Origin of the sequence: Pseudomonas sp. P7758, from assembly GCF_013386485.1 — a bacterium.
GTDB lineage: Bacteria > Pseudomonadota > Gammaproteobacteria > Pseudomonadales > Pseudomonadaceae > Aquipseudomonas.
Map to the genome: position 1 here is coordinate 57,672 of NZ_JACARS010000005.1, position 57,671 is coordinate 115,342.

At 61.5% G+C, this 57,671-nt stretch carries 44 protein-coding genes and 1 riboswitch (1 of these 45 only partly in view); of the genes, 29 read left to right on the forward strand and 15 right to left on the reverse strand.

Annotated elements, in window-relative coordinates:
* Positions 1 to 2,101, reverse strand: the 5' portion of a protein-coding gene (gene putA, locus HX873_RS00795; RefSeq protein WP_134325624.1) for a trifunctional transcriptional regulator/proline dehydrogenase/L-glutamate gamma-semialdehyde dehydrogenase. Its footprint begins 1,853 nt before the window's first position; only the first 2,101 of its 3,954 coding nucleotides appear in the window; it begins with the start codon at positions 2,099 to 2,101; the stop codon falls past the left edge of the window.
* Between the two features lie 29 nt (positions 2,102 to 2,130).
* Between putA and HX873_RS00800 the strand changes: the two genes are divergently transcribed.
* Both HX873_RS00800 and putP read left to right on the forward strand, forming a co-directional pair.
* Positions 2,131 to 2,421, forward strand: a complete 291-nt coding sequence (locus HX873_RS00800; RefSeq protein WP_158244062.1) for a hypothetical protein — start codon at positions 2,131 to 2,133, stop codon at positions 2,419 to 2,421.
* A gap of 138 nt (positions 2,422 to 2,559) precedes the next feature.
* The gene (gene putP / locus HX873_RS00805; RefSeq protein ID WP_003209422.1) at positions 2,560 to 4,044 is read left to right on the forward strand and encodes a sodium/proline symporter PutP; all 1,485 of its coding nucleotides are present in this window, start codon (positions 2,560 to 2,562) and stop codon (positions 4,042 to 4,044) included.
* 268 nt (positions 4,045 to 4,312) lie between these two features.
* Here the strand turns inward: putP and HX873_RS00810 are convergent, their stop codons facing one another.
* Complete coding sequence (locus HX873_RS00810; RefSeq protein WP_177080409.1) at positions 4,313 to 4,807, reverse strand: DUF2165 family protein; 495 nt, start codon at positions 4,805 to 4,807, stop codon at positions 4,313 to 4,315.
* A gap of 188 nt (positions 4,808 to 4,995) precedes the next feature.
* On the opposite strand from HX873_RS00810, the gene HX873_RS00815 reads away from it, so the two are divergent.
* Positions 4,996 to 7,029: a type VI secretion system tip protein VgrG gene (locus HX873_RS00815; RefSeq protein WP_177122250.1), complete on the forward strand. Its 2,034-nt coding sequence runs from the start codon at positions 4,996 to 4,998 to the stop codon at positions 7,027 to 7,029.
* Positions 7,026 to 7,739, forward strand: a complete 714-nt coding sequence (locus HX873_RS00820) for a DUF4123 domain-containing protein (protein WP_177122251.1) — start codon at positions 7,026 to 7,028, stop codon at positions 7,737 to 7,739. The genes HX873_RS00815 and HX873_RS00820 overlap by 4 nt, the downstream gene beginning before the upstream one ends.
* On the opposite strand, the gene HX873_RS00825 is transcribed toward HX873_RS00820, so the two are convergent.
* The gene (locus HX873_RS00825) at positions 7,725 to 9,002 is read right to left on the reverse strand and encodes an O-acetylhomoserine aminocarboxypropyltransferase/cysteine synthase family protein (RefSeq protein WP_177122252.1); all 1,278 of its coding nucleotides are present in this window, start codon (positions 9,000 to 9,002) and stop codon (positions 7,725 to 7,727) included. The two genes, HX873_RS00820 and HX873_RS00825, sit on opposite strands and share 15 nt — an antisense overlap.
* Positions 9,003 to 9,176: 174 nt before the next feature.
* Between HX873_RS00825 and HX873_RS00830 the strand changes: the two genes are divergently transcribed.
* Complete coding sequence (locus tag HX873_RS00830) at positions 9,177 to 10,013, forward strand: 23S rRNA (adenine(2030)-N(6))-methyltransferase RlmJ (RefSeq protein WP_003209435.1); 837 nt, start codon at positions 9,177 to 9,179, stop codon at positions 10,011 to 10,013.
* A 123-nt stretch (positions 10,014 to 10,136) separates the two neighbouring features.
* On the opposite strand, the gene msrA is transcribed toward HX873_RS00830, so the two are convergent.
* The 4 genes from msrA to aceE all read right to left on the reverse strand — a co-directional run bounded on the left by msrA (position 10,137) and on the right by aceE (position 18,174).
* A complete protein-coding gene (gene msrA / locus HX873_RS00835; protein ID WP_003209436.1) occupies positions 10,137 to 10,784 on the reverse strand; it encodes a peptide-methionine (S)-S-oxide reductase MsrA in 648 nt (215 codons plus the stop codon).
* A gap of 74 nt (positions 10,785 to 10,858) precedes the next feature.
* Positions 10,859 to 13,549, reverse strand: coding sequence for a bifunctional diguanylate cyclase/phosphodiesterase (locus HX873_RS00840; protein WP_177036449.1), 2,691 nt, complete (start codon positions 13,547 to 13,549; stop codon positions 10,859 to 10,861).
* A gap of 315 nt (positions 13,550 to 13,864) precedes the next feature.
* A complete protein-coding gene (gene aceF, locus HX873_RS00845) occupies positions 13,865 to 15,517 on the reverse strand; it encodes a dihydrolipoyllysine-residue acetyltransferase (RefSeq protein ID WP_177122253.1) in 1,653 nt (550 codons plus the stop codon).
* Between the two features lie 11 nt (positions 15,518 to 15,528).
* Positions 15,529 to 18,174, reverse strand: coding sequence for a pyruvate dehydrogenase (acetyl-transferring), homodimeric type (gene aceE / locus HX873_RS00850; RefSeq protein WP_003209439.1), 2,646 nt, complete (start codon positions 18,172 to 18,174; stop codon positions 15,529 to 15,531).
* A 383-nt stretch (positions 18,175 to 18,557) separates the two neighbouring features.
* Here aceE and glnE point away from each other — a divergent pair, with 383 nt between their 5' ends.
* Genes glnE through HX873_RS00890 form a run of 8 tightly spaced genes read left to right on the forward strand, consistent with a single transcriptional unit; the run spans position 18,558 to position 28,499 of the window.
* Complete coding sequence (gene glnE / locus HX873_RS00855; RefSeq protein ID WP_032899861.1) at positions 18,558 to 21,497, forward strand: bifunctional [glutamate--ammonia ligase]-adenylyl-L-tyrosine phosphorylase/[glutamate--ammonia-ligase] adenylyltransferase; 2,940 nt, start codon at positions 18,558 to 18,560, stop codon at positions 21,495 to 21,497.
* A gap of 55 nt (positions 21,498 to 21,552) precedes the next feature.
* Entirely contained in the window at positions 21,553 to 22,587 is a 1,035-nt protein-coding gene (gene waaF, locus HX873_RS00860) for a lipopolysaccharide heptosyltransferase II (RefSeq protein WP_177122254.1), read from the forward strand.
* Between the two features lies 1 nt (position 22,588).
* Positions 22,589 to 23,647 carry a lipopolysaccharide heptosyltransferase I gene (gene waaC / locus HX873_RS00865; RefSeq protein ID WP_177080403.1) on the forward strand — a complete coding sequence of 353 codons (1,059 nt, stop codon included), beginning with the start codon at positions 22,589 to 22,591 and terminating at the stop codon, positions 23,645 to 23,647.
* Positions 23,647 to 24,771, forward strand: coding sequence for a glycosyltransferase family 4 protein (locus HX873_RS00870; RefSeq protein ID WP_003209448.1), 1,125 nt, complete (start codon positions 23,647 to 23,649; stop codon positions 24,769 to 24,771). The genes waaC and HX873_RS00870 overlap by 1 nt, the downstream gene beginning before the upstream one ends.
* Positions 24,768 to 25,574 carry a lipopolysaccharide core heptose(I) kinase RfaP gene (gene rfaP, locus HX873_RS00875; protein ID WP_177039699.1) on the forward strand — a complete coding sequence of 269 codons (807 nt, stop codon included), beginning with the start codon at positions 24,768 to 24,770 and terminating at the stop codon, positions 25,572 to 25,574. Before HX873_RS00870 ends, rfaP begins: the two co-directional genes overlap by 4 nt.
* The gene (locus HX873_RS00880) at positions 25,574 to 26,308 is read left to right on the forward strand and encodes a lipopolysaccharide kinase InaA family protein (RefSeq protein WP_003209451.1); all 735 of its coding nucleotides are present in this window, start codon (positions 25,574 to 25,576) and stop codon (positions 26,306 to 26,308) included. Before rfaP ends, HX873_RS00880 begins: the two co-directional genes overlap by 1 nt.
* Positions 26,305 to 27,057: a lipopolysaccharide kinase InaA family protein gene (locus HX873_RS00885; protein ID WP_008439156.1), complete on the forward strand. Its 753-nt coding sequence runs from the start codon at positions 26,305 to 26,307 to the stop codon at positions 27,055 to 27,057. The genes HX873_RS00880 and HX873_RS00885 overlap by 4 nt, the downstream gene beginning before the upstream one ends.
* Complete coding sequence (locus HX873_RS00890; RefSeq protein ID WP_177022506.1) at positions 27,057 to 28,499, forward strand: lipopolysaccharide kinase InaA family protein; 1,443 nt, start codon at positions 27,057 to 27,059, stop codon at positions 28,497 to 28,499. Before HX873_RS00885 ends, HX873_RS00890 begins: the two co-directional genes overlap by 1 nt.
* 66 nt (positions 28,500 to 28,565) lie before the next feature.
* On the opposite strand, the gene HX873_RS00895 is transcribed toward HX873_RS00890, so the two are convergent.
* Positions 28,566 to 30,656: a TonB-dependent receptor gene (locus HX873_RS00895; RefSeq protein WP_177122255.1), complete on the reverse strand. Its 2,091-nt coding sequence runs from the start codon at positions 30,654 to 30,656 to the stop codon at positions 28,566 to 28,568.
* A 157-nt stretch (positions 30,657 to 30,813) separates the two neighbouring features.
* Here HX873_RS00895 and HX873_RS00900 point away from each other — a divergent pair, with 157 nt between their 5' ends.
* The 7 genes from HX873_RS00900 to HX873_RS00930 all read left to right on the forward strand — a co-directional run bounded on the left by HX873_RS00900 (position 30,814) and on the right by HX873_RS00930 (position 37,881).
* On the forward strand, positions 30,814 to 31,146 hold the full coding sequence (locus tag HX873_RS00900; RefSeq protein ID WP_010169294.1) for a YceK/YidQ family lipoprotein: 333 nt from the start codon (positions 30,814 to 30,816) through the stop codon (positions 31,144 to 31,146).
* 53 nt (positions 31,147 to 31,199) lie between these two features.
* Positions 31,200 to 31,553, forward strand: coding sequence for a YceK/YidQ family lipoprotein (locus tag HX873_RS00905; protein ID WP_102367968.1), 354 nt, complete (start codon positions 31,200 to 31,202; stop codon positions 31,551 to 31,553).
* Between the two features lie 154 nt (positions 31,554 to 31,707).
* Entirely contained in the window at positions 31,708 to 33,465 is a 1,758-nt protein-coding gene (locus tag HX873_RS00910; RefSeq protein WP_008439143.1) for a carbamoyltransferase, read from the forward strand.
* The gene (locus tag HX873_RS00915) at positions 33,466 to 34,362 is read left to right on the forward strand and encodes a GNAT family N-acetyltransferase (RefSeq protein WP_008439141.1); all 897 of its coding nucleotides are present in this window, start codon (positions 33,466 to 33,468) and stop codon (positions 34,360 to 34,362) included.
* Entirely contained in the window at positions 34,359 to 35,765 is a 1,407-nt protein-coding gene (locus tag HX873_RS00920; RefSeq protein ID WP_177122256.1) for a PIG-L deacetylase family protein, read from the forward strand. The genes HX873_RS00915 and HX873_RS00920 overlap by 4 nt, the downstream gene beginning before the upstream one ends.
* Before the next feature lie 86 nt (positions 35,766 to 35,851).
* Positions 35,852 to 37,000 carry a glycosyltransferase family 4 protein gene (locus HX873_RS00925; RefSeq protein ID WP_177122257.1) on the forward strand — a complete coding sequence of 383 codons (1,149 nt, stop codon included), beginning with the start codon at positions 35,852 to 35,854 and terminating at the stop codon, positions 36,998 to 37,000.
* On the forward strand, positions 36,997 to 37,881 hold the full coding sequence (locus HX873_RS00930; protein WP_003209477.1) for a glycosyltransferase: 885 nt from the start codon (positions 36,997 to 36,999) through the stop codon (positions 37,879 to 37,881). Before HX873_RS00925 ends, HX873_RS00930 begins: the two co-directional genes overlap by 4 nt.
* 66 nt (positions 37,882 to 37,947) lie before the next feature.
* Here HX873_RS00930 and HX873_RS00935 read toward each other — a convergent pair whose 3' ends face one another.
* The gene (locus HX873_RS00935) at positions 37,948 to 39,825 is read right to left on the reverse strand and encodes an O-antigen ligase family protein (RefSeq protein ID WP_177122258.1); all 1,878 of its coding nucleotides are present in this window, start codon (positions 39,823 to 39,825) and stop codon (positions 37,948 to 37,950) included.
* A gap of 159 nt (positions 39,826 to 39,984) precedes the next feature.
* Between HX873_RS00935 and msbA the strand changes: the two genes are divergently transcribed.
* Both msbA and hldE read left to right on the forward strand, forming a co-directional pair.
* Positions 39,985 to 41,790 carry a lipid A export permease/ATP-binding protein MsbA gene (gene msbA / locus HX873_RS00940; RefSeq protein WP_003209481.1) on the forward strand — a complete coding sequence of 602 codons (1,806 nt, stop codon included), beginning with the start codon at positions 39,985 to 39,987 and terminating at the stop codon, positions 41,788 to 41,790.
* 154 nt (positions 41,791 to 41,944) lie between these two features.
* Positions 41,945 to 43,366 (forward strand): bifunctional D-glycero-beta-D-manno-heptose-7-phosphate kinase/D-glycero-beta-D-manno-heptose 1-phosphate adenylyltransferase HldE, encoded by a 1,422-nt coding sequence (gene hldE / locus HX873_RS00945; protein ID WP_003209486.1) that lies wholly within the window; start codon positions 41,945 to 41,947, stop codon positions 43,364 to 43,366.
* 149 nt (positions 43,367 to 43,515) lie between these two features.
* Here the strand turns inward: hldE and HX873_RS00950 are convergent, their stop codons facing one another.
* The 4 genes from HX873_RS00950 to HX873_RS00965 form a co-directional block, all read right to left on the reverse strand.
* Positions 43,516 to 44,484 (reverse strand): hypothetical protein, encoded by a 969-nt coding sequence (locus tag HX873_RS00950; RefSeq protein ID WP_003209488.1) that lies wholly within the window; start codon positions 44,482 to 44,484, stop codon positions 43,516 to 43,518.
* A gap of 41 nt (positions 44,485 to 44,525) precedes the next feature.
* Positions 44,526 to 45,338 carry an aldo/keto reductase gene (locus tag HX873_RS00955; RefSeq protein ID WP_003209490.1) on the reverse strand — a complete coding sequence of 271 codons (813 nt, stop codon included), beginning with the start codon at positions 45,336 to 45,338 and terminating at the stop codon, positions 44,526 to 44,528.
* Positions 45,335 to 46,510, reverse strand: coding sequence for an FAD-binding oxidoreductase (locus HX873_RS00960; protein ID WP_003209491.1), 1,176 nt, complete (start codon positions 46,508 to 46,510; stop codon positions 45,335 to 45,337). The genes HX873_RS00955 and HX873_RS00960 overlap by 4 nt, the downstream gene beginning before the upstream one ends.
* 153 nt (positions 46,511 to 46,663) lie before the next feature.
* Complete coding sequence (locus HX873_RS00965) at positions 46,664 to 46,999, reverse strand: multidrug efflux SMR transporter (RefSeq protein WP_003209492.1); 336 nt, start codon at positions 46,997 to 46,999, stop codon at positions 46,664 to 46,666.
* 102 nt (positions 47,000 to 47,101) lie between these two features.
* Here HX873_RS00965 and HX873_RS00970 point away from each other — a divergent pair, with 102 nt between their 5' ends.
* Positions 47,102 to 47,992, forward strand: coding sequence for a LysR family transcriptional regulator (locus tag HX873_RS00970; RefSeq protein ID WP_008439125.1), 891 nt, complete (start codon positions 47,102 to 47,104; stop codon positions 47,990 to 47,992).
* Between the two features lie 23 nt (positions 47,993 to 48,015).
* A complete protein-coding gene (gene waaA / locus HX873_RS00975; RefSeq protein ID WP_177122259.1) occupies positions 48,016 to 49,293 on the forward strand; it encodes a lipid IV(A) 3-deoxy-D-manno-octulosonic acid transferase in 1,278 nt (425 codons plus the stop codon).
* 122 nt (positions 49,294 to 49,415) lie between these two features.
* Here waaA and HX873_RS00980 read toward each other — a convergent pair whose 3' ends face one another.
* The gene (locus HX873_RS00980) at positions 49,416 to 50,855 is read right to left on the reverse strand and encodes a TolC family outer membrane protein (protein WP_102604279.1); all 1,440 of its coding nucleotides are present in this window, start codon (positions 50,853 to 50,855) and stop codon (positions 49,416 to 49,418) included.
* 196 nt (positions 50,856 to 51,051) lie between these two features.
* A riboswitch (TPP riboswitch) is annotated at positions 51,052 to 51,157 on the forward strand.
* A gap of 145 nt (positions 51,158 to 51,302) precedes the next feature.
* Between HX873_RS00980 and thiC the strand changes: the two genes are divergently transcribed.
* Positions 51,303 to 53,207 carry a phosphomethylpyrimidine synthase ThiC gene (thiC, locus tag HX873_RS00985; RefSeq protein WP_008439122.1) on the forward strand — a complete coding sequence of 635 codons (1,905 nt, stop codon included), beginning with the start codon at positions 51,303 to 51,305 and terminating at the stop codon, positions 53,205 to 53,207.
* Between the two features lie 189 nt (positions 53,208 to 53,396).
* Positions 53,397 to 54,686, forward strand: coding sequence for a putative hydroxymethylpyrimidine transporter CytX (cytX, locus tag HX873_RS00990; RefSeq protein WP_177008312.1), 1,290 nt, complete (start codon positions 53,397 to 53,399; stop codon positions 54,684 to 54,686).
* Here cytX and HX873_RS00995 read toward each other — a convergent pair.
* Positions 54,655 to 55,401 carry an RsiV family protein gene (locus HX873_RS00995; protein ID WP_003209503.1) on the reverse strand — a complete coding sequence of 249 codons (747 nt, stop codon included), beginning with the start codon at positions 55,399 to 55,401 and terminating at the stop codon, positions 54,655 to 54,657. The two genes, cytX and HX873_RS00995, sit on opposite strands and share 32 nt — an antisense overlap.
* A gap of 211 nt (positions 55,402 to 55,612) precedes the next feature.
* On the opposite strand from HX873_RS00995, the gene HX873_RS01000 reads away from it, so the two are divergent.
* From HX873_RS01000 to cpdA, 3 genes are all read left to right on the forward strand, one after another.
* On the forward strand, positions 55,613 to 56,230 hold the full coding sequence (locus HX873_RS01000; RefSeq protein ID WP_003209505.1) for an NUDIX domain-containing protein: 618 nt from the start codon (positions 55,613 to 55,615) through the stop codon (positions 56,228 to 56,230).
* Positions 56,221 to 56,670 carry a DUF1249 domain-containing protein gene (locus HX873_RS01005; protein ID WP_003209507.1) on the forward strand — a complete coding sequence of 150 codons (450 nt, stop codon included), beginning with the start codon at positions 56,221 to 56,223 and terminating at the stop codon, positions 56,668 to 56,670. The genes HX873_RS01000 and HX873_RS01005 overlap by 10 nt, the downstream gene beginning before the upstream one ends.
* A gap of 99 nt (positions 56,671 to 56,769) precedes the next feature.
* Positions 56,770 to 57,585, forward strand: coding sequence for a 3',5'-cyclic-AMP phosphodiesterase (cpdA, locus tag HX873_RS01010; RefSeq protein WP_177122264.1), 816 nt, complete (start codon positions 56,770 to 56,772; stop codon positions 57,583 to 57,585).
* Positions 57,586 to 57,671 lie beyond the last annotated feature (86 nt).

Sequence of the window (57,671 nt, forward strand, 5' to 3'; positions counted from 1 at the left end):
GCGGGGTGGCCTGCCAGATTGGCGCAGCGTTCAGGGCGCACTGGATGGCGTTGTCGACGTCTTCGACAGTTGCTTCCTGTACGTGGCCGACGACGTCACGCAGATCCGACGGGTTCAACACCGGTGCAGCCGCTTCATTGCTGGAAGCGCAACCGAGCATCGGCGCGGCTTTCCAGTTGTTATGCGCGGTAGCCAGCAAGGCGCAGGACAGCGACGCCAGGCGGTGTTCGTTGGCCAGGTCGATACCGGCGGAGTTGGCGCGCTCGGCACCATACAGGTCACGCGGCAGCGGGATACGCGGGTGCGGCAGGCCGAAGCCGCCTTCCAGCGTCGCCATCTGCTCGATGCTGGCCACTGGATCGGCCACCAGCTCCTGGATCGAGATGGATTGGTCGGCAATACGGTTGACGAACGAGGTGTTGGCGCCGTTTTCCAGCAAGCGACGCACCAGGTAAGCCAGCAGTGTTTCGTGGGTGCCGACGGGTGCGTACACGCGGCACGGACGGTTCAGCTTGCCTTCGGAGACCTTGCCTACAACCTGCTCGTACAGAGGCTCGCCCATGCCGTGCAGGCATTGGAACTCGTACTGGCCGGGGTAATAGTTCTGACCGGCAATATGGTAAATCGCCGACAAGGTGTGAGCGTTGTGGGTGGCGAACTGCGGGTAGATAACTTCCGGTACCGAAAGCAGTTTGCGTGCACAGGCAATGTAGGAGACGTCGGTGTACACCTTGCGGGTGTACACCGGATAGCCTTCCAGGCCTTCGACCTGGGCGCGCTTGATTTCGCTGTCCCAGTACGCGCCTTTTACCAGGCGGATCATCAGACGGTGGCGGCTGCGGCGTGCCAGGTCGATCACGTAGTCGATCACATACGGGCAACGCTTCTGGTAAGCCTGGATCACAAAACCGATACCGTTCCAGCCCGTCAGTTGCGGCTCGAAGCACAGGCGTTCCAGCAGGTCGAGGGACAGCTCCAGGCGGTCGGCTTCTTCGGCGTCGATGTTCAGGCCGATGTCGTACTGCTTGGCCAGCAGGGTCAGCGACAGCAGGCGCGGGTACAACTCGTCCATCACGCGCTCGTACTGCGCACGGCTGTAACGCGGGTGCAGGGCCGAAAGCTTGATGGAAATGCCCGGGCCTTCATAAATCCCGCGACCGTGGGACGCCTTGCCGATCGAGTGGATGGCTTGTTCGTACGAGGCCAGGTATTTCTGGGCGTCATGTTCGGTAAGTGCGGCTTCACCGAGCATGTCGTAGGAATAGCGGAAGCCCTTGGCTTCGAACTTGCTCGCATTGGCCAAGGCTTCGGCGATGGTTTCACCGGTGACGAACTGCTCGCCCATCAGGCGCATGGCCATGTCGACGCCCTTGCGGATCATCGGCTCGCCGCTCTTGCCGATGATGCGGCTCAGGGACGAGGTCAGGCCGGCTTCGTTGTGGGTCGCGACCAGTTTGCCGGTCAGCAACAGGCCCCAGGTGGCGGCGTTGACGAACAGCGACGGGCTGTTGCCCAGGTGCGGGTGCCAGTTGCCGGTGCTGATCTTGTCGCGGATCAGTGCGTCGCGGGTGCCCTTGTCCGGGATGCGCAGCAGCGCTTCGGCGAGGCACATCAGCGCTACGCCTTCCTGGGACGACAGGGAAAATTCTTGCAGCAGGCCCTGGACGATGCCTGCACGGCCGCCGGCGCTTTTCTGATTGCGCAGTTTCTCGGCGATCGAAGAGGCGAGCTTGTTGGTGGCCTCGGCCATTGCCGCGGGCAAGCGAGCCTGCTCGATCAGCATCGGCACCACTTCCGGCTCCGGGCGACGGTAGGCGGCGGTGATCGAGGCGCGCAGTACGGATTGCGGCAGGATGCTTTCGGCAAATTCCAGGAAGCACTGGTGGGCGTGGTCGGTCTGGACCTCGCCGGCTTCTTCCGCGTCCTTGCTGCCCAGGCCGTTGAGCTCGGCCAGGGTTGCACCACCCTCGAGTTTCTCCAGGTAATTGAAAATCGCCTGCTTGATCAGCCAGTGCGGCGTGCGATCAATGGAGGTCGCGGCCGCCTTCAGGCGCTCGCGGGTCGGGTCGTCAAGTTTGACCCCAAGGGTGGTCGTAGCCATCTTTTTATCCTCATGGGTGCCACTACTGCGTGGCATCAGCTGGCGGCAAGATTAGCTTTGCGCCGAGAGAGGTGCAACCGGGTGCAACCCTTTTTATCCATGAATTTTTTGATGCTGATCGGGAAAAATTATCGTCACAGCCGAATCGGCTGCGCCTTGGTGCATTTGCTTCTGACTTTGGCTGCTCTTGCTCCGAAAAGGAGCAAAAACACGGTGTTTTCCACAAAAAACATCGAGGTGCAACTTATTCTCAAGAAACTGGTTGCACCTTATTTGCTTTGTTGAATAGCATTCGCGCCCAAGGTGCAACCTCTTACTGACGGTTCATCGGCTGATGGCTTTCCTGGGGAAACGTCAGTCATAAATGCGCGGCGCCAGGCTTCGTCTATCCACTAGCAAAGTGGATGGCCGTCCGGACAGACCGCCGCTACATAAAAACAAAGCCAGGGCGTAACTCAATGAGCGTAAGTAATCCTACCCTGATCACATTTGTGATCTATATCGCTGCCATGGTGCTGATCGGCTTCATGGCCTATCGCTCCACCAACAACCTTTCCGACTACATCCTCGGCGGTCGCAGCCTCGGCAGCGTGGTTACCGCGCTTTCGGCCGGTGCCTCGGACATGAGCGGCTGGTTGCTGATGGGCTTGCCCGGCGCGATCTACATGTCTGGCCTGTCGGAAAGCTGGATTGCCATCGGCCTGATCGTCGGTGCCTACCTGAACTGGCTGTTTGTAGCCGGCCGCCTGCGGGTGCAGACCGAGCACAACGGCGACGCCCTGACCCTGCCGGATTACTTCTCCAGCCGTTTCGAAGATAAAAGCGGCCTGCTGCGAATCATCTCTGCGGTGGTGATCCTGGTGTTCTTCACCATCTACTGCGCTTCCGGCATCGTGGCTGGCGCCCGTCTGTTTGAAAGCACCTTCGGCATGTCTTACGAGACCGCGCTGTGGGCGGGTGCTGCCGCGACCATTGCCTACACCTTCGTCGGTGGTTTCCTGGCCGTGAGCTGGACCGACACCGTGCAAGCCACGCTGATGATCTTCGCCTTGTTGCTGACCCCGATCATCGTGCTGCTGGCCACCGGTGGCGTCGACACCACCTTCCTGGCGATCGAAGCGCAGAACCCTGACAACTTCAACATGCTGAAAAACACCACCTTCATCGGCATCATTTCGCTGATGGGCTGGGGCCTGGGTTACTTCGGCCAGCCGCACATCCTCGCGCGTTTCATGGCGGCGGATTCGGTGAAATCTATTGCCAACGCACGTCGCATCTCCATGACCTGGATGATCCTGTGCCTGGGCGGCACCGTGGCGGTGGGCTTCTTCGGTATCGCCTACTTCTCGGCGCACCCGGAAGTCGCCGGTCCCGTGACCGAGAACCACGAGCGTGTGTTCATCGAGCTGGCCAAGCTGCTCTTCAACCCATGGATTGCCGGTGTGCTGCTGTCGGCCATCCTGGCGGCGGTAATGAGCACCCTGAGCTGCCAGTTGCTGGTGTGCTCCAGTGCCCTCACCGAAGACTTCTACAAAACCTTCCTGCGTAAAAACGCCTCCCAGGTCGAGCTGGTATGGGTCGGTCGCGCCATGGTGCTGTTGGTGGCGCTGATTGCCATCGCCATGGCCGCCAACCCGGAAAACCGCGTACTGGGCCTGGTGAGCTACGCCTGGGCCGGTTTCGGTGCTGCGTTCGGTCCTGTGGTACTGATCTCCGTACTGTGGAAAGGCATGACGCGTAATGGCGCATTGGCCGGCATCCTGGTGGGTGCGATCACCGTGATCGTGTGGAAGCACTTCAGCCTGTTTGGCCTGTACGAAATCATCCCGGGCTTCATCTTCGCCAGCCTGGCGATCTACTTCGTGAGCAAGCTGGGCGCTCCGACGGCTGGCATGCTTCAGCGGTTTGACGCAGCCGAGGCGGATTACAACCTCAACAAGTAATCGGCGGGGGCTTGAATGCCCGCTGAAGTGAAAACGGCCCGCATCTTTTGGATGACGGGCCGTTTTTTTGCCTTCCAGATCTCGCAGTGTTGTTTTCACAGATTCAGATGATCACTGAAGTAAACGGCCAATTTAAGGGCTCGCCTGGTGGCTGTGAGCGTTGAATGTGAGGCGGTTTTTATACTTTGGGAAAAGGGCTACAAACTACCGTCAGCTATCTGACAGTAGTTTGTGAAAGGGCATCCACCGATTTTGAATTCGTGGTTTTTCAGTCGTGGTCAGTGTCCGGCTGGTTGAGAAAAATCAGCACACCCAGGATCGCCATATAGAACTTGAACGCCGCTTCCTGGCCGTTCCACTGATGGGATTGCCACATCAGGAACCACTCGCCGCCGATCACCATAAAGCCGAAGAACCACACCACGAAACCCAGGGTCAGCCCGACGATTGCGCTTTTCTTGGCGCGATTGAAGTCGATACCTGTGGCACGACGAGCCCGCCACAAGGCCAGTGCTCCACGCGCCAGCAGCACGGCCGTCAGGGCTTCACCGGCGATGATCAGCCAATATGCACCGTGCCACAGCCATGGGGTGGTGATGGCGCGATACATCGCGGCGTTGCCGGGGAAGGTGGTGTCCATGCTCAGCACATGTTTGACGAAGGCAAAGTTGGAGCCGTAGTCGGTGATGTTGCTGAAGGCCACGAGTGTGGCGAAGGCTGCCAGGGCAAGGGTCAGGACGATTTTTGCGTAGCGGTTGGCCATGTTTTTTCCATTGTCATGGGGCGACGGGGGACGAATACGCTAGCACGCTGGTGGTAGGGCTTCGATGCCTGATACATGAAGATTAAAGCGCCTGCGATGTAGGGATTTACTGATTTGCCTGCAGCGCACTCAGCTCGGCAAACAGCTGGTGCAGAATCGGCCACCCACTACTCGCAGAGAAACACCGGATGTTCGCTCCTGCCAATCAAAGTGCCTTTAGCCTGACCCTCGACGGTGTGCCAAGTGTTCTCAAGGTGCGTGAGTTCACTGGCGATGAATTCATCAGCCTGCCCTATCGTTTTGACCTTGAACTGGTCAGCGAGCAACCCGACCTTGACCTGGAAAGCTTGATGCATCGCCAGGCGTTCCTGGGGTTTGATGCGCATGGCCATGGTATTCATGGCCAAGTTTATCGGGTGGCGCAAGGCGACTCGGGCAAGCGCCTGACGCGTTATCAGATCACGCTGGTTCCGCGGTTGGCTTATCTTGAGCACAGCGCTCACCAGCGGATTTTCCAGAACCGGACGGTGCCGCAGATCATTGCACTGGTGCTGGAAGGGCAGGGTATCCAGGCGGATGCCTTCTCGTTTCAACTGAGCGGGGTGTACCCCGAGCGTGAGTACTGCGTTCAGTTTGGCGAAACCGATCTGGCGTTCATCCAGCGCTTGTGCGCCGAGTCGGGCATTCACTACCACTTCCAGCATCACCCCGAGCGCCACCTTTTGGTGTTCGGCGATGACCAGAGCGTGTTCGCCCAGCCTGAGCAAGCCACTCAATACGCGGCGGGTTCGGGGATGGTTGCCGACACGCCGGTGATCAAGCGTTTTACCCTGCGGTTGAAGACCCGTACCACCGATGTGAATCTGCGGGACTACGACTTCAGAAAGCCACGCCTGAGCTTGGAAAGCACGGCGTCCGGCGGCCAGCGTCCCATGCTGGAGGAACAGTGTTATCCCGGGAATTTTACGGATCGCGCTCATGGTAAATACCTGGCGCAACGTAGGTTGGAGCGCCATCGCGGTGACTTTCGCCAGGCCAGTGGCCATAGCGACCAGCCGTCCCTGGTCAGCGGGCAGTTCCTGAGGATGGGAGGGCATCCTCGCCAGGAATGGAATGATTTGTGGCTGGTCACCCAGGTGACGCATGCAGGGCGCCAGCCTCAGGTGCTGGAGGAGTCGACCATCGACGCCTCAGGTGATGAATCGGCTCAGGGCTACAGCAATCACTTTGTCGTAACGCCATGGGAGGTGCCGTTTCGAACACCGCTGCTGGTATCGCGACCGCCGGTGTCTGGCTATCAAAACGCCGTGGTTACAGGGCCGGCAGGCAGCGAGATCCATTGTGACGAGTATGGCCGGGTCAAGGTGCAGATGGCCTGGGATCGCGCCGGGGAGCACGACGAACATTCCAGTTGCTGGCTGCGGGTGGCCAGTGGCTGGGCCCATGAGCACTACGGCTCGGTGTTGATCCCGCGGGTGGGCATGGAGGTGCTGGTGGGTTTCGTCGACGGCGACGCCGACACGCCGCTGGTGGTCGGTTGCCTGGCCAATGCCGCCACGCCGGTGCCGCTGGACCTGCCAGCCGACAAGACCCGCAGCATCTTCCGTAGCCAGACCAGCCCCGGCGGCGGTGGCTACAACGAGCTGCGCATCGAGGACCGCAAGGGTGCCGAGGAAATCTACCTGCGCGCCCAGCGCAACTGGACCCAGCATGTACTGCACGACCAGCACGTGCAGGTCGACAACCAGCGCGACGTGATCGTTAAAGGCCTTGATCGTCAAGAGCTTCAGGGCGAAGAACAGCGCACCACCCACGGCAACCGCCTGACCGAACTCAAGCAGGACGATCACCTGATGGTCGCGGGTTCCCAGCAGGTACGTGCCGGGTTGACCATTCACATCGGTGCCGGGCAAAACGTCGTTATTGATGCGGGTGCCAGCGTGACCCTCCAGGCCGGTGGGCAGTGGATCAACGTTTCGGCGGGCGGGATTTTCAGCAGCACGCAAATCCAGCTTGGCGGCTCCCCGGCACCGGTGGGAGCGCCGCTGACGCCGGGGCTGCAGGAAAAGTTGCTGGCGGTAATACCTGCACCGTTGAGTGCCGTCCAGGTGTCAAGCCTGAAGCGCAGCGCACCCTTTTGCGAAGAGTGCGAGCGCTGCAGGAATGGCGTGTGCAATACGCCCCTGCATCGCAATACATCACTGCCCGGTGGTGCGCCATGATTTCTCCCGGGCAGTGGCTTGAGGCTGCGCCGTTGCAGGCGGGCGAGCAGTTGTTTGCGGTGATGGGCAATGCCAGCGACTGCAAGCCGCTCGATGCGTGGCGGCGTACCGACGGACGTGCACTTAGCCCCATCTGGGCGGGCAGCGAGTATGCAGCGTGGGAGGAGGTCATGCCCTACGTCGCGGTGGTCGCCGTGGACAGCGCTTTTCTGAAATGGGCCGCCGAATGCGAAGGTATCGACTGGGGTTGGCTGGCGGTGTCGTCCTGTTCCTTGCACACCGTCGTCGAGCATCTGCGCAGCCTGACCAAGGTACTGTTGCCGGAAGGGCCGGCGGTGTTCTTTCGCTTCTGGGACGGTGCTTATGTCCTGCCTGTGTTGCAGGCGCTGGGGCCACAGGCAAAGGAGTTGCTCCCGGTGTTCAGTCGCTACTGGATCAATGGTCGCCAGCATGAGGTAGCGGTTACGGCAGCGGGAGCGGCAAAGCCCGGCCCATGGTGGCAAGTGCCGCCGCATGTTCTCCAGCGCCTGGGTGAGCAAACGAGCGTTACGCAGGTGGACAACCTGTTGCAATGGCTGGAAGAACAGCGCCCGGACCTGTACAGCGCCTTTGTGCCGGCGACCTTGAAGCACAAGGTCGCCTGCTTCGTGCGCCGGCCGGATGTCAGCCATCAGGCGCTGGCCGCCTGGCTGGCCTCAGAGCTGGGTTGAGGCCAGCGACTGCTGCAAGTCTTCGATCAGGTCCTCAATCGCCTCAATGCCGACAGACAGGCGAATCATCTCCGGCTTCACCCCGGCCTTCGCCTGCTCCTGTTCATTCATCTGGCGATGGGTGGTGGACGCCGGGTGGCAGGCCAGGGACTTGGCATCGCCAATGTTCACCAGGCGCTTGAAGATCTGCAGCGAATCGTAGAAACGCACGCCCGCCTCATAACCACCCTTCAGGCCGAAGGACAGAATCGCCGACGGTTTGCCCTGCATGTATTTCTGCGCCAAATGATGGTGGGGGTGATCCGGCAGGCCGGCGTAGCTGACCCACTCCACCAGTGCGTGGTCTTGCAGGAAGTGGGCAATCTTCAAGGCGTTTTCGGTGTGGCGCTCCATGCGCAGGGCCAGGGTTTCCAGGCCTTGCAGCAGCAGGAATGCATTCATCGGCGCCAGGGCCGCGCCGGTGTTGCGCAGCGGCACGGTACGGGCGCGGGCAATGAACGCCGCCGGGCCGAATTTTTCGCTGTAGACCACACCGTGATAGGCCGGCTCCGGCTGGTTGAGGCCGGGGAATTTCTCCGGGTACTGGGTCCAGGGAAAGGTGCCGCTGTCGACGATCACGCCACCCAGCGAGTTGCCGTGGCCGCCCACGTATTTGGTCACCGAATGCACGACGATGTCTGCGCCGAACTGGATCGGCTTGCACAGGATTGGCGTGGCCACGGTGTTGTCCACCATCAGCGGCACGCCACGGGCGTGGGCGACGTTGGCCAGGGCTTCGATATCGATGATATTGCCTGCCGGGTTGCCGATGCTCTCGCAGTACACCAGTTTGGTGTTGTCATCGATCAGCTCGGCGATGGCTTCGGCGGAGTCGTCACGGGCGAAGCGCACGTCAACGCCGAAGCTCGGCAGCAAGTGGGCGAACAGGGTGTAGGTGCCACCGTACAGCTGCGGGGTGGTGACGATGTTGTCACCGGCACGGGTCAGGGTCTGGATCGCGTAGTGGATCGCCGCGCTGCCGGCCGACACCGCCAGGGCTGCGATGCCGCCTTCGAGTGCTGCGATGCGTTGCTCCAGCACGTCGTTGGTGGGGTTCATGATGCGCGTGTAGATATTGCCGGGCACGTCGAGGTTGAACAGGTCGGCGCCGTGCTGGGCGTTATCGAATTCGAAAGCGACGTTCTGGTAGATCGGCACGGCGACGGCCTTGGTAGTCGGGTCCGACTTGAAGCCATGGTGCAAAGCGATGGTGGCGTCTTTCATGAGTTGTTATGACCTCCATGGATAATTGCTCGCCACAATAAATCCGCTTTCGCACCGCCAATTAGACTATTTTCGGCAGCGCCCCTGTGTTTGCGGCATAAGCGCCACCTGACGCGCAGCCCTGCACCTTTGCCTGCGTAAAAGGTAAACTTCGCCCCCTGCGCAGGAGCAACCATGAATTATCGTCACGCCTATCACGCCGGCAACCACGCCGATGTCTTCAAACACCTGACCTTGACCCGCCTCATCGCCCTGATGTCGCGCAAGGAGCAGCCGTTTGCCTATCTCGACACCCACGCCGGCATTGGTCTGTACGACCTGCAGGGCGACCAGGCGAACCGTACCGGTGAATACCTGGAAGGCATCGCCCGCCTGTGGGGCCAGGCCGACCTGCCGCCGCTGACCGCCGATTACATGCGTGTGCTGCACGAGATGAACCCGGATGGCGAATTGCGCTACTACCCGGGTTCGCCGGAGCTGGCGCGACGCCTGACTCGTCCTCAGGACCGCGTGCTGCTCAACGAAAAGCACCCGGAAGACGGCCTGCTGCTCAAGGACAACATGAAGGGTGATCGTCGGGTGAAAGTCCACCTTGGCGAAGGTTGGCACGTGCCGCGGGCATTGCTGCCGGTGCCGGAAAAGCGTGCGTTGATGTTGATAGACCCGCCGTTCGAGAAGCTCGACGAGATGCAGCGCTGCGCCGCGTCCCTCAAGGAAGCCGTGAGCCGGATGCGCCAGACAGTGGCTGCGATCTGGTACCCGGTGAAGGACCAGCGCATGCTGCGCCGCTTCTACCAGGACCTGGCCGGTACCGGTGCGCCGAAGTTGCTGCGGGTGGAATTGCTGGTGCATCCGCTGGACACGCCCAACACCCTGACCGGTTCGGGTCTGGCGATTGCCAATCCGCCGTGGGGGCTGGAGGAGGAGTTGCGTGAGCTGCTGCCGTGGTTGTCCAAGCAGCTTGGGCAAACCCAGGGTGGCTGGCAGATGGATTGGCTTATCGCCGAGTAACTGATCGTTCCCACGCTCTGCGTGGGAACGCATCCTGTGACGCTCTGCGTCACGAATTTCAGAGCGGACGCGGAGCGCCCAGAGCGGCATTCCCACGCAGAGCGTGGGAACGATCTGGTGCAATCAGATCGGGCAGGTCACGCCGGTGCCGCCGATTCCGCAGTAACCCTGCGGATTCTTCGCCAGGTACTGCTGGTGGTACGCCTCGGCGAAATACACCGTCGGCGCTTCTTCGATTTCGGTGGTAATGGTGCCCAGGCCCGCCTTGGTCAACTCCGCCTGATAAGCCTCTGCGCTGGCCTTCGCCGCCTCCAGGTGCTCCGGCTTGACCGCGTAGATAACCGAACGATACTGGCTGCCGATGTCATTGCCCTGGCGCATGCCCTGGGTCGGGTTGTGCAGTTCCCAGAACATTTTCAGCAGCTCTTCGTAGCTGATCTTGTCCTGGTCAAACACCACCAACACCACTTCGCTGTGGCCGGTCAGGCCCGAGCAGACTTCTTCATACGTCGGGTTCGGCGTGTAGCCGCCGGCATAGCCCACTACCGTGCTGACTACACCGTCACGCTGCCAGAAACGACGCTCTGCACCCCAGAAGCAACCCAGGCCGAAGATCGCAAACTCTACGTTGTCGACAAAGGGGCCCAGCAGCGGGTTGCCGTTGACGAAGTGCGTCTCGGGCAGCGACATCGGGGTTTCACGGCCAGGCAAAGCTTGTTCTTGAGTGGGAAGCACGTTTTTATTCACCAGGATTTCCGAGCGCAAGACCATGATCAGTCCTCTCAGTCAGATTGAGTTACAAGTAAGAATTCAGACTGCCAGTGTGCCCGAGTGTTACCGCGCTGTCAGGCGATTGGCCCGCGAGGATAGCGTTTAAGCATCGTCAGCAGCTCGGCCCCCGGGATTGGCCGGTCGAACAGGTAGCCCTGGCCGACGTCGCAACGGTGGCGGCGCAGGAACGCCAGCTGCTCGGCGGTCTCGATGCCTTCGGCCACCACCTTGAGCTTGAGGTTGTGGGCCATGGCGATCACCGCCGAGGTGATTTCCATGTCGTCCTGGTTGTCCGGGATTTCATGGATGAAGCTGCGATCAATCTTGATGATGTCGATCGGGAATTTTTTCAGGTAGCTCAGCGACGAGTAACCGGTACCGAAGTCATCCATCGCCAGGGTCAAGCCGAAACTCTTCAGTTGGTCCAGTTGCAGGCGCGTGTCTTCGGTGGCTTCCAGCAGCAGGCCTTCGGTCAACTCCAGTTCCAGCAGGTTGGCCGGCAACTGTTCTTCCTTGAGGATCGTGGCAATCGAGGCCACCAGGTCCGGGTCGGAAAACTGCTTGGGCGACAGGTTGATCGCCACTTGCAGGTTGCCCATGCCGGCGGCTGTCAGCTGTCGGCTCATGCGGCAGGCCTGGCGGGCGATCCATTTGCCGATGGGGATGATCAGCCCAGTCTCTTCAGCCACGCTGATGAATTGATCGGGGCGGATCATGCCCTTTTCCGGATGGTTCCAGCGTAACAACGCTTCCATCCCCAGCAGACGACCGCTGCGCAGGCACAGCTTGGGCTGGTAGAACACGTCCAGTTCGTTCTGGGTCAGGGCGCGGCGCAGATTGTTTTCCACGAACAGCTTGTAGCTGGCTTCGGCATTCAGCGCTTCGGTAAATACCTGCACCTGGTGTTTGCCGTTGGCCTTGGCCTTGTGCAGCGCCAGGCCGGCGTTGCGCATCAGGGTCTGCGGATCGCGGCCATGCAGCGGCGCGCAGGCGAGGCCCACGGAGCCGGTGACGCTGATCAGCTGGTTGTCGACGAACATCGGCTTGTCGAGGGTGGCCAGCAACTGGCTGGCGACCTGCTGGCCGGTTTCAAGGTCGGTATCGTCCAGCAGCACGGCAAATTCGTTACTGGCAAACCGCGCCAGGCTGCCACTGGCGGTCAGGCTGTTGCGCAGGCGCCGGGCCAGGCTGATCAGCAGCTTGTCGCCGGTCTGGTGGCCGAGGCTGTCGTTGATCCGCTTGAAGTTGTCGATGTCCACCAGCAGCAGGCTGATGGGGCTGTCGCTGTCCCGGGCAAAGCGTTCGTCCAGGTTGCGGATGAACGCCGGGCGGTTGCCCAGGTTGGTCAGGTTGTCGGTGTAGGCCAGCCGCTCGATGCGCTGCTGGGCCAGCTTGGTCTGGGTGATGTCTTCGTAGATGCCGATGTAATGGGTCAACTCACGGTTGTCGCCATAAACCTTGGAGATCGACAACTGGCCCCAGTAGGGTTCGAGGTTCTTGCGCCGGCTCTTGAACTCGCCTTGCCAACTGTTGCTCTTGGCCAGGCTTGAAGGCGCGTCGAACAGCAGCTCGCTGAGGTTCTCCAGTGCCGGCAGTTCCGACAGCTGGTGGCCGTGGACTTCTTCGGTGCTGTACTGGGTGATCGCGGTAAAGCTGGGGTTGACGTATTCCACCACGCCGTCGCAATTGACCAGCAGGAACGCATTGGCGCTTTGCTCCACGGCTCGCTGGAACAAGTGCAGGGCACTGGTGGCGGTGCGGCGGTTGTGGTTGTTGATCACCTGGGCGAACTGGTCGGCCAGCTCGCCGGCAAAGGCGATCTCGTCGGACTGCCAGACGCGGGTGCTGCCACTTTGCTCCAGGCACAACACGCCGACCACGTTGCCATCGACGCGGATGCTGGCGTCGAGCATGGCGTGGATATCCCGCGGGCGCAGGCTCTCGGCCATCTCACGCGTGCGTGGGTCGCGCATGGCGTTGGTGGCGTCGATCGCACGACTGGTTTGCAGGGCTTCCAGGTAATCCGGGAAGCCACTGGCATCGATAGACTCTGGCAGGTGGTGCTGCTGATCGGCGCGGTGATAAGCGGAAATCGGCACCAGATGCTGGTTTTCGAGGTTCCAGATGCTCGCGCAGTCGATCTGGTAGATATCGCAGGCACTGCGGGTGATCAGCTCGGCGGCTTCCTGCAGCGAGTTGTTGGTGCTGTAGCGCTGGCGGGCCAGCAGCAGGATCAATTCCTGCTGGGCGCGTACCCGCTCAAGGTGTTGCAGTTGTTCCTGCTGGGCGCGCTGGTTGAGTTCCAGGGCAATCTGCAAGCGGCTGTTCTGGCTCTCCAGGTCTGCCGCAGGGGCTGGTGGGAGATCACTGAACAGGCCGTCGACCACCATCAGGTAGCCGCGCAGCAGGTGACGATTGTGTTGTTTGTAGGCTTCACCCAGTTCCAGCAGGCTCAATGGGCCGTCGTTGGTGTGCAGGGTGTAGCGCACCAGGTAATGCGGGCTGATGGTCAGCTGTTCCTGGATCGCATCATGTAGCTGATAGCGCGCCTGGGGCTCCATCAGGCTGGCGTAGGGCGAGCCGATCAGGGCGCACAGTTCCATCGCGGGCAGGCCGAACTGGCGTTCGCAATTGGGGTCGAGGTACAGCAGGGCCCAGCTAGCCTCATTAAGCCGCTCGAAACGCAGCATACCGAGGCGCGAAGGCACCGGTAATTGCGTCACTACCTCGGCCGCCGTACGGGCGACATCGGGTTGGCTTTTCATGGGGAAACTCGCTTGGAAAAATGCGCATCGCGCCGGGCTCACGCCCTCTTTACTGTTGCCTGCGGCAAGGTTGCATCATGCAGCACAGGCTGACAAGAGAGGATGAAGGCTAAGTGCTATAAGTAGGTTATCGGCCAGCGAGCGGTTTTCTGCAACCGGGGTGATGGGCGGTGTACAACCTCGATTTCCGTGTCCAGGTTTTCCCTGGAAAGCAGGCAAAAAAAGCCCCGCCAATTGGCGGGGTTGAGGTACGAGCGTGGCGCTCGGAAATCGTTGAAGCCAGGTCTTCTGCATGGGCAGAAGACCTGTTGTGGCTTAAAGCAGGATGGTGCGGATGTCGTTCAGCAACTGGCTCAGGCGCTGGGTGAAGCGTGCGGCAGCCGCGCCGTTGATCACACGGTGATCGTAGGACAGCGACAGTGGCAGCATCAGCTTCGGCTGGAACGCTTTACCGTCCCACACAGGCTGGATAGTGGCCTTGGAAACACCCAGGATCGCCACTTCCGGCGCGTTGACGATTGGCGTGAAGCCAGTGCCGCCAATGTGCCCGAGGCTGGAGATGGTGAAGCACGCGCCCTGCATGTCGTCCGGGGTGAGCTTCTTGTCGCGGGCCTTGGCAGCCAGTGCAGCAGCCTCAGCGGCAAGCTGCAGCAGGCTCTTCTGGTCGACGTTCTTGATGACCGGTACCAGCAGGCCATCCGGAGTGTCGACGGCAAAGCCGATGTGCACGTACTTCTTGCGAATGATCGCCTTGCCGCTTGGCGCCAGCGAACTGTTGAAGTCCGGCAGCTCCTTGAGCAAATGTGCGCAAGCCTTGAGCAGCAGGGGCAGCACGGTCAGCTTCACGCCGGCCTTCTCGGCCACGGCTTTCTGCGCAACGCGGAATGCTTCCAGGTCGGTGATGTCGGCCTGGTCGAACTGGGTCACGTGCGGGATGTTCAGCCAGCTGGCGTGCAGGCCGGCCGCGCCGATTTGCATCAGGCGGGTCATCGGCACTTCTTCGATTTCGCCGAAGCGGCTGAAGTCGACGGTGCGGATCGGCGGAATGCCCGAGCCACCGGTAGCAGCGCCGGCAGCCGGAGCTTCCTTGGCCTTCTGCATCATGGATTTGACGTAAACCTGCACGTCTTCCTTGAGCACGCGACCGTGAGGACCGCTGGCGGTTACCGCGCTCAACTCGACGCCGAATTCACGGGCCAGTTGGCGCACGGCAGGGCCGGCATGAACCTTGGCACCGCTTGGCGCAGGTGCAGCCGCCGGAGCCGGTACGGCCTCGGCTTTTGCAGCAGGCGCAGGTGCAGGCGCGGCGGCAGCCGGTGCGGCTTCAGCCTTGGCGGCCGGAGCAGCGGCGGCTGGAGCGGCAGCAGCAGGAGCCGAAGCGCCCGCTACTTTCAGCTTGAGGATGAAGTCACCAGTGCCGACTTCGTCTTCCAGCTTCACGGCAATGCTTTCCACCACACCGGCAGCCGGCGAAGGGATTTCCATGGAGGCCTTGTCGGACTCCAGGGTGATCAGCGATTGATCAGCTTCGACGGTGTCGCCGACTTTAACCAGCAGCTCGATGATCTTGGCCTTGCCCGACGAACCGATGTCCGGAACATGAATGTCCTGAACTGTTTCGGCGGCAGGTGCAGCCGCCGGAGCCGCAGGGGCCTCGGCAGCAGCGGCAGGCTTCTCGGCGGCAGGAGCCGGGGCAGCAGCAGGAGCGGCCGCCGCAGGGGGCGCATCAGCGGCACCTTCGATTTCCAGCTCAAGCAGTTCGTCGCCTTCTTTCAGGCGGTCGCCCAGCTTCACTTTCAGGCTTTTGACCACGCCGGCCTTGGGAGCAGGGATTTCCATGCTCGCCTTGTCCGATTCCAGGGTCAGGATGCTCTGGTCGGCTTCGACGGTGTCGCCGACCTTCACAAACAGTTCAATTACTTCACCTTCACCGCTGCCGATGTCAGGTACGCGAATGAGTTCGCTCACAGAAAGTCTCCTCAGCAGTCCAGTGGGTTGCGTTTTTCCGGGTTGATCCCGAACTTGACGATAGCGTCTGCTACCACCTTGGGTTCGATTTCACCACGGTCAGCCAAGGCTTCCAGGGCTGCCAACACCACGAAGTGACGGTCGACTTCGAAGAAGTGACGCAGCTTCTTGCGGCTGTCACTACGGCCGAAACCGTCGGTGCCCAGGACTTTGAATTCCTTGGACGGTACCCACTGACGAATTTGTTCAGCAAACAGCTTCATGTAGTCGGTAGAGGCGATAACCGGACCCTTACGGCCAGCCAGGCACTCTTCGACGTAGGTGCGCGCAGGCTTCTGGCCTGGGTGCAGGCGGTTGCTGCGCTCTACGGCCAGGCCGTCGCGACGCAGTTCGTTGAAGCTGGTAACGCTCCATACGTCAGCACCGACGTTGAACTCTTCACGCAGGATTTTTGCAGCTTCACGCACTTCGCGCAGGATGGTGCCGGAGCCCATCAGTTGCACGTGGTGAGCGGCTTCCTTGGTGTCTTCTTCGAGCAGGTACATGCCCTTGATGATGCCTTCCTCGACACCGGCCGGCATGGCTGGCTGCTGGTAGGACTCGTTCATCACGGTGATGTAGTAGAAAACGTCCTGCTGCTCTTCGGTCATCTTCTTCATGCCGTCCTGGATGATCACCGCCAGCTCATAGCCGTAGGTTGGATCAAAGGTGCGGCAGTTCGGGATGGTGCCCGCCAGGATGTGGCTGTGACCGTCTTCGTGTTGCAGGCCTTCGCCGTTCAGCGTGGTCCGCCCGGCAGTACCGCCGATCAGGAAGCCACGGGTACGGCTGTCGCCTGCTGCCCAAGCCAGGTCGCCAATACGCTGGAAACCGAACATCGAGTAGAAGATGTAGAACGGCAGCATCGGCTGGTTGTGGCTGGAGTACGAAGTACCGGCAGCGATGAAGGAGCTCATGGCGCCCGCTTCGTTGATGCCTTCTTCGAGGATCTGGCCCTTCTTGTCTTCCTTGTAGAACATCACCTGGTCTTTATCGACTGGCTCGTAGAGCTGGCCGACGGAGGAGTAGATGCCCAACTGACGGAACATGCCTTCCATACCGAAGGTACGGGCTTCGTCCGGGATGATCGGCACGATACGCGAGCCGATTTCCTTGTCCTTGACCAGCTGCGCGAGGATCCGCACGAAGGCCATGGTGGTGGAGATTTCACGGTCGCCCGAGCCGTCCAGGATTGCCTTGAGGGTATCCAGTGGCGGAGTAGGGATGTTGAAGCTCTTGGCGCGGCGCTGTGGCACGAAACCGCCCAGTGCAGTGCGACGCTCGCTGAGGTAGCGGGCTTCGGCGCTGTTTGGCTCCGGCTTGAAGAACGGCAGGTTCTCCAGCTCTTCGTCCTTGACCGGGATGTCGAAGCGGTCGCGGAACAACTTCAGGCTGTCGACATCGACTTTCTTGGTGTTGTGCGCAGTGTTCTTCGCTTCGCCGGCACCGGTGCCATAACCCTTGATGGTCTTGGCCAGGATGACGGTCGGTTGTTCTTTGTGGTTGACCGCTTCGTGGTATGCCGCGTAGACCTTGTACGGGTCGTGGCCGCCACGGTTGAGTTTCCAGATCTCGTCGTCGGACAGGTCTGCAACCATTGCCTTGAGTTCAGGCGTGTTGAAGAAGTGTTCACGTACGAACGCGCCGTCTTTGGCTTTGTAGTTCTGGTACTCGCCGTCGATGACTTCGTCCATGCGGCGTTGCAGGATGCCGTCGACGTCCTTGGCCAGCAGTGGGTCCCAGAAACGGCCCCAGATGACTTTGGTCACGTTCCACTGAGCACCACGGAACACGCCTTCGAGTTCCTGGATGATCTTGCCGTTGCCGCGAACCGGGCCGTCGAGGCGCTGCAGGTTGCAGTTGATGACGAAGATCAGGTTGTCCAGCTTCTCGCGGCCAGCCAGGGAAATGGCGCCCAGGGATTCCGGCTCGTCACACTCGCCGTCGCCCAGGAAGCACCAGACTTTCTGCTTGCCTTCAGGGATGAAGCCACGGGCTTCCAGGTACTTCATGAAGCGTGCCTGGTAGATCGCCTGGATCGGGCCCAGGCCCATGGATACCGTCGGGAACTGCCAGAAATCAGGCATCAGCCAAGGGTGCGGATAGGACGAGAGGCCCTGGCCGTCGACTTCCTGGCGGAAGTTGTTCATTTGTTCTTCCGTGATGCGGCCTTCCATGAACGCACGGGCGTAGACGCCTGGCGAGGTGTGGCCCTGGAAGTAGATCAGGTCGCCGCCATGTTCTTCGGTCGGGGCCTGGAAGAAGTAGTTGAAGCCGATGTCATACAGGGTTGCGCTGGAAGCGAAGCTGGAGATGTGACCGCCCAGGTCAGAATCTTTCAAGTTCGTGCGCATTACCATCGCCATGGCGTTCCAGCGTACCAGCGAGCGAATGCGGCGTTCCATGAACAGGTCGCCAGGCATGCGTGCTTCGTGGGTTACCGGGATGGTGTTGCGATACGGCGTGGTGATGGCGTAGGGCAGTTGCGAGCCGCTGCGGGTCGCGAGTTCGCCCATACGGGTCATCAGGTAGTGAGCACGGTCTTCGCCTTCTTTGTCGAGAACCGATTCCAGGGCGTCCAGCCATTCCTGGGTTTCGACGGGATCGAGGTCTTGCATGGCTTGCTCCAGGGCGGAAAGGCTACCAGAATCGGTTGCCTGAAGTTTGCGACTGGCCTTGTGGGCAGACGACATAAATTCTTGGATGGCCGAAGGTTGCTTCGGCGTCCTGTAGTTTTACTACAAATCGTCGGCCATTTCAGCCTTTCGAATGTATATACGAGTAGTAAAACTACACAAGACTGAGCGGATTGCTCGGTCTAGCTGGCGAGCATAATCGTTATTGTTGATCTTTTGCGAACAAGAAAGGGTAGAGATTTGATGTTGACTGCCAAAAAAGAAAAATTTTCAGCTATTTCTAACCTTTGTTCGACAGTCCTTCACCGAGCGTGGTTCTTGCGTTCACAGCTACAAGCCCTTTACGCGCCGATCAAGGATAGACCATGAGCCTTCCAATGCAGGCCGAACTCCCGGCCATCCTGCTTCCATTTGCCAAGCGGGCCGAGCAGTCATTTCGTGACGCCGTGGCCGGATTGGACGGCGATAATGGCCTTTCTGAGTGGACGCCGCAACGTTGGGCTGACTTCGCCCGTGTGTGCGCCGCCAGTGATTTCGTCATTGAACAGAGTGTTCGTGACCCTTTGATGTTGCTCGAGCTGGTGGCCTGGGGCGAACTGGACCGCAGCTTTGCCCCCGGCGAGCTGTGCGGACAGATTGCAACGGCCGTGCAACAAGCCGAGACAGAAGACGAACTGGGCCGGGTTCTGCGCCGCCAGCGCACCCGCCAGCAGGTGCGGATCATCTGGCGCGACCTGACCCGACAGGCGGACCTGGTGCAAACCTGCCGCGACCTGTCGGACATGGCCGACGCCAGCATCGACCAGGCCTATCAGTGGTTGTACCAGCGCCACTGCGTATTGTTCGGCACACCCACGGGCCGTCGCAGCGGCGAACCGCAGCACATGGTCATCCTCGGCATGGGCAAGCTCGGCGCAGTGGAGCTGAACCTGTCGTCCGACATCGACCTGATCTTCGCCTACCCCGAAGGCGGCGACACGGTTGGCGTGAAGCGCTCGCTGGACAACCAGGAGTTCTTCATCCGCCTTGGTCAAAAACTGATCAAGGCCCTGGACCCGATGACCGTCGACGGCTTTGTGTTCCGGGTCGACATGCGCCTGCGACCTTACGGCTCAGCCGGGGCGCTGGTGCTCAGTTTCAACGCGCTGGAGCAGTACTACCAGGACCAGGGCCGCGACTGGGAACGCTACGCCATGATCAAGGCGCGGGTGGTGGCCGGTGACCAGGTGGCCGGTGCGCAACTGCTCGACATGCTGCGACCGTTTGTCTACCGGCGTTACCTGGACTTTTCCGCCATCGAAGCGCTGCGCACCATGAAGCAGTTGATCCAGCAGGAAGTGCGGCGCAAGGGCATGGCCGAGAACATCAAGCTGGGCTCGGGCGGCATCCGTGAAGTCGAATTTATCGCCCAGGCGTTCCAGCTGATCCACGGTGGCCGTGACCTGAGCCTGCAGCAGCGCCCACTGTTAAAAGTGCTGGGTACCCTGGAAGGCCAGGGTTACCTGCCGCCGGCGGTGGTCGCCGAGCTGCGCGATGGCTATGAATTCCTGCGCTACACCGAGCACGCGATCCAGGCGATCGCCGATCGCCAGACGCAGATGCTCCCGGATGGCACCGAAGACCAGGCGCGGATTGCCTTCATGCTGGGCTTTCCGGACTGGACCGCGTTTCATGAGCGCCTGATGTACTGGCGTGGCCGGGTGGACTGGCATTTCCGCCAGGTGATTGCCGATCCGGATGAAGAAGAGGGCGAAGAGAGCGAGTTGATGGTGGGCGGTGAGTGGTTGCCGTTGTGGGAAGAGTCCCAGGACGAGGAAGCCGCCTGCCGTCAGTTGCAGGAAGGCGGTTTTACCGACGCGCCCAAAGCCTTGAAAACCCTGGCCGGCCTGCGCAGCAGTCCGCAATTGCGTGCCATGCAGCGCCTGGGTCGCGAGCGTCTGGATGCATTTATCCCGCGCTTGCTGGCCCAGGCCGTCGAACATGCCAACCCGGACCTGGTACTGGAGCGCGTCCTGCCCTTGGTCGAAGCCGTCGCCCGGCGTTCCGCTTATCTGGTGCTGCTGACGGAAAACCCCGACGCCCTGCGTCGCCTTCTGACCCTGTGCGCCGCCAGCCCGTGGATTGCCGAGCAGATCACTCGCTTCCCGCTGCTGCTGGACGAACTGCTCAACGAAGGCCGCCTGTTCAAGCCGCCGCTGGCGCCGGAACTGGCCGCCGAATTGCGCGAGCGCCTGACGCGCATCCCCGAAGACGACCTTGAGCAGCAGATGGAAGCCCTGCGCCACTTCAAGCTGGCCCACCGCCTGCGGGTGGCCGCCTCGGAAATCGCCGGCAGCCTGCCGTTGATGAAAGTCAGCGACTACCTGACCTGGCTCGCCGAAGCCATCCTCGAACAAGTGCTGGCCCTGGCCTGGCGCCAGACGGTTGCCCGCTACGGCTCGCCGCAACGGGTGGACGGCACCTTGTGCGATCCTGGCTTCATCATTGTCGGTTATGGGAAAGTCGGCGGCATCGAATTGGGGCATGGTTCGGACCTGGACCTGGTGTTTATCCATGACGGTGACCCCCAGGCCGAAACCGACGGTGCCAAGCCGATCGATGGCGCGCAGTTCTTTACCCGGCTGGGGCAGCGAATCATTCATCTGCTGACCACCCAGACCAACTCGGGCCAGTTGTATGAAGTGGACATGCGCCTGCGGCCTTCGGGCGCATCCGGTTTGCTGGTGAGTTCCCTGGGCGCATTTGCGCGTTATCAGGAAAACGAAGCCTGGACCTGGGAGCACCAGGCGCTGGTGCGTGCGCGAGTGCTGGTAGGCAGTCAGGATGTGGGCCGTGCTTTCGAGCAGGTACGGGCGCAAGTGCTGGGCCGTGCGCAGGACCTGGACAAGCTGCGCCAGGAGGTCAGCGAGATGCGCGCCAAGATGCGCGACAACCTCGGCACCAAGTCCACGGCGGCGGGAACGGCGGCGAATGCCTTCGAACCCACGGCGTCGTTCGACCTCAAGCAGGACGCCGGAGGTATCGTCGATATTGAATTTATGGTGCAATACGCGGCTCTGGCGTGGTCTGCGCAACATCCATCGTTGCTGCGCTACACCGACAATATCCGCATTCTGGAAGGCCTGGAGCAGGTCGGGCTGATGCCCGCCGCCGATGCCCATTTGCTGCGCGAGGTGTATAAAGCCTACCGTTCCGCCGCTCACCGCCAGGCCCTGCAGAACGAGGCCGGTACGGTGGCCGGGGACCAGTTCGCTGACGAACGGCGCCAGGTGCAGCGAATCTGGCATGAACTGGGGTTAAGCTGAAACACTATATAAGGCGGGGAGGCATGAGCCTCCCCGTATCGTTTGTGGAAACTACATGAATATTCTGATCGTTGGGCCCAGTTGGGTCGGTGACATGGTGATGGCGCAGACACTGTTCCAGTGCCTCAAGCAACGTCATCCCGACTGCCAAATCGACGTGCTCGCCCCCGAGTGGAGCCGGCCGATCCTTGAGCGCATGCCCGAGGTGCGTCAGGCCTTGAGCTTCCCGCTCGGCCACGGCGCGCTGGAGCTGGCGACCCGTCGACGCATCGGCAAGTCCCTGGCCGGGCAGTACGATCAGGCGATCCTGTTGCCCAACTCGATGAAGTCGGCACTGGTGCCGTTCTTCGCCGGTATTCCCAAACGCACCGGCTGGCGTGGCGAGTTTCGCTATGGCCTTCTCAACGATGTGCGCAAGCTCGACAAGGCCCGTTACCCGCTGATGATCGAGCGCTTCATGGCCCTGGCCTACGCGCCGGGAGCCGAGTTGCCGACGCCTTATCCGCGCCCGAGCCTGCAAATCGACCCGGTCACCCGCGACGCCGCCCTGGCCAAGTTCGGCCTGGAGCTGGACCGTCCGGTGCTGGCGCTGTGCCCTGGCGCGGAGTTTGGCGAGTCCAAGCGCTGGCCTTCGGAGCATTACGCCAAGGTTGCGGAGATGAAGATTCGCGAGGGCTGGCAAGTCTGGTTGTTCGGCTCGAAAAACGATCATTCGGTGGGCGAGGATATTCGCCAGCGCCTGATCCCGGGGCTGCGCGAAGAGGCGGTCAACCTGAGCGGCGACACATCCCTGGCCGAGGCCATCGACCTGCTGTCCTGTGCCGACTCGGTGGTGTCCAACGACTCCGGCCTGATGCACGTGGCCGCGGCGCTGAACCGCCCGCTGGTGGCAGTGTATGGCTCGACGTCTCCCGGGTTTACCCCGCCGCTGGCCGACAAGGTCGAAGTGGTGCGCCTGGGCCTGGATTGCAGCCCGTGTTTTGATCGCACCTGCCGCTTCGGCCACTACAACTGCCTGCGCCAGTTGCTGCCGCAACCTGTCAGCGACGCGTTGCAGCGGTTGCAGGGCTCTGTGGTCGAGGTTCGTTAAGTTGCGGGTTCTGGTAATCAAGACCTCATCCCTGGGCGATGTGATTCATGCCTTGCCGGCGTTGACCGACGCGGCGCGGGCGATCCCGGGCATCCGGTTTGACTGGGTGGTGGAAGAAGGCTTCGCCGAGATTCCCACCTGGCACCCGGCGGTGGACAAGGTGATCCCGGTGGCGATCCGCCGCTGGCGCAAGAACCTCTGGCAGACCTTCAAGAGTGGCGAATGGCGGCGCTTCAAGAAGAGCGTGCAGTCGACCAAATATGACCTGGTGATCGACGCCCAGGGCCTGCTGAAAAGTGCCTGGCTGACCCGCTACGTACGTGCCCCGGTGGCCGGTTTCGACAAACAGTCGGCTCGCGAGCCATTGGCGGCGCACTTCTATTCCCGGCGCCTGGCCGTGGCCCGTGGGCAGCACGCGGTGGAGCGCTTGCGCCAGCTGTTTGCCGTCGCCCTCGGTTATGACCTGCCAAAAGGCCTGGGCGACTACGGCCTCAGTGTCGACAAGCTGCTGGGCCTGCCGCCGAAAAAACCGTTTGTACTGCTGCTGCACGGTACCACCTGGGACACCAAGCACTGGCCTGAAGCCTACTGGCGCGACCTGGCCGAACGCATGGACCGCTTTGGCGTGGACGTGAAGTTGCCGTGGGGCAATGCCGCCGAAAAAGCCCGGGCTGAACGCCTGGCCCAGGGCCTGAAAAACGCCGAAGTGCTGCCCAAGCTGAACCTCGCGGGCGTGGCCCGGGTGCTGGCGGGTGCGAAGGCGTGTGTTGCGGTCGACACCGGCCTTGGCCACTTGGCCGCAGCGCTGGATGTGCCAACGATTTCCTTGTTCGGCCCTACCAATCCTGGCCTGACCGGGGCTTATGGCAAGGCGCAGATTCACCTGGCCAGCGACTTCCCGTGTGCGCCATGCCTGCAAAAGAAATGCACTTATCAACCGACTGCCGAAGACCAGCGTCGGTTCGATCTCAAGCGCGAGTGGCCCCTGTGCTTCACTCGCCTGAACCCTGAGCGTGTCGCAACTCGTTTAAGCACGTTGTTACTGGCTGAGGAACACTGATGCAACTGGCTTTTGTCCTCTACAAATACTTCCCCTTTGGTGGCCTGCAGCGCGACTTCATGCGCATTGCCCTGGAGTGCCAGCAGCGCGGGCATCAGATTCGCGTCTATACGCTGATCTGGGAGGGTGACGTGCCGCCGGGCTTTGAAGTACTGGTGGCGCCGGTCAAGGCGCTGGTCAACCATCGGCGCAATGAAAAGCTCTACGCCTGGATCCAGGCCGACCTGGCCAAGCGCCCGGTGGACCGCGTGGTGGGCTTCAACAAGATGCCGGGGCTGGACCTGTACTTCGCCGCCGACGGCGTGTTCGAAGACAAGGCGCAGAACCTGCGCAACCCGATGTATCGCTGGTTCGGCCGGTACAAGCACTTTGCCGAATACGAGCGTGCAGTGTTCGACAAAGACGCCAAGACGCAGATCATGGTGCTGTCCGAACACCAGCAGCAGCTGTTCACCCAGTATTACGGGACCCAGGCCGAGCGTTTTCATTTGTTGCCGCCGGGCATCGCCCGCGACCGCCGCGCGCCGCCCAATGCTGCCGAGATCCGCGCCGAGTTTCGTCGCGAATTCGGCCTGGCCGACGATGATTTGCTGCTGGTGCAGATTGGCTCGGGCTTCAAGACCAAGGGCGTCGATCGCAGCCTCAAGGCCGTGGCCGCGCTGCCGTCGAGCCTGAAGAAACGCACCCGGCTATTTGTAATCGGCCAGGACGACCCCAAAGTATTCCAATTGCAGAGTGCTGCGCTGGGCCTGGGCGACCAGGTGCAGTTCTTCAAGGGCCGCAGCGATATCCCGCGCTTTCTGCTGGGCGCCGACCTGTTGATCCACCCCGCGTACAACGAGGCGGCCGGCATGGTGCTGATCGAAGCGGTGGTCGCCGGCCTCCCGGTGCTGGTGAGCAAGGTCTGCGGCTACGCGTTTTACATCGACAAGGCCCAGAGTGGGCGGGTGTTGGACGAACCGTTCGAGCAGGCCCAGCTCAACCAGTACCTGGTGGATATGCTCGACGATCCACAAGCGCGCGCGGCGTGGAGCCGCAATGGTCTGGCCTTCGCTGAGACGGCCGACCTCTATAGCATGCCGCAGTACGCTGCGGACCTGATTCTGGCGGAGCCAAACCGATGAAGTTGATTCTTGCCGAACCGTTCAAGACCCTGTGGGCCGGACGCGATGCGTTCGCCGAAGTCGAGAAGCTGGACGGCCAGGTGTTTCGTGAGCTGGCCGCGCGCCGTACCCTGCGTACGGAAGTGGAAGGCCGCCATTATTTTGTAAAGATCCACCGGGGAATTGGCTGGGGTGAAATCCTCAAGAACCTGATCACGGCCAAGTTGCCTGTCTTGGGCGCGGGCCAGGAGTGGGACGCGATCCAGCGCCTGCATGAACTCGGCGTGCCCACCATGACCGGCGTGGCCTTTGGTGAAAAGGGCAGCAACCCGGCCGACCAGCACTCGTTCATCGTCACTGAAGAGCTGGCGCCTATCGTCAGCCTTGAAGACCTGACCATGGACTGGGTCAAACAGCCGCCCGTGCCGGCGATTCGGCATGCCTTGACCGTTGAGCTTGCGCGCACCCTGGGCACGATGCACCGGGGGGGCGTGAACCATCGTGATTGCTACCTGTGCCACTTCCTGTTGCACACCGACCAGCCGGTTACCGTGCACAACATCAAGCTCTCGGTGATCGACCTGCACCGTGCCCAGGTGCGTTCGAAGATTCCCCGGCGCTGGCGTGACAAGGACCTGGCGGGGCTTTACTACTCCGCCCTGGAGATCGGTTTGACCCGGCGCGACAAACTGCGGTTTCTCAAGGCGTACTTCCAGCAACCTTTGCGCCAGATCCTGGGCGAGCAAAGCGCGCTGCTGTCGGCGTTGGAACGCATGGCCGCCAAGCTTTACGCACGCAAGCAACGATACGGGGATGCGCTCTGATGGCGGGTTGGAACCTGGAACCCGCTTACGCCGCCCTGGCGGATGACTTTGGTAGCCTGGAAGCCGTGTTCGCCCTGCAAGGCGAGCGGCTGACCCGCGATCCGTTGTCCGAAGTGATTCGCGTGGAGCGCGGCGGGGTCAACTATTACGTCAAGCGCTACGTCGGTGCAGGCAAGGGGTTGCGCCGCTATCTGGGCAAGCCACGAGTCAAGTCCGAATGGCAGAACCTCAAGCGCTTCGCCAAGTGGGGCATACCCACCGCCGATGTGATCGCCTGGGGTCTGGAGCGTAAAGGCCTGGCGTATCACCGCGGGGCGATGATCACGCGCGAGCTGCCGAAGACTGAAGACTTGTCGGCATTGGCCGAGCGCAATGACCCGCAACTGTCAGACCCGGTGTGGGTCAACAAGATCAGTCGCCAGCTCGCTGAATACACGCGGACCATGCACGACCACCGGTTTACCCACAACGATTTGAAGTGGCGTAACTTGTTGGTGGACGACCAGCAAACCCTGTACCTGATTGATTGCCCCAACGGCGATTTCTGGCGCGGGTTCTGGCTCAAATACCGCATCACCAAGGACCTGGCCTGCCTGGACAAGGTCGCCAAGTATCACTTGTCGGCCACCCAGCGCCTGCGCTTCTACATGCAATACCGTCAGCGCAAACACTTGAGCGCGGCGGACAAACAGCGAATTCGCCACGTGGTGAAGTTTTTCGAGGGGCGAGAATGAGTGATTTCCTGGCGGCCGAAGATCGAGCATTGCTTGAGCGCAACGGCCTCGGCACTTTCGACGCGCTGTGGGCCAAGCAACTGGATGCGGTGGACGAGCCCAATACCAGCCGCGGCGGCTGGAGCAGCGTGTTTCGCCTCGAACTCGAAGGCCAGGGCTACTACCTCAAGCGCCAGAGCAACTACCTGACGCGCACCTTGCACCGCCCGTTTGGCGAGCCGAGTTTTGCCCGCGAATTTCGTAATATCAGCCGCTATCGGCAATTGGGTATTCCGGCATTGCAGGCGGCGTTTTTCGGTGAGCGCAAAGTGGCCGGAGAGCATCGGGCGATGTTGCTGACCCGGGCGCTGGATGGTTGGAATGACCTGGATTCATTGCTGGAGCAATGGTCTGAGTTGAGCGACGTGCAGCAGCGGGCAATCCTGCTGGCCTGCGGTCAGCTTGCTCGTCAGTTGCACAGCGTGGGCCAGGTGCATGGCTGTTTTTATCCCAAGCATATTTTCCTGCAGGCCACCGGCGACGGGTACGCGGCGCAGTTGATCGACCTGGAGAAAACCCGCCCGCTGCTGTTCGGCTGGCGTGACCGGGTCAAGGACCTGGAACCGCTGTTGCGCCGTGCGCCGCAATGGTCGGACGATCAGGTTCGCCAGCTGTTGGCGGCCTACCTGGACCAGCCGCAGGACAGCGCATTGGTTGCCACCTGGCACCAGCGCCTGGCGGCCCGGCGCAGTCACAAGGAGAACCGCTGATGCGTTTGTCCGAACTGAAAAATGCCGGCCGCACGCCAAGCCTGCCCCTGAGCATCGAACTGGCAGACGCTGCCGGGCCTGGGCAGTTGCAACTGCTGAGCCTGCTGCGGGTATTGCCGGGCCAGCGTTATGTCGGCGCAGCTGTGTGGCGCGGGCGCCCGGTGCTGGCCAAATTGTTGGTGGGCAGCAAGGCGGCGCGGCATTTTCAGCGTGAACTCAAGGGCGTGCGGCTGTTGGCCGAGCAAGGCCTGACCACGCCGCTGTTGCTGGCCGATGGTCTGCAAGAGGGTGAGGGCGGTTGGCTGCTGTTCGAGTTTCTTGAAGGCGCCGATAGCCTGGCTGATGCGTGGCAGGCTGTTGAACACTTGCCGCCGCTGGCTGACCAGCAGCAAGCGGTGCTCGCCGAAGCGCTGGGTGCGATTGCGCAGATGCACGCCAAGGGCCTGTGGCAGGAAGACCTGCACCTGGACAACCTGCTGCGTCAGGACGGCAAACTGTATTTGATCGACGGCGCCGGGATCTGTGTCGAAGAGGCGGGCAAACCGCTGTCGCGTAACCGGGTCCTGGAAAACCTTGGGGTGTTTTTCGCGCAGTTGCCGAAAAACCTCGAGCCGTTTACCGAAGAGTTGCTGGTGTATTACCTGCTGAGCAATGGCGAACACGCGTTGCCGCTCGAAGCGTTGCAGAAGCAGGTACGCAAGGTCAGCGTCTGGCGCTTGAAGGATTTCCTGAGCAAGGTTGGCCGGGAGTGCACGCTGTTCAGCGTCGTGCGCGGGCCGTTCGCCTTGCGCGCGACTCGTCGTGAGGAAGAAGCGGCCATGCTGCCGGTGCTGGAGCAGGCTGACGCGCTGCTGGATCAGGGCCACCTGTATAAAACCGGCGGGGCGGCCAGTGTCGCCAAGGTCGAGGTGGGTGGTCGGCCGCTGGTGATCAAGCGCTACAACATCAAGGGGGTTGCCCATTGGCTCAAGCGCTTCTGGCGCCCGAGCCGGGCCTGGCATTCGTGGCGCGAAGGCAATCGCCTGGCGTTCCTCGGCATCGCCACGCCCAAGCCGCTGGCGTTGCTGGAAAAGCGCTTCCTGTGGCTGCGCAGCCGCGCGTATCTGGTGACCGAGTACCTGCCGGGGCCGGACATCATCGAGCGGTTCGCGCCGTATGTTGAGAGTGGCGAGGCACCCGAGGCCGAATTGCAGGCCCTGGATAATTTGTTCGCAGAGTTGATCCGCGAGCGCATCAGCCATGGGGATTTCAAGGGGCATAACCTGTTCTGGCACACGGATCGCTGGGCGCTGATCGACCTGGATTCGATGTGTCAGCACACGTCCTTGAGCAGCTTCGCTCCGGCATATGCCAGGGATCGGGCAAGGTTTATGCGTAACTGGCCTGAGAGCAGTGCGTTGTATCGGGTGATTGATCAGCGGTTGCCAAAGGCAGTGGGCTAGGGGTTTAGGGCCGCTGCGCGGCCCAACGGGAGCAAGCTCCCTCGCCACAAGTTCGATGGTCAGTTTCTAAAATGTGTACTCGGCGCCGGCGCCTGCATACCACGAGCGTCCCGGCGCTGCTTCGTAATAGCGGCCGTTGCCGTCTCCGACAATCACCGACCCCACATATTGGCGATCCAGCAAGTTATCCAGGCGCAGGGTCTGGTGGAACGTCCAGTGCTCCACCTTCTGCTCAAAGCGTGCACGCCAGTTGAACACGCTGTAGCCCGGTGCCGCGTGTTGCTGGTTGGTGTCTTCGACGTAGACCTTGCTGCGGTACATGCCTTCCACGGCGGTGCTGACCCAGTCCCGGGGTTTCCAGTTGAGCTCTGCGAATAGTGTGGTTTGTGGCACACCGGGGAGGTAGTTGCCTTTGTCCACCGGTTTGCCGCCGCCAATGAAGTCGCTGTCGTAGGTGGCTTGCAGGCGGGTGTAGGCGATGTTGGTGCTCCACTGCTCGCTGAGCTGGCTTTCGATGCCCAGTTCGAAGCCGCGGCGCAGGGTGCGGCCGGCGTTCTGGTAGCTGGTGCGGCCGCCGATCGATTGGTCCACCACCAGCTCGTCCTCGGTGGTGATCTGGAATACAGCGGCGTTGACCCGGGTGTCGTTCAACTGTGCCTTCAAGCCCACTTCATACTGCGTGCTTTCCGACGGCTTCAAGCCGAAGTTGAACCCTTCGATGTTGCCCGGCGCGTACGCCAGTTCCGCCTGGGTTGGCGTCTCGAACCCCTTGCCGGCACTGACGTAGCCGTGCAGGTCGGGCGTGAAGGCGTACATCACGCTCACGGACGGTGTGTTCTTCTGATAGGTCTTGTTGCCGCTGGAGTCGCCGTTGCTCAGGAACTGGTCGTCGACATCCAGTTCCATGGTGCTGTGGCGTACCCCGGCTTGCAGGGTCCAGCGATTGATGGCCCAGTTGGCCTGGATGTAGGGGTCGAGGCTGCGGGCGGTGTCGATTTCATCCCGGCGCAACTGGCCTTTTACGCCAAGGGTGCTGCCGCTGTAGTTCTGGTAGCCGTGGCGGCTGTCTTCGCTCTGGTCGAAATCCAGGCCGGTGATGATCATCAGCTCGCCCGGCACGCTGTCGACCGGTTGCATCCAGCGCACGGAGCCGCCGTAGAACTTGCGGTCGAACTGCACCACGCCGCCGCCGCGTTCGTTAGCGGGCGTTCCCTTGGGAATCGACAGGTACTGAATCACGCTCCGTCGCCCGGTATAGGCATTCACCTGCAGTGTGGCGTCACCGAAATACCGCTCGTAATTCATCCCCAGTTGCTGGTGGTCGATGCTTTTGCGGGTGTTGTACAGCTTGGCGGCGCTGCTGACCGAGCGCGGGTCGGCCTTGTACGCATCCCACGCCTGCCCCAGCGGATCCTGCGTGCCGTTCTGTTCCAGGCTGCTGTAGATCAGCGCCAGTTTGCTGTCTTCATCGGGCTCGAAATTGAGCTTGGCAAAGGTCTGGTCGCGGCGGGCGCTGCTGTGGTCGCGATAACCGTCGGTGTCCATGCGCGAGGCGTCCAGCACGAAGCCTGCGCCGTCTGCCGCGCCTTCGGCGGTGAGGTGGTTTTTGCTCAGGCCGTCACTGCCCACCAGCGTCTCGGCACCGATGCGCGGCGGGCCTTCGCCGTTGCGGGAGAACATCTGGATCACGCCGCCGGCATTGCTGCCATACAGTGTGGCGGCCGGGCCGCGCAGGACTTCGATGCGCTCGGCGGTGTCGAGGTTGAACGTCGCCGCCTGGCCCTGACCGTCCGGGGTGCTGGCGGGTATGCCGTCGGCGATCAGCTTGATACCGCGCACACCAAATGCCGAGCGGGCACCGAAGCCACGGGAGGAAATCTGCAAGTCCTGGGCGTAGTTCTGGCGATTTTGAACCACCAGGCCGGGCACGCGGGACAGTGCCTCTGAAGCATTGATGCCCAGTTGGCCATCGCTGATTTGCTCGCGGCTGATGCTGTCCACCGAATACGGCAGGTCAAACGACGGGCTGGCACTGCGCGAACCGGTGACCACGCTGGGGTCCAGGACCAGTGGCGCTTCATCGGCCTGGGCGCTGCTGTACAGGCCAAGCAGTCCGGGAAGCAGCATCGCAAATCGAGTGGGTACAACAACTTTCATGAGTAAACCAGCATCCATGGCGCACAAAAGTGCGCGAGTTTAACGATTCAGCCAGCTTTTGCCATTTCGGAATCTTCTTACATGGCGCGGCGGTGCGTGGGGTCTGGGTCGCCAACAGGGCCGATGTTAGCGTTGCTGGCCATTCAGAGGGCTTGCCATGACGCTAAAAATGACTGCTGCGCTAAGCATTGGAATCCTTGTGTTGAGCGGCTGCGGAACGGCCAATACGCTGTTGCGCGAAGACGCGGCGGCGGCACGTGAACTCAGGAAGCAAAAAACCTACTGCCAGTCGATTCCCCGTGTCTACAGCGGAGTTGCCTTTGATTTCTGCCTGCTGCACGCCGCGCCGGACCTCACTGGCGTGCTGATGCCATTCGTTCTATTGGATATAACGGTCTCGGGCATTGTTGATACAGTGGTCCTGCCCTATACGGTCTACAAGCAAGGTACCGATGGCAACATCAGTATCTATTGGCGCCCGGGTTCATAAACGGATCCGGCAAGGTTGTATGGGGCAGGGATGAATGCCCACACTTATGCCAAATGGAGTTGTCCGTGAGTCTTGCAACCAGAGTCCTTCTCGCCGCTGTACTGGTATCCACCACCGGTTGCGGCACCATCAACACGGTGTTTCGCCCGGACGCCGTTGCCAGCCAGAACCTCAAGGAATCGCGCAGTTATTGTGAAAACGTGCCGCGTATCTACAGTGGGGTGATCTACGGTTTCTGCACCTTGAACGGCGCGCCCGACACCACCAAAGAGCACACGCGCGATGCCTCCGGCTCCCTGCCGATCTTCGCCGCCGAGCTCGTGGCCTCCGGCTTGCTCGACACCCTCGTGCTGCCCTACACGGTCTACCGCCAGAACAAGGACGGCAGCATCGAGATTTTCCGCTAGGCCTGCAGTGACAACCGGTCGCCACAATCCCTAGATCATCCCGCGCCGTGTTTACGCTATAATCCCGCCCTTTAGCTGTTTCTCGCCCAGGCGGGGAGCACACTTTTTTCAGGCGTGACGCGCCTGCATGCAGACTAAAAGAGGCTAGACCCCTGTGGCATTGACGATTCTTGGCCTGTCCGGCGCCCTTAGCCATGATCCTTCCGCAGCCTTGTACATCGACGGCAAGCTGATCGCGGCCGCCGAAGAAGAGCGCTTCGTACGCGACAAACATGCAAAGAACCGCATGCCCTACGAGTCGGCGAAGTTCTGCCTGGAACAAGCCGGTATCAAGCCTTCCGACGTTGATGTGGTGGCGATTCCGTTCGCCCCCATCAGCCTGTTCGGCGAGGCCCGCTGGCACTACGCCAAGCGTTACTGGTACGCCCCGGACCGCGCCCTCGACGCGATCCTGATGGGCAACCGTCGCTACAAGCGCTATCGCAACAAGATCGTCTGGTGCCTGGAGCAACTGGGCTTCGATCCGAAGAAAATCAAGATCGAACCGGTTGAACACCATCTGGCTCACGCCTCCAGTGCCTACCACTGCTCGGGCTTCCAGGAGAAGACCGCGATCCTCGGGATCGACGGCAAGGGCGAGTACGCCACCACCTTCTTCGGCTACGGCGAAAACGGCAAGATCCACAAGATCAAGGAATTCTACGATCCGGACTCCCTCGGCGGCCTGTATGGCGCGATCACCGAGTTCCTCGGTTTCGAGATGCTCGACGGTGAGTTCAAGGTCATGGGCATGGCGCCGTATGGCGATGCCAGCAAGTACGATTTCTCGCGCCTGGCCTCCTTTGAAAACGGCGAGCTGGTGATCAACACCGACTACGCCAACGTCATCGGCCTGCGCCGCTACAAAGAGAAGGGCAAGGGTTTCTACTTCTCACCAAAACTGATCGAGTGGCTGGGTCCGAAGCGCGAAGGCGATATCGCCGACGAGCCGTACATCCACTACGCGGCCAGCATGCAGGCGCTGTTCGAGAAGCTGGCGTTGCAGATGATCGACCATTACCTGGGCGACATCCTCAAAGACACCGGCAAGCTGGCGTTTGCCGGCGGCTGTGCGCTGAACGTCAAGCTGAACCAGAAGATCATTGCCCGCGACGACGTCAAGGAGCTGTTCGTGCAGCCGGCGTCCGGCGATGCCGGTACTGCGGTGGGTGCAGCCGCCTACGTGTCTCACGCCCGTGGCGTACCGGTTGAGAAGATGGAACACGTCTATCTCGGCCCGTCCTACAGCAACGAAGACGTGATCGCGGCGTGCGCCAAGCACGAGAGCAAGCCGGTTTGGCGCAAGATTGAAAACATGCCCAAGCGCATCGCCAGGATCATGGTCGACGGCAACCCGGTGGCCTGGTTCCAGGGCCGCATGGAGTTTGGCCCGCGTGCCCTGGGCGGTCGTTCGATCATCGGTTGCCCAAGCGCCACCGGCGTGGCTGACCGGATCAACCACCAGATCAAGTTCCGCGAGCGCTGGAGGCCTTTCTGCCCGTCGATGCTCGACACCGTTGCGCCACAGATGATCAAGGTCGATCACCCGGCGCCGTTCATGACCTTCACTTTTGAAGTGTCGGAAGAGTGGAAAACCCGCGTGCCGGAAGTGGTCCATGAAGATGGTACCTCCCGTGCCCAGGTGCTCAAGCGCGAATACAACCCGCGCTACTACGACATGATGAAAGAACTGGAAGTACTGACCGGCAATGGTGTGTCGCTGAACACCTCGCTCAACCGTCGTGGCGAAGCGATGATCTGCTCGCCGACCGACGCGCTGAACATGTTCTTCGGTTCCGACCTGCAGTACCTGATCATGGAAGACATCCTCGTGGTCAAGGACGGTGTGGACCCTTATGACGCCGTGGTCTAAATGCTGAACCGCTTCCAGGGCTGGCGTGAACGTGGCTGGACGCCTGTCGAGGCCGAGGTTTACGCCCAGGCCTGGCAGCGTTTTGGCGGCAGCGTGGCGACTCATCCGCAGATCGTCGAGCGGCTGGCGCACCTGGCGCAGATTCCGGTGCGCTACCTGGGCTGGGAGCAGGACGGTGAGCTGAAGGGCGCAATTGCTACCTGGGGGCGCGACCTGGCCCTGTCCAAGGACGTGCTCAAGCGCAAAGGCAAAAAAGGCCTGTTTGATCTGGGTAATGCCGAGATCATTCTGCCGATTGCCGCCGATGCGCAGGTGCCATTGCGCCATCGCGCGCGTTATCTCTCTGCACTGAATGAGGGGCGCGTAAGCACCCTCAAGCCCCAGGCCGAGCAGTTGGCCATGGCGCGCACACCGGAAGAGTTGTCGAAGAAGTTTCGCTACAACCAGCGCCGTGAATTGCGTTTGCTGGAAGAGGCGGGCGGCGTGGTAAGGGCGGTCGGCGAGTTTTCCAGCAGCGAACTGGCGGCGATTTACTGCGACCTGTTCCAGCGGCGCTGGGGCTTCCCGGCCGCAGGTGCCGAGCGTTTGGCCGAGGTGCTGGAGTTGCTCAAGGAATTCCTGTTCGGCTCGGTGCTGTTTCTCAATGATGCTGCGATTGCCGTGCAACTGGTGTATCAGGTGCAGGCGCCGCAGTGGGTCAGCGCCGAATACGTCAACGGCGGTGTCGACCCTGAAACCAAGGCGTTCAGCCCCGGCAGCGTGCTGAGTTTCCTCAATACCCAAAGTGCCTGGGAGCAAGCGCGGGCGAGCGACAAGCCGCTGCGTTTCTCCTTCGGGCGTTCCGACCGTGAATACAAGGAGCGCTGGTGCAACCCGGTGCCGGTGTTCAGCGTATGAGTCGCAAACAGCAATTGCTCAAGCAGCACCGGCGCAACAAGCGTATTGCGCTGTTGGTGGGCCTGTTGCTATTGGTGGCTGTCGGTGTGCTGGTGGCCTGGTGGTTGCCGCTGGTGCTGGCCGTGGTGCTGTGGGCCGCGCATGAGGCCTGGTTTGCCGATCATCTGTTCTACTCGCCTAAAGACGACTATGAGTACGCGTTTCCTGAAGGGAGCGAGTGCACGGGCCTGCGTCTTGAAGCCGGGCGCCTGCTGTTGGACACGCCTCTGGTAGGCGATGAAACCCTGATCGTCAGGGTTGAACTCAAAAGCTCTTGGCTCGGGCGTTTTCTCGACCCGGCGGTGGACGTGTCGGGCCTGGATGCACCCGACCGGCAAGTCTTCGAGCGTGGTCTTTCAGGCCGGCGTTACCTCAACCTGACGGGCATGGGTGAAGCACTCGCCGGCGGTAAGCTGCGCTTGCGCGGGCGCTTCTGCCGGATCAAGGGGCAGCCGACGCTCTGGTTGTTCCGCCAACCGGACTACCGTCGCCAACGGGTGATGGTCATCGCGCCCCATGCCGACGATGCCGAACTCGCCGCTTTCAGCCTCTACAGCCAAGCCGATGAGAGCTGGATCGTCACCCTGACGGCGGGCGAAATCGAAGCCGATCACTATCAGCAGATGGGCATGCCCAAGGCCGATGCCGCACGACTCAAAGGCCGCCTGCGTGCCTGGGACAGTGTCACCGTGCCGCGTTGGGCGGGCGTTCCCGAAGCGCAGTGCGTGCAGTTGGGTTACTTCTGCATGCAGCTTGCAGCGATGCAGGCCGCACCGGATCAGCCCCAGGCTTCCCGGGAAGCCCAGTTGGACGATACGCGGCTGTTTCGCCAGTTCAATGCCCTGGCCTTGCCCGGGGATGTGGACGGCGCCCCGACCTGGAATAACCTGATTGCCGACCTGCGGGCATTGCTGCTCAAGGCGCGCCCGCAGGTCATCGTGTTGCCAACGCCGCTGCTGGATCCGCACCCGGATCACATCTGCGCCCACGCCGCGATCCTCGAAGCCTTGCAAGGCCTGGAGTGGCAGCCGGGTACATTGCTCGGCTACGCCAACCACCTGCATGATAATGATCGTTGGCCCATGGGCGACTCGGGCGCTGGTGTGGCCTTGCCGCCACGCTTTGATGCCACGCATGAACTGGTGCCTTGCAGCTTGCCGCTCACGCTGAACCAGCAGCAAGACAAGGCCATGGCGTTGGGCATGATGCACGACTTGCAGCCGCGGGCGCCGTTCAAGCGCCGCGTGCGCAGGTGGTTGCAGCAATTATTGGCGGGCCGTAGTCCATCGCCTTATGGAGAGAATGAATTCTTCCGCAAGGCGGTGCGCCGCCATGAATTGCTCTGGGTGTTGAAGCAGGATTGAGACCTTATTGAAGGCAGGCTTGCAGCGCCTGCCGCCCCTTTTTCGCCGGGCTGCGTGCCCGCAGCCAGATTGCAGCATGGAGAGTTATGAAACCTCGTTTCAAGGTTTTGCAGTTACAGCCGGACTACAATGTCAAGACCCACGACTTCGCCGACCTCGGCGAGCAGATCGTCAAGGCCTTGCCGGCTGAACGTTTCGAGGTCACATCCGGGTTCCTCAGCGGCCGCCCGCTGCCCGGCCAGCCCCTGAGCGTGGCTGAGCACTCCCATTATTTCGAGTTGCCGGAAAAGTCTCTCAAGGGCATTCGTTTCGGCGCGATGTGGCAGATCTACAAATATTGCCGCGAGCAGAAATTCGACGTGGTCATCTGTAACCGCTTCAAGTCGGTGAACATGATGCTGTCGCTCAACCGCTGGTTGAAGATCCCCCTGTGCATCGGCATTTCCCACGGTTTTGGCGAGTACGCCCGGGGCTACCGCCGGCGTCAGACGCAGAAGTGGGTCAGCCCGGCATGGCGATTCGTCGGGGTGTCGGCAGCGGTCAGGGATTACCTGGTGGACCTCAACTGCGGGTTCACCCGCGAAAACACCACCTTTGTCACCAATGCCATCGACATCCCCCAGGCCGAAGCCTTGCAGTTGCCACGGGATGAAGCGCGCAAGGCCCTGGGTCTGCCGCTGGATGCACGGATGATTGGCGCCCTGGGCCGCCTGGTGCCGATCAAGGGCCACACCCATTTGTTGCAAGCGTTCGCCACCCTCAAGGACAAATACCCTGAGGCCCAGGTGGGGATCATCGGCTCCGGCCGCGCCGAAGCTGACCTGCGCGCCGATATCGAGCGCCTGGGCCTGACCGGCCGTGCGCACCTGCTGGGCTTTCGCGAAGATGGCATGAAGTATGTGCGCGGTTTCGACATCTGGACCATGCCGTCGTTGTTCGAAGGCCTGGGCCTGGCGCTGCTGGAAGGCATGAGCGGCCATCTGCCGGTCATCGCCTCCAATGGCCCGGCGATGCTGCCGTTGGTGCAAGGTGCCGGCGGCCTCTCCCATGATCCGGGCAATGTCGAGCAGTTGGCGGCAGCACTGGACACTTACCTGGCGCTGAGCGACGAAGATCTGCGTGCCAAGGGTGAGCAAGTGTTCCGCTACCTGGAAGAAAACCACACCTTGGACGAGTTCCGGCACAAGTATTTGAACCTGATCGAAACCGGTCTGCGTGAAGTAGGTAAAGCATGAGTCTGCAGCAACCCCTGGTCACTGTGATCATCGCCTCCTACAACCACGGGCCGTACATCGAGCAGAGCATTCTCAGTGTGCTCGGCCAGACCTACCCCAACATCGAGTTGCTGGTGGTAGACGATGGCTCCAGGGATGACAGCGTGGAGCGCATCCAGCGCTTGCAGGCCGAACACGGGTTTGATTTCCAGGTGCAGCAGAACCAGGGCCTGACCAATACCCTGAACGGTGCCATCGCTCGCGCCAAAGGCAGCCTGATCGCGCCATTCGGCTCCGATGACATCATGCTGCCCGAGCGCATCGCCACCCAGGTTGCCTACATGGAAGGCAAGCCGAAGGTGGGTATTTGCGCCGGCAATATCGAGTTGATTGATGGGGACGGCAAGCCATACCCGGAGAAGAAGCAGCGCCGCGACTTGCCGTTTCGCAGCCTGGATTTCGATGACCTGTTCCTCGATCGCAAGCCCTTTCCGCCGGCACCGACGCTGATGATCCGTCGGCAGGCGCTGGAAGAGGTCGGAGGGTTCGATCCGCTGATTCCGCTGGAAGACTTGCTGATCGAATTGAAGATCACCCACGCCGGGTACACCATCGACGTGTTGAGCGTGGTGATGGCGCGCTATCGCCAGCACGCGACCAATACCTACAAGAATCACCGCTACATGATCCAGAACATCCTCAAGACCTACGGATTGTTCAGCGATCATCCCGCCTACGATCAGGTTCGCTACAACTTCCTGAACTCGATGTTCCTCAAGACCGCCGACCGTGACCGCCCACTGGCGCGGGAGATCCTCAAGCAGATTCCGTTGAAGTTCTGGGGTCGCAAGACCTTGCGTGGGTTGGTGCGGCTGTACCTGGCGCCGCAGCGCAGCTCATAGGGCTTCGGCCGGGCCATTGCGTTCACCGCAATGGCCCGGGGCCTGCAACCCCGGCGCTTCAAACCATCACTTGGCCGGGTTCGCTACCTGCGCAACCGGACGATTGAGCCTGGACACCTGGTCACGGATCTTCGCCGTGGCGCTTGGCGATGCTGCCGAAGCGTAGCCAGCGGCGAGTTGTTCAAAGTGGGTTTCGAACAACCAGTTGCGGTCCTGGGGATAACGCTGCATGTGCCGCAGGTTGCGCTGGCGCAGGGCGTTACGCAGCGGCGATGGGTAGATGCGCATGTCTGCCACGTCAATCAGGCCGAACTCGCCATCATCCATCAAAAGTACGTTGCCCAGGTGCAGGGAGCGGAAGTACACGCCGCGCTCGTGGAGCTGGGCCATGAACCGGCCGAAACGTTCGATCAGCGATTCCCGCAGGCTGCTGTCCAGGCTTTGCAGGGCCTGGCGCAGGGTCAGGCCGGGCAGCGGCTGATAACGTACGGCGCTGCTCGCATCCTTTAACTGATAGAGATTGAGGATGACCGGTGATGGAATCCCCAATGCACGCAGTTGCTCGCTGTTGCTGGCAAAGCGCTCTGAATAGGGATTGAAGCTGCCTGAGGTGTACCAGCGACGAGGGCGGAACAGCTTGAGGAAGCTGCCATCCTCCAGGCGCAGGACCTTGGGCCCCAGGCCATCGGCTTCGATCACGTGGGCGTTGGCGCACAGCTGTTCGAAGTCTTGCGATTTCAGGCGTTGAACCGGCATGCGCAGCAGGCTGCGGCGACGCTGGGCGATGCTCAGGCCGGCGATCAGTGCCAGCGGGATCCACAGCAGGAACCAGTGCTCTTTTGGTCGCGAGAGAATGCCGCCGCCTTCGGTCAGGCCGGCACCGATGCCATAGGCCAGCAGGGAGGAGGCCAGGATGAACAATGGCTGCGCACGTTCCTTGAGGCTTTTGTACAGGCCCCAGCCGAGCATGAATATCCACGGGATGAAGCCGATGATGCCGACGTAATAGAGCACGCCGAGGGCAAAGCTGTGGGGTTCGCGCAGTTGATTGCCGTCGGCGAGTGTCAGGTACAACTCTGAGTCGTAGCTGTGGCCGATCCAGGGGTGTTCGGCAATACGCTCAAGCGACATGCTCCAGAGTTCGAAGCGGGACGAGCTGCCACGATTGGTGATCAGTTCGGGATAGAGCAGCAGCAGCGCCGCGGCCGCCAGCGCCATACAGGCGATCAGCAGGGCCGAGCGCCGATTGCGAGTGATGAAACTTAGCCAGAGCACGGCAAGGAGCAGGGCAACCAGCGGCGTTCTCGAGCCGGTGGCCATCACTGCAGCGCCCATGATTGCCAGTGCCGGAACGCTGAACCAGAGTACGTGCGCACGCTTGGTGGTCATGCATACGTACAGCCAGTAAATGCAGAAGAATCCGAATACGTGAGAGCTCAGCAGCGGATTATCAAGAGCGCCACGCCCGCCGATCATTCGCGAGCCATCCGAGAGGTGGGGAGCAAAAGCCACCAGGCTGCAGGCGCTCGATATCAGCGCAATCAGCGCGGCACAGAAGAAGATCGGCTTGAACAGTTCGCTGCGGTAATGCAGCAACAGTCCTAAGCCGACAAACAACGTGAAGGTATTCGGTGGCCGCTTGAACAGGTCGGAGTCTGTCGTGGCCTCAGGGCTCCAGAGCAGGCTGGTGAGCGCCCAGCCCGAGAAAACCAGGAAGGCAATCGCCAGGGGCTCGCGCAATAGCTGCTTGAATTCCGTCGGGCGCAGGCACAGCAGCAACAGTGTCGGCGCTGCGAACAGCAGGTAGTAGAACCTGTGCAGCACGTTTCGATTGGTGACGAAGAACAGCGAACTCAGGAGCAACAACAAGCCGATGGGCAGAATCCACAAACAGAGGAAGTCGAAAACGCGATTTGAGCCATAGGTAAGGCGCTTGGAGTGCATACAGAAAAGCCGTTCCAGAATAAAGAAAGCCGACCATACTAAAGTAGTGGCTATATAATGTCGTCCGTTGGATCCAACGGGGCTGCGGTTGTGCCGCGTGCAAGTACAACAGAGAAGCTGTGCTAAAGTCAGCCTCCTTTTTCAAAACCGCCGCGTGATATGACCGACTCCAGTCCGAGCGCAAGCCCTTCGAGCTTGAAAATATACTTCCGCCTGCTCAGCTACGTTAAGCCCTATGCCGGCTTGTTCGCGCTGAGTATCGTCGGCTTTCTGATTTTCGCTTCGACCCAGCCGATGCTGGGCTACATCCTCAAGTACTTTGTCGATGGCCTGTCCAACCCTGAAGCGGTGTTGTTCCCCACGGTGCCTTTCCTGCGTGACCTGCAACTGCTGCAGGCCGTGCCGTTGCTGATCATCCTGATCGCCGCGTGGCAGGGCCTCGGTTCGTTCCTGGGCAACTACCTGCTGGCCAAGGTTTCCCTGGGCCTGGTCCACGACCTGCGGGTGCAGTTGTTCAACAACCTGCTGACCCTGCCGAACCGCTATTTCGACAATCACAACTCCGGGCACCTGATCTCCCGCATCACCTTCAACGTGACCATGGTCACCGGTGCTGCGACCGATGCCATCAAGGTGGTGATTCGCGAAGGCATGACGGTGATCTTCCTGTTCGCCTCGCTGCTGTTCATGAACTGGCGGCTGACGCTGGTGATGATCGCCATCCTGCCGTTGATTGCCGTGATGGTCAGCACCGCAAGCAAGAAATTCCGCAAGCAGAGCAAGAAGATCCAGGTTGCGATGGGCGACGTCACCCACGTTGCCTCGGAAACCATCCAGGGCTACCGCGTGGTGCGCAGCTTCGGCGGTGAGGTGTATGAGCAGAAGCGCTTCCTCAAGGCGAGCCTGAGCAACACCAACAAGCAACTGCGCATGACCCGCACCGGCGCGATCTATACGCCGGCGCTGCAACTGGTGATCTACAGCGCCATGGCAGTGTTGATGTTCCTGGTCCTGTACCTTCGCGGTGATGCGTCGGCGGGTGACATGGTCGCCTACATCACGTTGGCCGGCCTGTTGCCCAAGCCAATCCGCCAGCTGTCCGAAGTCAGCTCGACCATCCAGAAAGGCGTGGCCGGTGCCGAAAGTATTTTCGAGCAGTTGGACGAAGACGTGGAAATCGATCGCGGCACCATCGAGCGCGACAAGGTCAGCGGCCGCCTGGAAGTGCGCAACCTGAACTTCACCTACCCGGGCACCGAGCGTCATGTGCTCAAGGACATCACTTTTACCGCAGAGCCCGGGCAGATGGTTGCCCTGGTGGGGCGTTCGGGTAGCGGCAAGTCGACACTGGCCAGCCTGATCCCGCGTTTCTACCACCATGAGAGCGGTGAGATCCTGCTCGACGGCGTGGAAATCGAAGACTATCGCCTGCTCAACCTGCGTCGGCACATCGCCCAGGTGACCCAGCACGTGACCCTGTTCAGCGACACGGTGACCAACAACATCGCCTACGGTGACCTGGCCGGCGCACCGCGGGCCGATGTCGAGGCGGCAGCGGCCGATGCCTATGCCAAGGACTTCATCGACCAGTTGCCCAAGGGCTTCGACACCCAGGTCGGCGAAAACGGCGTGCTGCTGTCCGGCGGCCAGCGCCAGCGCCTGGCAATCGCCCGGGCCTTGCTCAAGAACGCGCCATTGCTGATCCTCGACGAGGCCACCTCGGCGCTGGACACCGAATCGGAGCGCCATATCCAGGCTGCCCTGGACAAGGTCATGCAAGGCCGCACGACCCTGGTGATTGCTCACCGCCTGTCGACCATCGAGAAAGCCGACCTGATCCTGGTGATGGACGATGGCCGGATAGTCGAGCGCGGTACCCACGGCGAATTGCTGGCGCAAAACGGTTACTACGCCCGGCTGCATGCCATGGGCCTGGACGCGCCGATCCCGGCCGACATCACCTGATCTGCAGGAGCCGGCTTGTCGGCGATGGCTACCGCGGTTGCACTGAAAAACCGCGGTGGCCGCATCGCCGGCAAGCCGGCTCCTACATTGCACAAGCCTTTGACAACCCTGTGGTAATATCGCGCCCCTGTTCATTTTGTATGTGGGTTGCTCCATGAAGTTGTCCATGCCGCGATTCGATCAAGCCCCTGTCTTGGTGGTCGGCGATGTCATGCTCGACCGTTACTGGCATGGCGGTACCTCACGGATTTCCCCTGAGGCACCGGTACCGGTAGTCAAGGTCGAGCAAATCGAAGACCGTCCAGGTGGCGCTGCCAACGTTGCCCTCAATATTGCCGCCCTCGGCGCCCCGGCATCCCTCGTGGGTGTGACCGGCGACGACGAGGCTGCCGACAGCCTGGCCAACAGCCTGAAGGGTGCGGGTGTGCGTGCGCTGTTCCAGCGCATTCCCCACCAGCCGACCATCGTCAAGCTGCGGGTCATGAGCCGGCACCAGCAATTGCTGCGTATCGATTTTGAAGAACCCTTCGCCACCGACGCCCTGGTGCTCAGCGCCCAGGTCGACGAGATGCTCGAAGGTATCAAGGTGCTGGTGCTGTCCGACTACGGGAAAGGCGCCTTGAAAAACCATCAGGTACTGATCCAGGCCGCCAAGGCCCGGGGCATTCCGGTGCTGGCAGATCCCAAGGGCAAGGACTTCTCGATTTATCGGGGCGCCAGCCTGATCACGCCGAACCTCAGCGAATTTGAAACCATCGTCGGCGGTTGCGTCGATGAGCACGAGCTGGTGACCAAGGGCGCCCAACTCATGGCCGACCTCGACCTGGGTGCCTTGCTGGTGACCCGTGGCGAACACGGCATGACCTTGCTGCGTCCCGATCACCCGGCCATGCACCTGCCGGCGCGGGCCCGTGAAGTGTTCGACGTGACCGGTGCCGGTGATACCGTGATTTCCACCCTGGCCGCGGCAATTGCGGCGGGCGAGGAATTGCCCCATGCGGTGGCCCTGGCCAACCTGGCAGCAGGTATCGTGGTCGGCAAGCTCGGTACGGCGGCCATCAGTGCCCCTGAGCTGCGCCGCGCCATCCAGCGATCCGAAGGCTCGGAGCGCGGCGTGTTGAGCCTTGAGCAACTGTTGCTGGCGATTGACGATGCCCGTGCCCATAACGAGAGCATTGTCTTCACCAACGGTTGCTTCGACATCCTCCACGCCGGTCACGTGACCTACCTGGAGCAGGCGCGGGCCCAGGGCGATCGCTTGATCGTGGCAGTCAACGATGATGCGTCGGTCAGCCGCCTCAAGGGGCCAGGCCGGCCGATCAACAGTGTCGACCGTCGCATGGCGGTGCTGGCAGGTTTGGGTGCGGTGGACTGGGTGATCAGCTTTGCCGAGGCGACCCCGGAAAACCTGCTGGCCCAGGTCAAGCCGGACGTGCTGGTCAAGGGCGGTGATTATTCCGTCGACCAGGTGGTGGGTGCCGATATCGTCAGTGCCTACGGTGGCAAGGTCAAAGTGCTGGGGTTGGTGGAAAACAGCTCGACCACGGCGATTGTCGAGAAGATCCGCAATAACTGATGGTGGGAGCGGGTTCGTGTGGGAGCGGGCTTGCTCGCGAAAGCGGTGGGTCAGCTGGCAGATGCAGTGACTGATACACCGCATTCGCGAGCAAGCCCGCTCCCACACAAGCCCGCTCCCACATTTGACCGCCGCGACCTGATGTCCGGTTACGGGTTGGCTTTTTTCTTCGGCACGATCTTGCGCAAGATCTGCCGCGCCTTACCCGTCAAGCGCTTCAATTTCGATTCTTTCTCCGGTGCACTCAGCCCTTGCTGGCGCAGCCAGTCCTTCCAGCGGATCCGCTCATCCCGCACGATCCAGCCTTCCTGCTGGGCAAAGCTTTCAGCCAGATACAACCCTCGCGTACTCGCCGGATACAGCTGATCCTTCTTCAAGGTATACAGCTCCGCACACGGCTGCCCGTCCTTCAGCGGCATCAGGTACAGGTCCGGGCGCTGGCGGTCCAGGCGGGCCACCAATTGGTCGCCCTCCAGGCGCTCGTCCACATGAAACAGGCTCAGGGACTTCGCCTCCTTGGGCACTTCCAGGCGCAAGTCATAAATCAACTGCAGCGAAGCCGTGGGCAGGTGCACGTAGGCGCGTGGCCGTTCAATCAATTGCATGGTGGCGCAGCGCACCGGGCGCGCGGCCCCGGACAGCGGTGAGAGGCGGAACGGCAACGCTTCGCGGTAGTGCAGGGCTGACGAGTAGGGCGCCGGCAGCCAGGTGTCATTGAAACGACCGCCCAGCCAGCCTTCCGGGGTTTCCAGCAGGCATTCCTCGGCGATTTCCTGGATGGCGGTGTGCAGTGGCAGGTTCAGTTCGTGGGCCGGCACATAGCCGGAGATCAGCTTGAGCACGACGTCGCCACGGTCTTGTCGGCGCTGGCGCACCAGCACCCAGTAATCGCGGTTCTGCCAGTGCAGCGTCAGGCGCACCGAGACCCCAAGGTTGGCCAGCTCCAGCACGAAACGCTCGGTGTCTTTCACCTCCACCGGCTTGCGCCGTTGCAGGGTCTGGGCGAAGTTGAGCGGCATGCCGACGCTCTGGTAGCTCAAGCCTTCGGGGGTTGCTTCGACGTGCAGCGGCAGTGTCTTGAAGTTGCTGGGGTTCTTTCTTATGAGCGTTCGCGGCATGTCGGCTCCTTCTTGCGTCGGGGTCGGCCGCGTCGGCGGCATCAGAGTTGGCGAATGACCTTGGCAGCGGTCGCCACGTTGTGGGCGAGGTGCAGCGGATTAATGGTCCCGACAATAGCACTGGCAACGCCAGTTTGCGCAAACAACAACATGAAACTGGCGTGAATTGGATCCACTCCGGATTCCAGGCAGACATGGCCACTGGCTAGTGCCTTTTTCACCAGGATGCCCTTGCCGTGTGCGGCGGCATAATCAATGACGGCTTTCTCGGCCTGTTCGTTCAAATTGTAGGTGACCATGGCGCAATCACCTTGTTCCAGAGCCTTTACACCGCCCTCGACGGTTTTGCCGGAGAAGCCGAAACCACGGATCTTGCCCTCGCGCTTGAGGTCTTCCAAGGTCTGGTAAACCTCGCAATCATTGAGGATATGCAGGTCGTTGCCGTCGGAGTGCACCAGCACCAGGTCGATAAAATCCGTTTCCAGTCGTTTCAGGCTGCGCTCCACCGAAAGCCGGGTGTGGGCTGCGCTGAAGTCGTGATGGGATACGCCTTCGGCAAATTCTTCGCCCACCTTGCTGACAATTACCCATTCCTGGCGCTGGCCGCGCAACAGCGGGCCCAGGCGTTCTTCGCTGCGGCCATAGGCGGGCGCAGTGTCGATCAGGTTGATGCCCAATTGCCGGGCCTGGCGTAACAGCATCCGCGCCGCATCGTCATCGGGAATCTGGAAGCCACTGGGGTATTTCACCCCTTGGTCGCGGCCCAGCTTGACGGTGCCCAGGCCCAGCGGCGAGACCAGCAGGCCGGTGCTGCCCAGCGGGCGGTGGAGGTCGTGCAGAGTCGGCAGGGTCATGGCAGCAGTTGCTCCCAGGCAGGTTGGGCGATGGCGGGTTTCGGCAGCTCGGGCAGTTTTTCGGTAGTTCCGGGCTTGATGCCGTCACGTTCCAGTGCGTTGATCACTCGATCGGCGAAATCCGGTGCCAATGCCAGCTTGGTCGGCCAGCCCACCAACAGGCGATCCTGTTCGGCGAGGAACGCGTTGTCCGGGCGGGTCAGGCCTGACTGCAATGGTTCGGCGCGGTCGACGCGCAAGGTGGCCCATTGGGTCTGGCTCATGTCGATCCAGGGCAGCAACTGCCCCAGCTCTTTTTGGGCGGTGGCGATCTGTTGCTCCGGGGTACGGGCCACACCTTCGGCTTCGGCGATATCGCCGCCCAGGTACCACACCCAATTGCCGTCGGCGGCGGGATGCGTGGTCACGGTGATGCGCGGCTTGGTGCCGCCCCCCAGGCAGTGGGCGTACAGCGGCTTCAGGCCGGGGCCCTTGGCGATGATCATGTGCAGAGGTCGGCGTTGCATGGCGGGCTGGCTCAGGCCCAGGGCGCCGAGCAGGTCAGCGGTGCCGCCGCCGGCGCTGATGACGATACGCTGGGCGCGGATCTCACGGCCATCGACCTTCAGGCCGACCAGTGTGCCTTGTTCCAGCAAGGGTTCGATCTGTTTGCCCGCGAGCAAGCCGTCACCGGCCAGTTGCGCCAGGCGTTCGATAAGGCTTGGGACGTCGATCACCAGTTCGGCCAGGCGATAGACCTTGCCCTTGAAGCGGCGATCTTGAAGGGCCGGTGGCAGGTCATCGCCCTTCACTTGATCCACGCGGCCACGCACGGCCTTGCTCGCGAAGAAACTGGTGAGGTTGCCGGCGATGGTGCCCGGCGACCACAAATAGTGGGCTTCGGACAGCAGGCGCACACCGGAGAGATCCAGTTCACCGTTGCCCGCCAGGGCTTCGCGCCAGCGGCGGGGCATGTCGGCGATGGCTTCGGAGGCACCGGTCAGGGCGCCGTGCAGTGCGTATTTGGCGCCGCCGTGGATGATCCCCTGGGACTTCACGCTTTGCCCGCCACCGAGGGTGGCGCTTTCCACCAATACCGTGGAAAAGCCCTGGCGGCGCAGGCGCGCATTGAGCCAGAGGCCGGCAACCCCGGCGCCGACAATCAGAACGTCGGTGGAAATAACGGATGGCATGCAGCGACCTCAGTGTTCAAGACAGGCTGCGCAGTATACAGGCTCATGAAGTGAATCTTCGCCCCAACGCTCCCTGATGACAGACGCACCGCAGGAGCTGTCGAGTGGAACGAGGCTGCGAGTTTCGGCCTCAATTGAATCTCACGTGAACGCTCAGTGCCCGGCCGTTTTCGAGAACAACTGAATCACCACCACGCCCAGCACAATCAGGCCCATGCCCAGCATCGCCGGGATATCCAGTTTCTGCCCGTAGATAAACAGCGCGGCGATGCTGACCATCACGATGCCCATCCCGGCCCACACTGCATACGCGACACCCACCGGCACGGTGCGCACCACCAGCGTGAGCATCCAGAAGGCCACGCCGTAGCCGACGATCACCAGCAACAACGGGATTGGCGTGCTGAAACCCTTGATCGCTTTCATGGAAACGGTGGCGATCACTTCCGAGCAGATGGCAATGGCCAGGTAATAGTAGGCGGCGTTCATGGGTAAATCCTCGGTACGGGGTCGCTTGATAAGGTCGGCATTTTAGAGACTTGTCAGATGCGGTAAAGTCATTACCTATCCGAATTGAAGATGGGTTGAGCCATGAGCGTGCAGTGGAGTCTTGAGCAAATGCGCCTGTTTGTCAGCGTCGCCGAGCAGCGTTCATTTTCGGCGGTGGCGCGGGACCAGCGTCGGGCGCAATCGGCGGTCAGCAATGGGATTGCCCTGTTGGAGGCGGACCTGGGCGTATCCCTGTTTGATCGCAGCAGCGGCCGCCAGCCCCGTTTGACCGAGGCGGGCACGGCACTGCTCGAGGAGGCGCGGGAAGTCTTGCGCCAGTGCGAGCGCCTGAATGGCCGTGCCTTGTCATTGATGCGCGGTGAAGAGGCGCGCCTGCGCCTGGCCCAAGATGAAGCCATGCTCTATCAGCCGGTGCTCGATAGCCTCGAAGCGCTGGCGGGAAAATTTCCCAGCCTGGAAGTGCAGTTGTCCAGCGCCGCCCAAGGCGATGTCGCGCGCAAGCTGGTGGAGCGCAAGGCGGATCTGGGCCTGCTGTTCTATCACGATCAGATTCCCGAAGCGTTGGAGCGCCGCGTGCTGGGCAGTGTGGAGATGGTGACCGTGTGCGGTATCGGGCATCCCATGGCCAAGGAACAGTTCGTGGATTGCCAGCGCCTGGCGCAGTTTCGCCAATTGCTGATGGCGACCCAGACCAGTGTGTATCCCGGCAGCGAGGCCGCCAGCCCGCAAGTGTGGCGGGCTGACAGTTTCTACGTGCTGGCCGAATGGCTGGCGCGCGGCCTGGGTTGGGCCTGGTTGCCGCGGCATGTGGTGCAGTATCCGGCCTATCAGAACCAGATGGTCGAACTGAACAGCGAATGGACCCCGCCGGCGCTGGTGGTGGAGCTGGTCTGGCGTCGCGACGAGCCCCTCGGCCCGGCCGCGCGTTTCCTCGCCGAACGTTTTGCCGAGTGCTTGCAGGCGATCGACTGAAAAAGCCGATAAACTCCGCCGCCATGAATAGAACTCTCTACAGCTGTCTGTTTTACCTGGCGCTGCCGTTGGTGGCTTTACGTCTGTGGCTGCGGGCCCGCAAAGCGCCTGCTTATGCGAAGCGCGTGGATGAACGCTTCTCCTGGGGCTTGCCGGTGATGCAACCCGGCGGGATCTGGGTGCATGCGGTGTCGGTGGGCGAAAGCATCGCCGCTGCGCCGATGATTCGCGGGCTGCTGGAACGTTATCCACAGCTGCCGATCACCGTCACCTGCATGACGCCTACTGGTTCCGAGCGCATCCAGGCGTTGTTCGCCAACGAGCCGCGCATCCAGCACTGCTACCTGCCGTACGATTTACCTTGTGCGGCCAAGCGGTTTCTCGATCGCGTGCAGCCGAAACTGGCGGTGATCATGGAGACTGAACTGTGGCCCAACCATATTCACCAGTGCGCCAAACGCGGGATTCCCGTGGCATTGGCCAACGCGCGGCTGTCGGCTCGCTCGGCCAAGGGCTACGGGCGTTTCGCCAGGCTGACCGCGCCGATGCTGGCGGAAATGAGCCTGTTCGCCGTCCAGACCGAAACCGAGGCCGAGCGTTTTCGCAGCCTGGGTGCACGGCCCGAGACTGTCGAAGTCACCGGCTCTATCAAGTTCGACCTGACCATCGACCCGCAACTGCTGGCGCGCGCCGCCGCGTTGCGTGAACAGTGGCACGCCAGCGAGCGCCCGGTATGGATCGCCGCCAGCACCCACGAAGGCGAAGACGAAGTGGTGCTCGCCGCCCATCGCCAGTTGCTTGCCAGTTATCCCAATGCGTTGCTGATCCTGGTGCCGCGCCATCAGGAGCGCTTCAACCCGATGTTCGAGCTGTGCCAGCAGCAGGGTTTCGCCACGGTGCGTCGCTCCAGCGGCGAGGCGGTGACGGCGCAAACCTCGGTGTTGCTGGGCGACACCATGGGCGAGTTGCTGTTTCTGTATGCCCTGGCCGACAGCGCTTTTGTCGGCGGTAGCCTGGTTGCCACGGGCGGGCATAACCCGTTGGAGCCGGCGGCCTTGGCCAAGCCGGTGATCTGCGGGCCCCACGTGTTCAACTTCCTGGAAATCAGCGCAATGATGCGCGACGCCGGCGCGTTGCAGGAAGTGGACGATGCCGAGGGTTTGGCGGTGGCGGTGCAGCGTTTGTTCGAGCTGCCGCAGGACGCGCAGAAGATGGGGCAGGCGGGGCTGGCGGTGATGCGCGCCAATCAGGGGGCATTGAAGCGTTTGCTGGACGGATTGGGCAGACTGCTTAACGTCTAGCAACACAAATCAAATGTGGGAGCGGGCTTGCTCGCGAATGCGCAGTGTCAGTCAGCGAATAAGTCGACTGATACACCGCCTTCGCGAGCAAGCCCGCTCCCACATTGGGTTATTTGGCAGTCTTAGTAACCCGGGTTAGCCTTCAGCTGCGCCGCGGCGGCCTTGGCCAGGTCCGGCGGCAGGAAGTCCTTGTCCGGGTTGTAGTCGGCCTTCAGGTAACGCGCCAGATCCTGCAAGTCCCCCGGGTTCAACGTGCCCGCCGCCTGCTTCAAGCGCAGGTTGTCGAGGATGTAGTCGTAGCGGCTGTTGTTGTAGTTGCGCACCGAGGTGTACAGCTGGCGCTGGGCGTCCAGCACATCGACGATATTGCGCGTGCCCACCTGGTAACCGATTTCCGTGGCTTCCACCGCGCTTTGGTTGGAGATGATCGACTGGCGGCGCGCCTGTACCTGCTCCACATCGGTGTTCACCGCGCGGTGCAGGTTGCGGGTGTTTTCCACCACCTGGCGACGCAGGCCCTCGCGTTGCTGCTCGGTCTGGCCCAGGCGGGAATAGGATTCGCGCACTTGCGAGCTGGTCAGGCCGCCGCTGTACAGCGGGATGCTCAACTGCAAGCCTACAGTGCGTTGCGACACGTCACCGTGATACGGCTGGCCAAAGGCGCTCGGGTTGCTGAAGCCCAGGGCGTCGTTGTCACCTTTTTCATATTGCGCCACGGCATCCAGTGTGGGCGCGTGGCCGGCCTTGCGTTGCTTGAGGGTTTCTTCGGCGGCGGTGACGGCATAGTTGCTGGCCAGCAGGTTCAGGTTCTGGCGGCCGGCGGTTTCGACCCAGGCCTTGGCGTCGTTCGGCGCCGGCGGCAGCACCGGCAGCGTGTGGACGATGCCCTGGATCGAGTTGTACTGGCGGTTGGTCAGGGTGATCAGCGCTTCGAAGGCGTCGTCCACCTGGCGCTGGGCCAGGATGCGGTTGGCCCGTGCGGTGTCGTAGCTGGCCTGGGATTGCAGCACGTCGGTCTTGTCCGACAGGCCGACGTCAAAGCGTTCGTTGGACTGGTCCAGTTGGCGCTTGAACGCGGCTTCTTCGGCCTTGGTGGACGCCAGGTTGTCCTGGGCCCGCAGCACGGCGAAGTAGTTTTCGGCGCTTTGCAGGATCAGGTTCTGTTCGGTGGCCGAGAGTTGCAGCGCGGCCTGCTCGTTGACGGCTTCAGCGGCTTGCAGCTGGAACCAGCGATCAGCGCGGAACAGCGGCTGGCTCAAGGTCGCGCGCCAGGAATGGGCGTCGCGGTTGACCGTGGCGGCGGGCTGGTCCAGCTGGGTGCGCACATTGTTGATGTCGGCACCGGCCGACAGGTTCGGCAGCAACCCGGCGCGGGCCTGGGGCACCACTTCTTTCTGCGCGCCGTATTGGGCGCGGGCGGCGGCCAGGTCGGCGTTGTTGTCCACCGCTTCCTGGTAGACGCTGACCAGGTCGGTTTTGGTCGTCAGGGGCGCTTCAGCTGCCCAGACCAGTCCGTTGGTCGCACAAGACACGGCGAGAGCCAGTGAAAGTTTGCGCAGCATGAGGCGATCCCTAGATTAAATATTACGGCGATAATTTGGTGCCCAAGGCTAAGGCGGCCCATTCCTGGCGTCAAGACCTCAGGCAGTCACCGAGTGTAGTGGCGCTATCACGGCACAACAATCCTGTAATTACGCCATTCATCACGATGAATGCACCGCCATTGGCAATTTGCCTGCTCCATGGTCTAGACTGGCCGCGTTCTTGTCGGGGTGCCTTGTTGGAAGGCTGAGATCGGTAAATACCGGATCCCGTTGAACCTGATCAGGTTAGCGCCTGCGTAGGGAACAAGATTTCTCGTCACCCGGCGAGTCCTCTTGTGCTTCGTCCGGGATGTTGTTCGACAATCGAACAGCCCGTGCGCCAAGCACAGCACTGTCACAGTGCGTCCATCCGTCACAGGTTCACTCCGACAAAAATCCACCGCCTGGATAGTTGGAGAGCCCGTGATGAGCATCGAATTAAAAAGCCAAAAATCAAAAAACACCGTGCACTTGAGTGAATCGGCCAAGGTCGACTCCGGTTCCGTGCAGCCGTTTACCCGCTCGCAAAAAATCTACGTCCAGGGCACCCGTCCGGATATCCGCGTGCCGATGCGTGAAGTCAGTCTCGACGTGACCCCCACCGACTTCGGCGGCGAAATCAATGCGCCCGTAGTGGTCTACGACACCTCAGGCCCCTACACCGACCCGAACGTGATCATCGACGTGCGCAAAGGCCTGGGCGATGTGCGCTCGCCGTGGATCGAATCCCGCGGCGACACTGAGCGCCTGTCGGGCTTGAGCTCGCACTTCGGCCAACAGCGCCTGAGCGATGCCGAGCTGACCGCGCTGCGTTTTGCCCACGTGAAAAACCCGCGCCGTGCCAAGGCCGGGGCCAACGTCACCCAGATGCACTACGCCCGCAAAGGCATCATCACCGCCGAGATGGAATACGTCGCCATCCGCGAAAACATGAAGCTGGAAGAGGCCCGCGCCGCCGGCCTGCTGGACCAGCAACACGCCGGCCACAGCTTCGGCGCCAGCGTGCCGAAAATCATCACCCCGGAATTTGTCCGCGAAGAAATCGCCCGTGGCCGCGCGATCATCCCGGCCAACATCAACCACACCGAACTGGAACCGATGATCATCGGCCGTAACTTCCTGGTGAAGATCAACGGCAACATCGGCAACAGCGCCCTGGGTTCGTCCATCGAAGAAGAAGTGGCGAAACTGACGTGGGGCATTCGCTGGGGGTCGGACACGGTGATGGACCTGTCCACCGGCAAGCACATCCATGAAACCCGCGAGTGGATCATCCGCAACTCGCCGGTGCCGATCGGTACCGTGCCAATCTACCAGGCCCTGGAAAAAGTCGGCGGCGCCGCTGAAGACCTGACCTGGGAGCTGTTCCGCGACACCCTGATCGAACAGGCCGAGCAGGGCGTCGACTACTTCACCATCCACGCCGGCGTATTGCTGCGCTATGTACCGCTGACCGCCAAGCGCGTCACCGGCATCGTGTCCCGTGGTGGTTCGATCATGGCCAAGTGGTGCCTGGCGCACCACAAAGAGAACTTCACCTACACCCATTTCGACGAAATCTGCGAAATCATGAAGGCCTACGACGTCAGCTTCTCCCTGGGAGACGGCCTGCGCCCGGGCTCGATTGCCGACGCCAACGACGCCGCACAATTCGGCGAGCTGGAAACCCTCGGCGAGTTGACCAAGATTGCCTGGAAGCACGACGTGCAAACCATGATCGAAGGCCCGGGCCACGTGCCGATGCAGTTGATCAAGGAGAACATGGACAAGCAGCTGGAGTGCTGCGACGAAGCGCCGTTCTACACCCTCGGTCCGCTGACCACCGACATCGCCCCGGGTTATGACCACATCACCTCGGGCATCGGGGCGGCGATGATCGGCTGGTTCGGTTGCGCGATGCTCTGCTACGTCACGCCGAAGGAGCATTTGGGCCTGCCGAACAAGGACGATGTGAAGACCGGGATCATCACCTACAAGATCGCGGCCCATGCGGCGGACTTGGCCAAGGGGCATCCGGGGGCGCAGATTCGTGACAACGCGTTGAGCAAGGCGCGCTTTGAATTCCGTTGGGAGGACCAGTTCAACCTGGGCCTGGACCCGGACACGGCGCGTTCTTACCACGATGAAACCTTGCCGAAGGACTCGGCCAAGGTCGCGCATTTCTGCTCGATGTGCGGGCCGAAATTCTGCTCGATGAAGATCACCCAGGAAGTGCGTGAGTACGCGGCCAACCAGCGCATTGAAGCGGTGGATGTGGACGTGGCCAAGGGACTGGCGGAGCAGGCGGAGCGGTTCAAGCAGGAAGGTAGCCAGCTGTACAAAAAGGTCTGAATCAGAACCTGTGGCGAGGGAGCTTGCTCCCGCTGGAGTGCGCAGCGCTCCCGGAATCTGGATCGGTGTCTTGACTGACACTCATCGGTTGCAGGTTTTGGGGCGGCTTCGCCGCCCAGCGGGAGCAAGCTCCCTCGCCACAGGGGACTTTGCTGATTCAAATAATAGTGTCCCTCTGAGATAACACCCTTGAGCATTCAACCCAGCACCTATTCCCCAGACATCGCAGTCCCCTTGGACAAACGCGTCTTCGGCGCCCGCGATCTCTTTTCCCTGTGGTTCTCCCTGGGCATCGGCCTGATGGTCCTGCAAACCGGTGCACTGTTGGCGCCGGGCCTGGGCCTCTCCGGTTCCTTACTGGCAATTTTCCTCGGCACTTTGGTCGGCGTGCTGTTGCTGGCCGCCGTCGGCGTGATCGGCAGCGATACCGGCCTGTCATCCATGGCCGCCCTGAAACTCAGCCTCGGCACCAAGGGTGCAAGCCTGCCGGCGCTGCTGAACCTGCTGCAGCTGATCGGCTGGGGCTCATTCGAAATCATCGTGATGCGCGACGCCGCCAGCCTGTTGGGCGCCCGCGCGTTCAGTGAAGGCAGCCTGCTGACCAGCCCATTGTTCTGGACCCTGGTATTCGGCGCCCTCGCGACCTTGCTTGCCGTCAGCGGTCCGCTGACCTTCGTGCGGCAGATCCTGCGCAAGTGGGGCATCTGGCTGCTGCTGGCCGCCTGCCTGTGGCTGACCTGGAACCTGTTTGCCAAGGCCGACCTGGCCACTCTCTGGGCCCAGGCTGGTGACGGTTCGATGCCGTTTGCCGTTGGCTTCGATATCGCGATTGCCATGCCGCTGTCCTGGCTGCCACTGATTGCCGACTACTCACGTTTCGGCAAACGCGCGAAAAACGTGTTCGGCGGCACGGCACTGGGTTTCTTCATCGGTAACTTCTGGCTGATGAGCCTTGGCGTGGCCTACACCCTGGCGTTTGCGCCGAGCGGTGAAGTGAATGCGTTGCTGCTGGCATTGGCCGGAGCCGGCCTGGGGATTCCTCTGCTGCTGATCCTGTTGGATGAATCAGAAAACGCGTTCGCCGATATTCACTCGGCGGCGGTGTCCAGCGGGATTCTGTTGCGCTTGAAAGTCGAGCACCTGGCATTGGCCATTGGCGTTATCTGCACGCTGATCGCCTGCTTTGCACCGTTGGCGCAGTACCAGAACTTCCTGCTGCTGATCGGCTCGGTGTTCGCGCCGCTGTTCGGCGTGGTGCTGGTGGATCACTTCATCCTGCGCCGTCGTGGCCATGGTGTTGCCGCCAACCTGCGCTGGCCGGCACTGCTGGCGTGGCTTGGAGGGATCAGCACCTATCACCTGTTGGCGAATCTGTACCCGGATGTCGGCGCGACCCTGCCGGCGCTGGTGCTGGCAGGGCTGTTGCACTTCATCCTGGGCCGGGCCTTCAGTGGCGTGCGGGCACCAGCTCAGGCTTGATCACGCCGGTGAGGCGCGCATAGGGGATGGTCATTTCGATCAGCCCCAATGCGTACGGCGCGATGGTGGTCACGTTGTACTTGAGCACCACGCCATTGCTGGTCAGCGCCACATTCGGGGTTTTCTGGAACGGCCAGTTCTTCACGAACTCCGGGTCACGGTCCATCTGCGAGTTGATCAGCCAGTTGTTGTGGGCGACTTTCGCGGTCTTCCAGAATGCATCTTCCTGGCCCGGCAACAGCATGTCGGTCAGGCTCAGCTCTTTGTGCAGCAGGCGTGAATAGTTGATGAAGCCGCGGCCCGGCTCGCCGTGGGCGGTGCCGGTGTCCAGGTAGCTGGACACTTCGATGATCACCAGTCCGTCATGCTGCTCACGTACCTTGGCCTGCAAGTACATGCTGTTGCGGTCCGGGGACTCACGCAAGAACTTGTCGCGGTAGGCGTTCAGGGTGGCGGGCATGGCCTGGCCAGGTGAAGTGCGGGCCATCTGCAGCAGGCGCTGTTCGATGATCTGGTCCAGTTGCGGCTCGGACGGGAAGTGCACGGTGTCGATGTTTACCAGCGGGCAATCCGGACTGCTGCAGCCGGGTTTGATCTGCTCGGAGGCGTCGGCGGTGGTGTCCAGCGGCTTCAGGTAGCTCGGCTGGAACAGGCTCTGGCAAGCACCCAGGGTCAAGGCGATACAGGCCACGGAGGCGATTTTTAAAAGCGACATGTGTGTCCTTCATAAATCGAGGAAAGGTGAAAATGTGGAGCTTCGACTCCCGACAAGGCAGTCAGTTCGCCACTAAGCTGATTAGAGTGAGTTTGACGCCCGCCGTCTATCCCGGCAACCGGAAAGGGGCTGCATCAAGGGGCACGAGCGCGTTAGGATGGCGCGATGTCGAGGCCGCCTCGATACCGCAAGGCAATAAACGAGGGTTGATATGACGGACACAGCGAAATCGACGCCGAGCAAGGTCGAGATTGTTCAGCGCGACAATGCCTACAAGGGCTTCTACAAACTGGATCGGCTGAAGCTGCGGCACGAGAAGTTTGATGGCGGCATGAGCCGTGAGCTCAATCGCGAAGTCTTTGTGCGTCATGACGCCGTGTGTGTACTGCCCTATGACCCGCAGCGCGATGAAGTGGTGCTGATCGAGCAGTTTCGCGTCGGCGCCATGGGGCGTACCGACAACCCGTGGCTGATCGAAATGGTCGCTGGCCTGATCGACAAGGATGAGCAACCGGAGGAGGTTGCACACCGCGAAGCCGAGGAGGAAGCTGGCCTTACATTCTCCGCACTCTGGCCGATCACCAAGTACTTTCCGTCGCCGGGTGGCAGCACCGAATTTGTCCACTTGTTCCTGGGCCGTTGCGAGAGCGCCGGGGCCGGTGGCGTCCATGGACTGGAAGAGGAAGCCGAAGATATCCGCGTCACTGTCTGGGCCTTTGAAGACGCCCTGCAGGCGGTACGTGACGGTAAAATTTCCAACGCAGCGAGCATTATTGCCCTGCAATGGCTTGCGCTTAATCGCGCGGAAGTGAGGGGGTTATGGCAGTAAAGGCACGGGAGCGATATCGGGTTGACCTGATCGGGCTGCAAGCAGCCTGCGAGGCCAACTATGCACGGCTGATGCGGCTGCTGCCGGACATGCGCCACACCCCCGAGGCGCGGCGCATTGCCGTGACCCACGGCGACCAGATGCTCGGCGTGCTGACCCTGGAAGTGATCGTGAACTGCCCGTACACCACCACTTTGCGGGTGCGTCAGGAGCACAGCCTGCCGTGGCTGCCGGTGCCGCAGCTGGAAGTGCAGGTGTACCACGACGCACGCATGGCCGAAGTGATCAGCGCCGAACATGCACGACGCTTTCGCAGCATCTATCCTTACCCCAACGTGTTCATGCACCAACCCGATGAGAAAGCACAGCTCAATGTGTTCCTCGGTGAATGGTTGAGTCACTGCCTGGCCCTGGGCCACGAGTTCGAAGTCGTTCGATAGATGTGAACTGCGTCCGCTTCACGGGTTTCCTCTTTGTGTCCTGCCCCAGCATAATCGCCTCAAATGTCCATTCCTGTGATCACGCCCTGGGAGAACGCCTTGCCGAGCGTATCCGCCATGAACCCTGACGCTTCGGCGTTGCTGGTGCAGTTGTCCGACAGTCACCTGTTTGCCGAGGCGGACGGCGGCCTGCTGGGCATGAATACCCGCGAGAGCCTGCAACGGGTGATCGACACGGTGTTGGTGCAGCAGCCGCAGATTGATCTGGTGCTGGCCACCGGGGATTTGTCCCAGGACGGTACGCTGGAGTCGTATCAGGCGTTTCGTGACATGACGCGGCAGATTCAGGCGCCGGCGCGCTGGATCCCGGGGAATCACGATGAGCCGCAGGTGATGCTGCAAGCGGCGATCAACAGTGCGTTGCTGGAACCGGTGGTGGATGTGGGTAACTGGCGGATTACCCTGCTGGACTCGGCGGTGCCGGGTTCGGTGCCGGGGTATTTGCAGGATCAGCAGCTGCAATTGCTGGCGCAGTCGTTGAGTGAGGCGCCGGCTCGGCATCATCTGGTGTGTTTTCACCATCATCCGGTGTCGATTGGGTGCGCTTGGATGGAGCCCATCGGTTTGCGCAATCCTGAGGCGTTGTTTGCGGTGCTGGATCGGTTTCCGCAGGTGCGGGCGGTGCTTTGGGGGCATGTGCATCAGGAAATTGACCGGGAGCGTAACGGGGTGCGGCTGCTGGCGTCGCCGTCCACCTGCATCCAGTTCGCCCCCGGCAGCGAGGACTTCAAGGTGAGCGAGGAAGCGCCCGGTTATCGCTGGCTGCGCCTGCATGCCGACGGACGGTTGGAAACCGGCGTGGAGCGGGTGCAGGGCTTTGCGTTTCAGGTGGATTACGGTAGCAGCGGGTACTGACGGCTTTGGGGGCGGCGGCCTACCGGCCGGCTTGAGTGTTAAAAGCGAAAGCAAAGCTGCTTTCCTGTAGGAGCGAGCTTGCTCGC

Excerpts from the sequence above, each read along its gene's own strand:
- hldE (WP_003209486.1), top strand. The coding sequence starts at position 41,945 with ATGAAGTTGTCCATGCCGCGATTCGATCAAGCCCCTGTCTTGGTGGTC.
- HX873_RS00890 (WP_177022506.1), top strand. The coding sequence starts at position 27,057 with ATGCGTTTGTCCGAACTGAAAAATGCCGGCCGCACGCCAAGCCTGCCC.
- HX873_RS00830 (WP_003209435.1), top strand. The coding sequence starts at position 9,177 with ATGAATTATCGTCACGCCTATCACGCCGGCAACCACGCCGATGTCTTC.
- HX873_RS00815 (WP_177122250.1), top strand. The coding sequence starts at position 4,996 with ATGTTCGCTCCTGCCAATCAAAGTGCCTTTAGCCTGACCCTCGACGGT.
- rfaP (WP_177039699.1), top strand. The coding sequence starts at position 24,768 with ATGAAGTTGATTCTTGCCGAACCGTTCAAGACCCTGTGGGCCGGACGC.
- HX873_RS00930 (WP_003209477.1), top strand. The coding sequence starts at position 36,997 with ATGAGTCTGCAGCAACCCCTGGTCACTGTGATCATCGCCTCCTACAAC.
- HX873_RS00825 (WP_177122252.1), bottom strand. The coding sequence starts at position 9,002 with ATGAAAGACGCCACCATCGCTTTGCACCATGGCTTCAAGTCGGACCCG.
- HX873_RS00915 (WP_008439141.1), top strand. The coding sequence starts at position 33,466 with ATGCTGAACCGCTTCCAGGGCTGGCGTGAACGTGGCTGGACGCCTGTC.
- HX873_RS00840 (WP_177036449.1), bottom strand. The coding sequence starts at position 13,549 with ATGAAAAGCCAACCCGATGTCGCCCGTACGGCGGCCGAGGTAGTGACG.
- waaA (WP_177122259.1), top strand. The coding sequence starts at position 48,016 with ATGAATAGAACTCTCTACAGCTGTCTGTTTTACCTGGCGCTGCCGTTG.
- HX873_RS01005 (WP_003209507.1), top strand. The coding sequence starts at position 56,221 with ATGGCAGTAAAGGCACGGGAGCGATATCGGGTTGACCTGATCGGGCTG.
- msbA (WP_003209481.1), top strand. The coding sequence starts at position 39,985 with ATGACCGACTCCAGTCCGAGCGCAAGCCCTTCGAGCTTGAAAATATAC.
- HX873_RS00920 (WP_177122256.1), top strand. The coding sequence starts at position 34,359 with ATGAGTCGCAAACAGCAATTGCTCAAGCAGCACCGGCGCAACAAGCGT.
- glnE (WP_032899861.1), top strand. The coding sequence starts at position 18,558 with ATGAGCCTTCCAATGCAGGCCGAACTCCCGGCCATCCTGCTTCCATTT.
- HX873_RS00925 (WP_177122257.1), top strand. The coding sequence starts at position 35,852 with ATGAAACCTCGTTTCAAGGTTTTGCAGTTACAGCCGGACTACAATGTC.
- waaF (WP_177122254.1), top strand. The coding sequence starts at position 21,553 with ATGAATATTCTGATCGTTGGGCCCAGTTGGGTCGGTGACATGGTGATG.
- HX873_RS00965 (WP_003209492.1), bottom strand. The coding sequence starts at position 46,999 with ATGAACGCCGCCTACTATTACCTGGCCATTGCCATCTGCTCGGAAGTG.
- aceE (WP_003209439.1), bottom strand. The coding sequence starts at position 18,174 with ATGCAAGACCTCGATCCCGTCGAAACCCAGGAATGGCTGGACGCCCTG.
- msrA (WP_003209436.1), bottom strand. The coding sequence starts at position 10,784 with ATGGTCTTGCGCTCGGAAATCCTGGTGAATAAAAACGTGCTTCCCACT.
- thiC (WP_008439122.1), top strand. The coding sequence starts at position 51,303 with ATGAGCATCGAATTAAAAAGCCAAAAATCAAAAAACACCGTGCACTTG.
- HX873_RS01000 (WP_003209505.1), top strand. The coding sequence starts at position 55,613 with ATGACGGACACAGCGAAATCGACGCCGAGCAAGGTCGAGATTGTTCAG.
- HX873_RS00950 (WP_003209488.1), bottom strand. The coding sequence starts at position 44,484 with ATGCCGCGAACGCTCATAAGAAAGAACCCCAGCAACTTCAAGACACTG.
- HX873_RS00900 (WP_010169294.1), top strand. The coding sequence starts at position 30,814 with ATGACGCTAAAAATGACTGCTGCGCTAAGCATTGGAATCCTTGTGTTG.
- HX873_RS00885 (WP_008439156.1), top strand. The coding sequence starts at position 26,305 with ATGAGTGATTTCCTGGCGGCCGAAGATCGAGCATTGCTTGAGCGCAAC.
- HX873_RS00960 (WP_003209491.1), bottom strand. The coding sequence starts at position 46,510 with ATGCCATCCGTTATTTCCACCGACGTTCTGATTGTCGGCGCCGGGGTT.
- HX873_RS00955 (WP_003209490.1), bottom strand. The coding sequence starts at position 45,338 with ATGACCCTGCCGACTCTGCACGACCTCCACCGCCCGCTGGGCAGCACC.
- putP (WP_003209422.1), top strand. The coding sequence starts at position 2,560 with ATGAGCGTAAGTAATCCTACCCTGATCACATTTGTGATCTATATCGCT.
- HX873_RS00980 (WP_102604279.1), bottom strand. The coding sequence starts at position 50,855 with ATGCTGCGCAAACTTTCACTGGCTCTCGCCGTGTCTTGTGCGACCAAC.
- HX873_RS00935 (WP_177122258.1), bottom strand. The coding sequence starts at position 39,825 with ATGCACTCCAAGCGCCTTACCTATGGCTCAAATCGCGTTTTCGACTTC.
- HX873_RS00905 (WP_102367968.1), top strand. The coding sequence starts at position 31,200 with ATGGAGTTGTCCGTGAGTCTTGCAACCAGAGTCCTTCTCGCCGCTGTA.
- HX873_RS00880 (WP_003209451.1), top strand. The coding sequence starts at position 25,574 with ATGGCGGGTTGGAACCTGGAACCCGCTTACGCCGCCCTGGCGGATGAC.
- HX873_RS00820 (WP_177122251.1), top strand. The coding sequence starts at position 7,026 with ATGATTTCTCCCGGGCAGTGGCTTGAGGCTGCGCCGTTGCAGGCGGGC.
- HX873_RS00810 (WP_177080409.1), bottom strand. The coding sequence starts at position 4,807 with ATGGCCAACCGCTACGCAAAAATCGTCCTGACCCTTGCCCTGGCAGCC.
- HX873_RS00995 (WP_003209503.1), bottom strand. The coding sequence starts at position 55,401 with ATGTCGCTTTTAAAAATCGCCTCCGTGGCCTGTATCGCCTTGACCCTG.
- HX873_RS00970 (WP_008439125.1), top strand. The coding sequence starts at position 47,102 with ATGAGCGTGCAGTGGAGTCTTGAGCAAATGCGCCTGTTTGTCAGCGTC.
- HX873_RS00895 (WP_177122255.1), bottom strand. The coding sequence starts at position 30,656 with ATGAAAGTTGTTGTACCCACTCGATTTGCGATGCTGCTTCCCGGACTG.
- HX873_RS00870 (WP_003209448.1), top strand. The coding sequence starts at position 23,647 with ATGCAACTGGCTTTTGTCCTCTACAAATACTTCCCCTTTGGTGGCCTG.